At 59.4% G+C, this 57,671-nt stretch carries 46 protein-coding genes and 5 pseudogenes (1 of these 51 running past the window's edge); 23 read left to right on the forward strand and 28 right to left on the reverse strand.

All coding sequences use genetic code 11. From position 1 onward, the window contains the following. Nucleotides 1-72 precede the first annotated feature (72 nt). The 3 genes and pseudogenes from SJY33_RS14505 to SJY33_RS14515 form a co-directional block, all read right to left on the reverse strand. A pseudogene (locus SJY33_RS14505) lies at nucleotides 73-1,709 on the reverse strand (IS66 family transposase). A gap of 61 nt (nucleotides 1,710-1,770) precedes the next feature. Then, nucleotides 1,771-2,112, reverse strand: a complete 342-nt coding sequence (tnpB, locus tag SJY33_RS14510; protein ID WP_379923611.1) for an IS66 family insertion sequence element accessory protein TnpB — start codon at nucleotides 2,110-2,112, stop codon at nucleotides 1,771-1,773. After that, nucleotides 2,109-2,486 carry a transposase gene (locus SJY33_RS14515; RefSeq protein ID WP_379923612.1) on the reverse strand — a complete coding sequence of 126 codons (378 nt, stop codon included), beginning with the start codon at nucleotides 2,484-2,486 and terminating at the stop codon, nucleotides 2,109-2,111. Before SJY33_RS14515 ends, tnpB begins: the two co-directional genes overlap by 4 nt. A gap of 773 nt (nucleotides 2,487-3,259) precedes the next feature. Between SJY33_RS14515 and SJY33_RS14520 the strand changes: the two genes are divergently transcribed. Further along, nucleotides 3,260-4,732: a sensor histidine kinase gene (locus SJY33_RS14520; protein WP_379923613.1), complete on the forward strand. Its 1,473-nt coding sequence runs from the start codon at nucleotides 3,260-3,262 to the stop codon at nucleotides 4,730-4,732. A 114-nt stretch (nucleotides 4,733-4,846) separates the two neighbouring features. Here SJY33_RS14520 and SJY33_RS14525 read toward each other — a convergent pair whose 3' ends face one another. Beyond that, on the reverse strand, nucleotides 4,847-5,242 hold the full coding sequence (locus SJY33_RS14525; RefSeq protein WP_379923614.1) for a DUF421 domain-containing protein: 396 nt from the start codon (nucleotides 5,240-5,242) through the stop codon (nucleotides 4,847-4,849). A 320-nt stretch (nucleotides 5,243-5,562) separates the two neighbouring features. On the opposite strand from SJY33_RS14525, the gene SJY33_RS14530 reads away from it, so the two are divergent. After that, complete coding sequence (locus SJY33_RS14530; RefSeq protein ID WP_379923615.1) at nucleotides 5,563-6,153, forward strand: PRC-barrel domain-containing protein; 591 nt, start codon at nucleotides 5,563-5,565, stop codon at nucleotides 6,151-6,153. Nucleotides 6,154-6,160: 7 nt separating this feature from the next. Here the strand turns inward: SJY33_RS14530 and SJY33_RS14535 are convergent, their stop codons facing one another. Beyond that, the gene (locus SJY33_RS14535; RefSeq protein ID WP_379923616.1) at nucleotides 6,161-6,931 is read right to left on the reverse strand and encodes a sulfotransferase family protein; all 771 of its coding nucleotides are present in this window, start codon (nucleotides 6,929-6,931) and stop codon (nucleotides 6,161-6,163) included. Between the two features lie 153 nt (nucleotides 6,932-7,084). On the opposite strand from SJY33_RS14535, the gene SJY33_RS14540 reads away from it, so the two are divergent. Further along, the gene (locus SJY33_RS14540; RefSeq protein WP_379923617.1) at nucleotides 7,085-8,167 is read left to right on the forward strand and encodes a glycosyltransferase; all 1,083 of its coding nucleotides are present in this window, start codon (nucleotides 7,085-7,087) and stop codon (nucleotides 8,165-8,167) included. Here the strand turns inward: SJY33_RS14540 and SJY33_RS14545 are convergent. From SJY33_RS14545 to SJY33_RS14595, 11 genes and pseudogenes are all read right to left on the reverse strand, one after another. After that, on the reverse strand, nucleotides 8,149-9,051 hold the full coding sequence (locus SJY33_RS14545; protein ID WP_379923618.1) for a glycosyltransferase family 2 protein: 903 nt from the start codon (nucleotides 9,049-9,051) through the stop codon (nucleotides 8,149-8,151). The genes SJY33_RS14540 and SJY33_RS14545 overlap by 19 nt on opposite strands. After that, nucleotides 9,048-10,190 (reverse strand): hypothetical protein, encoded by a 1,143-nt coding sequence (locus SJY33_RS14550; RefSeq protein ID WP_379923619.1) that lies wholly within the window; start codon nucleotides 10,188-10,190, stop codon nucleotides 9,048-9,050. The genes SJY33_RS14545 and SJY33_RS14550 overlap by 4 nt, the downstream gene beginning before the upstream one ends. Next, nucleotides 10,187-12,295 carry an HAD-IIB family hydrolase gene (locus SJY33_RS14555; protein ID WP_379923620.1) on the reverse strand — a complete coding sequence of 703 codons (2,109 nt, stop codon included), beginning with the start codon at nucleotides 12,293-12,295 and terminating at the stop codon, nucleotides 10,187-10,189. Before SJY33_RS14555 ends, SJY33_RS14550 begins: the two co-directional genes overlap by 4 nt. A gap of 114 nt (nucleotides 12,296-12,409) precedes the next feature. After that, nucleotides 12,410-12,994, reverse strand: coding sequence for a DUF1989 domain-containing protein (locus tag SJY33_RS14560; protein ID WP_379923621.1), 585 nt, complete (start codon nucleotides 12,992-12,994; stop codon nucleotides 12,410-12,412). Further along, complete coding sequence (gene gntA / locus SJY33_RS14565; protein ID WP_379923622.1) at nucleotides 12,991-13,695, reverse strand: guanitoxin biosynthesis heme-dependent pre-guanitoxin N-hydroxylase GntA; 705 nt, start codon at nucleotides 13,693-13,695, stop codon at nucleotides 12,991-12,993. The genes SJY33_RS14560 and gntA overlap by 4 nt, the downstream gene beginning before the upstream one ends. 116 nt (nucleotides 13,696-13,811) lie before the next feature. After that, the gene (locus SJY33_RS14570; RefSeq protein ID WP_379923623.1) at nucleotides 13,812-14,249 is read right to left on the reverse strand and encodes a PA2169 family four-helix-bundle protein; all 438 of its coding nucleotides are present in this window, start codon (nucleotides 14,247-14,249) and stop codon (nucleotides 13,812-13,814) included. 126 nt (nucleotides 14,250-14,375) lie between these two features. Further along, on the reverse strand, nucleotides 14,376-15,074 hold the full coding sequence (locus SJY33_RS14575; RefSeq protein ID WP_379923624.1) for a hypothetical protein: 699 nt from the start codon (nucleotides 15,072-15,074) through the stop codon (nucleotides 14,376-14,378). Further along, on the reverse strand, nucleotides 15,049-15,393 hold the full coding sequence (locus SJY33_RS14580; protein WP_379923625.1) for a hypothetical protein: 345 nt from the start codon (nucleotides 15,391-15,393) through the stop codon (nucleotides 15,049-15,051). Before SJY33_RS14580 ends, SJY33_RS14575 begins: the two co-directional genes overlap by 26 nt. A 153-nt stretch (nucleotides 15,394-15,546) precedes the next feature. Next, nucleotides 15,547-16,002, reverse strand: a pseudogene (locus SJY33_RS14585) (FAD/NAD(P)-binding protein). Between the two features lie 14 nt (nucleotides 16,003-16,016). Continuing rightward, nucleotides 16,017-16,733, reverse strand: a pseudogene (locus tag SJY33_RS14590) (aminotransferase class III-fold pyridoxal phosphate-dependent enzyme); the annotation flags it as partial. Nucleotides 16,734-17,104: 371 nt separating this feature from the next. After that, entirely contained in the window at nucleotides 17,105-17,266 is a 162-nt protein-coding gene (locus SJY33_RS14595) for a hypothetical protein (protein WP_379923626.1), read from the reverse strand. A 300-nt stretch (nucleotides 17,267-17,566) separates the two neighbouring features. Here SJY33_RS14595 and SJY33_RS14600 point away from each other — a divergent pair, with 300 nt between their 5' ends. The 7 genes and pseudogenes from SJY33_RS14600 (at nucleotide 17,567) to SJY33_RS14630 (ending at nucleotide 23,504) form a co-directional block, all read left to right on the forward strand. Further along, entirely contained in the window at nucleotides 17,567-18,055 is a 489-nt protein-coding gene (locus SJY33_RS14600) for a hypothetical protein (RefSeq protein WP_379923627.1), read from the forward strand. A gap of 286 nt (nucleotides 18,056-18,341) precedes the next feature. Next, nucleotides 18,342-18,974, forward strand: a pseudogene (locus tag SJY33_RS14605) (tyrosine-type recombinase/integrase). Nucleotides 18,975-19,585: 611 nt separating this feature from the next. Beyond that, complete coding sequence (locus SJY33_RS14610; RefSeq protein WP_379923628.1) at nucleotides 19,586-20,026, forward strand: DUF421 domain-containing protein; 441 nt, start codon at nucleotides 19,586-19,588, stop codon at nucleotides 20,024-20,026. A gap of 125 nt (nucleotides 20,027-20,151) precedes the next feature. Further along, the gene (locus SJY33_RS14615; RefSeq protein ID WP_379923629.1) at nucleotides 20,152-21,123 is read left to right on the forward strand and encodes a hypothetical protein; all 972 of its coding nucleotides are present in this window, start codon (nucleotides 20,152-20,154) and stop codon (nucleotides 21,121-21,123) included. Further along, entirely contained in the window at nucleotides 21,120-22,205 is a 1,086-nt protein-coding gene (locus SJY33_RS14620) for an acyl-CoA dehydrogenase family protein (protein WP_379923630.1), read from the forward strand. The genes SJY33_RS14615 and SJY33_RS14620 overlap by 4 nt, the downstream gene beginning before the upstream one ends. Continuing rightward, nucleotides 22,202-22,933 (forward strand): PIG-L deacetylase family protein, encoded by a 732-nt coding sequence (locus SJY33_RS14625; RefSeq protein WP_379923631.1) that lies wholly within the window; start codon nucleotides 22,202-22,204, stop codon nucleotides 22,931-22,933. Before SJY33_RS14620 ends, SJY33_RS14625 begins: the two co-directional genes overlap by 4 nt. Continuing rightward, nucleotides 22,926-23,504 carry an SAM-dependent methyltransferase gene (locus SJY33_RS14630; protein ID WP_379923632.1) on the forward strand — a complete coding sequence of 193 codons (579 nt, stop codon included), beginning with the start codon at nucleotides 22,926-22,928 and terminating at the stop codon, nucleotides 23,502-23,504. The genes SJY33_RS14625 and SJY33_RS14630 overlap by 8 nt, the downstream gene beginning before the upstream one ends. Before the next feature lie 92 nt (nucleotides 23,505-23,596). Here SJY33_RS14630 and SJY33_RS14635 read toward each other — a convergent pair. Together SJY33_RS14635 and SJY33_RS14640 are read right to left on the reverse strand one after the other, a co-directional pair. Next, nucleotides 23,597-25,683, reverse strand: a pseudogene (locus SJY33_RS14635) (catalase). Nucleotides 25,684-25,760: 77 nt separating this feature from the next. Further along, complete coding sequence (locus tag SJY33_RS14640; protein WP_379923633.1) at nucleotides 25,761-26,267, reverse strand: ferritin-like domain-containing protein; 507 nt, start codon at nucleotides 26,265-26,267, stop codon at nucleotides 25,761-25,763. Between the two features lie 297 nt (nucleotides 26,268-26,564). On the opposite strand from SJY33_RS14640, the gene SJY33_RS14645 reads away from it, so the two are divergent. Beyond that, nucleotides 26,565-26,966 (forward strand): hypothetical protein, encoded by a 402-nt coding sequence (locus tag SJY33_RS14645; protein ID WP_379923634.1) that lies wholly within the window; start codon nucleotides 26,565-26,567, stop codon nucleotides 26,964-26,966. Between the two features lie 31 nt (nucleotides 26,967-26,997). Then, nucleotides 26,998-28,086 (forward strand): alpha/beta hydrolase family esterase, encoded by a 1,089-nt coding sequence (locus SJY33_RS14650; RefSeq protein WP_379923635.1) that lies wholly within the window; start codon nucleotides 26,998-27,000, stop codon nucleotides 28,084-28,086. A 411-nt stretch (nucleotides 28,087-28,497) separates the two neighbouring features. Here the strand turns inward: SJY33_RS14650 and SJY33_RS14655 are convergent, their stop codons facing one another. Together SJY33_RS14655 and SJY33_RS14660 are read right to left on the reverse strand one after the other, a co-directional pair. Further along, entirely contained in the window at nucleotides 28,498-29,223 is a 726-nt protein-coding gene (locus SJY33_RS14655) for a LytR/AlgR family response regulator transcription factor (protein WP_379923636.1), read from the reverse strand. Next, nucleotides 29,216-30,337: a sensor histidine kinase gene (locus SJY33_RS14660; RefSeq protein ID WP_379923637.1), complete on the reverse strand. Its 1,122-nt coding sequence runs from the start codon at nucleotides 30,335-30,337 to the stop codon at nucleotides 29,216-29,218. The genes SJY33_RS14655 and SJY33_RS14660 overlap by 8 nt, the downstream gene beginning before the upstream one ends. A gap of 73 nt (nucleotides 30,338-30,410) precedes the next feature. Here SJY33_RS14660 and SJY33_RS14665 point away from each other — a divergent pair, with 73 nt between their 5' ends. The 4 genes from SJY33_RS14665 to SJY33_RS14680 all read left to right on the forward strand — a co-directional run bounded on the left by SJY33_RS14665 (nucleotide 30,411) and on the right by SJY33_RS14680 (nucleotide 35,349). After that, complete coding sequence (locus tag SJY33_RS14665; RefSeq protein WP_379923638.1) at nucleotides 30,411-32,579, forward strand: prolyl oligopeptidase family serine peptidase; 2,169 nt, start codon at nucleotides 30,411-30,413, stop codon at nucleotides 32,577-32,579. A 236-nt stretch (nucleotides 32,580-32,815) separates the two neighbouring features. After that, a complete protein-coding gene (locus SJY33_RS14670) occupies nucleotides 32,816-33,460 on the forward strand; it encodes a hypothetical protein (RefSeq protein WP_379923639.1) in 645 nt (214 codons plus the stop codon). Nucleotides 33,461-34,025: 565 nt separating this feature from the next. After that, nucleotides 34,026-34,328 carry a zf-TFIIB domain-containing protein gene (locus SJY33_RS14675; RefSeq protein ID WP_379923640.1) on the forward strand — a complete coding sequence of 101 codons (303 nt, stop codon included), beginning with the start codon at nucleotides 34,026-34,028 and terminating at the stop codon, nucleotides 34,326-34,328. A 214-nt stretch (nucleotides 34,329-34,542) separates the two neighbouring features. Then, nucleotides 34,543-35,349 carry a TerC family protein gene (locus SJY33_RS14680; protein ID WP_379923641.1) on the forward strand — a complete coding sequence of 269 codons (807 nt, stop codon included), beginning with the start codon at nucleotides 34,543-34,545 and terminating at the stop codon, nucleotides 35,347-35,349. A 277-nt stretch (nucleotides 35,350-35,626) separates the two neighbouring features. Here SJY33_RS14680 and SJY33_RS14685 read toward each other — a convergent pair whose 3' ends face one another. Next, on the reverse strand, nucleotides 35,627-35,992 hold the full coding sequence (locus tag SJY33_RS14685) for an ArsR/SmtB family transcription factor (RefSeq protein WP_379923642.1): 366 nt from the start codon (nucleotides 35,990-35,992) through the stop codon (nucleotides 35,627-35,629). A gap of 42 nt (nucleotides 35,993-36,034) precedes the next feature. Next, nucleotides 36,035-37,051: a hypothetical protein gene (locus SJY33_RS14690; RefSeq protein ID WP_379923643.1), complete on the reverse strand. Its 1,017-nt coding sequence runs from the start codon at nucleotides 37,049-37,051 to the stop codon at nucleotides 36,035-36,037. A 269-nt stretch (nucleotides 37,052-37,320) separates the two neighbouring features. Here SJY33_RS14690 and SJY33_RS14695 point away from each other — a divergent pair, with 269 nt between their 5' ends. The 4 genes from SJY33_RS14695 (at nucleotide 37,321) to SJY33_RS14710 (ending at nucleotide 43,940) form a co-directional block, all read left to right on the forward strand. After that, complete coding sequence (locus SJY33_RS14695; RefSeq protein WP_379923644.1) at nucleotides 37,321-38,202, forward strand: LysR family transcriptional regulator; 882 nt, start codon at nucleotides 37,321-37,323, stop codon at nucleotides 38,200-38,202. A 112-nt stretch (nucleotides 38,203-38,314) separates the two neighbouring features. Continuing rightward, complete coding sequence (locus tag SJY33_RS14700) at nucleotides 38,315-39,880, forward strand: proton-conducting transporter membrane subunit (RefSeq protein WP_379923645.1); 1,566 nt, start codon at nucleotides 38,315-38,317, stop codon at nucleotides 39,878-39,880. Between the two features lie 42 nt (nucleotides 39,881-39,922). Further along, nucleotides 39,923-42,343 (forward strand): YbcC family protein, encoded by a 2,421-nt coding sequence (locus SJY33_RS14705; protein WP_379923646.1) that lies wholly within the window; start codon nucleotides 39,923-39,925, stop codon nucleotides 42,341-42,343. Between the two features lie 1,294 nt (nucleotides 42,344-43,637). After that, nucleotides 43,638-43,940, forward strand: a complete 303-nt coding sequence (locus SJY33_RS14710) for a hypothetical protein (protein ID WP_379923647.1) — start codon at nucleotides 43,638-43,640, stop codon at nucleotides 43,938-43,940. A gap of 200 nt (nucleotides 43,941-44,140) precedes the next feature. Here the strand turns inward: SJY33_RS14710 and SJY33_RS14715 are convergent, their stop codons facing one another. The 3 genes from SJY33_RS14715 to SJY33_RS14725 all read right to left on the reverse strand — a co-directional run bounded on the left by SJY33_RS14715 (nucleotide 44,141) and on the right by SJY33_RS14725 (nucleotide 48,315). Then, the gene (locus SJY33_RS14715) at nucleotides 44,141-45,040 is read right to left on the reverse strand and encodes a sterol desaturase family protein (protein WP_379923648.1); all 900 of its coding nucleotides are present in this window, start codon (nucleotides 45,038-45,040) and stop codon (nucleotides 44,141-44,143) included. Between the two features lie 288 nt (nucleotides 45,041-45,328). After that, nucleotides 45,329-46,810 (reverse strand): DNA photolyase, encoded by a 1,482-nt coding sequence (locus tag SJY33_RS14720; protein ID WP_379923649.1) that lies wholly within the window; start codon nucleotides 46,808-46,810, stop codon nucleotides 45,329-45,331. Continuing rightward, nucleotides 46,807-48,315 (reverse strand): deoxyribodipyrimidine photo-lyase/cryptochrome family protein, encoded by a 1,509-nt coding sequence (locus SJY33_RS14725; protein WP_379923651.1) that lies wholly within the window; start codon nucleotides 48,313-48,315, stop codon nucleotides 46,807-46,809. Before SJY33_RS14725 ends, SJY33_RS14720 begins: the two co-directional genes overlap by 4 nt. A 133-nt stretch (nucleotides 48,316-48,448) precedes the next feature. On the opposite strand from SJY33_RS14725, the gene SJY33_RS14730 reads away from it, so the two are divergent. Then, nucleotides 48,449-49,846: a Y-family DNA polymerase gene (locus tag SJY33_RS14730; RefSeq protein ID WP_379923652.1), complete on the forward strand. Its 1,398-nt coding sequence runs from the start codon at nucleotides 48,449-48,451 to the stop codon at nucleotides 49,844-49,846. Nucleotides 49,847-49,918: 72 nt separating this feature from the next. Here SJY33_RS14730 and SJY33_RS14735 read toward each other — a convergent pair whose 3' ends face one another. Then, entirely contained in the window at nucleotides 49,919-52,126 is a 2,208-nt protein-coding gene (locus SJY33_RS14735; RefSeq protein ID WP_379923653.1) for a catalase, read from the reverse strand. A 111-nt stretch (nucleotides 52,127-52,237) separates the two neighbouring features. Continuing rightward, entirely contained in the window at nucleotides 52,238-53,815 is a 1,578-nt protein-coding gene (locus tag SJY33_RS14740; RefSeq protein WP_379923655.1) for an FAD/NAD(P)-binding protein, read from the reverse strand. Between the two features lie 342 nt (nucleotides 53,816-54,157). Here SJY33_RS14740 and SJY33_RS14745 point away from each other — a divergent pair, with 342 nt between their 5' ends. Together SJY33_RS14745 and SJY33_RS14750 are read left to right on the forward strand one after the other, a co-directional pair. Continuing rightward, nucleotides 54,158-55,186, forward strand: a complete 1,029-nt coding sequence (locus SJY33_RS14745; RefSeq protein ID WP_379923756.1) for an IS110 family transposase — start codon at nucleotides 54,158-54,160, stop codon at nucleotides 55,184-55,186. Between the two features lie 406 nt (nucleotides 55,187-55,592). Beyond that, complete coding sequence (locus SJY33_RS14750; RefSeq protein ID WP_379923656.1) at nucleotides 55,593-56,177, forward strand: hypothetical protein; 585 nt, start codon at nucleotides 55,593-55,595, stop codon at nucleotides 56,175-56,177. 194 nt (nucleotides 56,178-56,371) lie between these two features. Here SJY33_RS14750 and SJY33_RS14755 read toward each other — a convergent pair whose 3' ends face one another. Then, nucleotides 56,372-57,671, reverse strand: the 3' portion of a protein-coding gene (locus SJY33_RS14755; protein ID WP_379923657.1) for an integrase. Its footprint extends 26 nt past the window's final position; 1,300 of the gene's 1,326 nt are visible here — the last part of the coding sequence; the start codon falls outside the window, past its right edge; it ends in the stop codon at nucleotides 56,372-56,374.

A 57,671-nucleotide genomic window follows, 5' to 3' on the forward strand; every position in this document is an offset into this window, starting at 1 on the left:
AAACCGTCTCCCGGAGAATCGTATCCATCCGGTGAAGGCCGCGGTGTGATTCTGGCCGACGCCTAGCCCGGTTTAGGCGGCGATTGCTTCGGATCGCCGTGCCCAGTTCCATGGCAGGAGCTCGTCGAGCCTGGTGGCCGGGTGATCGGCGATGCGGGTGAGGACATCGGCGAGCCAGGCTTGGGGATCGACGTCGTTGAGCTTGGCGGTCTGGATCAGCGTGTAGATGATAGCGGCGCGCTGCTCGCCGCGATCAGAGCCGCAGAACAGCCAAGCCTTGCGGCCGAGCGGGACGCAGCGCGCGCTCGGCGGCGTTGTTGGTGAGGCAGATGCGACCATCGTCGAGGAAGCGCGTGAACGCATCCCAGCGCTTGAGCATGTAGAGGCAGGCCTTGGTCAGATCATGGGCGCGCGACAGCTTGGCGACCTGCTCGGTGAGCCAGATGTGGAGCTCCGCCATGAGCGGCGCGCTGAGTTCCAGACGGGTGGTAAGCCGCTCAGCAGGGCTCTTGCCGTTGATGCCGCGTTCGATGTCGAACAGGGCATCGAGACGCTGCACGGCCTCGAGCGCAATCGGATAGATCATGCTGCTGCGCTGGCCGCGGCTCTTCTTGCGGGCTGAGCTTACGACATCGGCCAGCTCGAAGAACTTGCGCCGGGCATAGGCAAAGCAGCCAGCCTCGAGCACAGGTCCGGGGTCGCGGCCCTCGCGGTAGAGCTCATTGTAGCCGCCATAGGCATCGGCCTGCAGAATGCCGGACCATGCCGCGAGATGGGCCTACGGATGTTCGCCGCACCGGTTGCGCGAGTAATGGAACAAGGCTGCCGGCGGATCGGATCCCGAAAAGGGGCGATCATCGCGGACGTAGACCCATAATCGTGCTGTATCGGTCTTGCCCTTGGCCATGACCAGCACCGTCGTATCGTCGCCGTGGGTCCTGGCTGCGGCCAGAACGTGCGCCTCGATCAGCTTATAGAGCGGCATCAGCGCATGGGCAGCCGCGCCAACCTGATCGGCAAGGGTCGAGACGCTGAGCGGCACGCCCTCGCGGGCGAACCGCTCGGCTTTCCTGTTGAGCGGTTGGTGCTGTCCATACTTCTCGAACAGGAGCATGGCGAGGAAGCTAGGCCCGGCCCATCCGCGCGGGACCACATGGAACGGTGCAGGAGCCTGCGCGATCTTCTCGCAGTCCCGGCACGAGAACTTCTCCCGCACCGTCTGGACCACCTTCCACGAGCGTGGGATGACCTCGAGGGTCTCGGTGACGTCCTCGCCGAGCTTGGACAGCCGGTCACCGCCGCAGGCCGAGCAGGAACAGGGCGCGGGCACGACCACACGCTCACGGGGCAGGTGATCGGGGAACGGCTTCCTTGCCGGACGCTTGCGCTCGAAGGCGGTGACCGTGGTGGTTCTGGCTGCCGCTTCCTCGGCGATCAGGTCGTCTTCGGCGGCGTCGGCCTCGAGCTCTTCGAGCTGCAGCTCCATCTGATCGAGCAGGCGGCGGCTGCGCTCGGCGCTGGGGCCATACTGCTCGCGCTTCAGCTTGGCGATCTGCAGCTCGAGGTGGGCAATCACCGCTTCGATGGCGCTCTCGCGGGCATGAGCGTTGGCCAGCTTGGCCTGCTTCGTCAGCCTTCTGGAGCGCGGAAACCAGCAGCACCTTGAGCGCTTCGACGTCGTCCGGAAGGGGCGAGATGACGGTTCCCATGGACCAGAGTGAATCATCATCCACCCCCTGCTGCAAGGGCAAAATACCCGCCTTGCGCCGATTATCCGGCGCTCGCCGGCCGCCATGTATCCTGGGGGTTGCGCCAGTCGATCCCCTCCAGCAGGCAGGCCAGTTGCGAGGGGGTCAACGACACCGTTCCTTCCTTGGCCAAGGGCCATACGAACCGGCCCTTCTCGAGCCGCTTGGCGTAGAGCGACATGCCAATCCCGTCGTGCCAGATGATCTTGATCAGCGAGCCTGCGCGGTCGCGGAACACGAACAGATCCCCGCCATGAGGATTACGCTTGAGGCCTTGCTGGACCAGCAGCGCCAGGCCCTGCATACCCTTCCGCATATCCGTGTGGCCCAGCGCGATCCACACCCGCGCGCCGGGAGGGATCATCGCAAGCCCTTCAGCGCGGCAGCAACCAGAGCCGGTGATGCCGCCGCGAAAATGCTCAGTCGCTTGCCGCGCGGCAGGTCGACGATCATCGCCGGGTGCTCGGCAGCGCTGGCCGCCGTTGCGTCCTCGTCCAACACAGCTTCCGCAAACACCGGCACCGGAAGAGCCCCCGGCACCTCGGCTTCCTGCGCCGCGCCCCCCTCGAGCAGCTTGCGCCGCCACGTGTAGATCAGCGCCGACGAAATATCGTGCCGCCGGCACACCTCGGCAACGCAAGCGCCCGGCGCAAACGCCTCGGACAGGATCCGCAGCCATTCTTCCTCACTCCACCGTCGGCGCCGCTGCGGCCCTGAAAATACCGTCACCTGACCCATCGACCGCTCCAAAGCGCGCTCACAAGAGCACGCTAAAGAGCGCTCAATACCTTCCCAGACAAGGCGGCCCACGCCGGATGGATACGACTTTCCTAGGTCCTCAATGGTGCAAGTTTCCAGGGGTGTCCTCAGCTTTAGGTCGTTGTGCGCAATTTGCAGTATCGCGTTGAATTGTGATAGTAGCCGGCCTCAGCCAACTGAAAATTATGTCAGCGTGGGAAATTAGCTTCAAGTTATCAGCGCGATCGCGATACTCAATAAGCTGGTCGTAAACGATACATACGGCATATTGATTCAAGACCTGAACGGTCTAGTCCGGTTTAAACGATCGGACCAATTGCCTTACAGCAAAAATTCCATCGGATTACTCTCTACTTATCAAGCATACGATTTGATCGATTTGCAGAAACCAGGCAGCGTAGGGGGTATTATGAACTAGGTAGCGATTATAATCCGGCGCATCGTCAGCCCACCATGGAGGGCCACGCTCACCAAGAGCGATCTTAACGGATTGGACGTCGCTCCGAGCTGCTAGAAGAGCTACCCTGTCTTCGGCTCGCAATGCCACTTTCACAGAGCTGCGTGCTGTCATAAGTCGTTTGACCAGCTCCTTGCGAGTTTGGTCCGACAATTTCGGATCGGTGCAGCGCCACAATCGTTCGCGTACGACGAAATAGCGCCCATCCGGGGTCACGGGGTATTTCATAGCCATTTCAACACTCGTTAAGAACTATCGACTGGTAAAGCTCACTTTTGAGCTGTAACGCGGCGAGATGGGTGGTCAACGCGTTCGCGACATCATCGATGCAGGACGGCTGCTTTATGGGCCGAGTCCTTCGCCAATCCTGATCTATGCGCCTGATTTATCACTACTCTATGTCAATCCGGCTTACGAGGGCATGATTGGCCGCACTGCTGATGCGCTTGTTGGCCGGCATATGTTCGATGCCTTCCCGCCCGGGCCAGGTGGAGATGAGACGAATGCCGTTGAGATAATTGAAAACACCGTCAGGCAGTTACAGCAGTCCGACGATCCGATAATCATTCCTGAATTGCAGCACAATCTGCGTAATGATGCTGGCGAGTTCGAGGACCGGTTTTGGTCGTTGGTGCAGTGGGCGATCCGGCAAGATGGCAGATTGGCTGCTATCGTCCAGCGGTCGGAGGACATTACTGTACAGATCCGCCAGCGCCGTCTGATGGAAACCGTACGCCAATCGGCCGAGGCCGTCTCCGGTCTGTCATTCTTTTCCTACGATCCTAGCACTGACCGATTTATCCGCAGTGACGAGATCGATGCAATGTTCGGATACAAGCCGGATGAGGCAGGACCGTTTGCAGCGCCCTTCTTCGCCAGGATTGTGCCGGAAGATTTGCCGGCAGTGCATGAGGAGGTCGATCGCGCCTTTTCGGGCGGAGCAGGCACTAACGCCTCTTATGATTATCGGGTTGCGGTCCCCAACGATACGCGCTTGCGCTATATTCGGGTGCGCGCCGGAGTAGAACGTGATCCGAAGGACGGCGTCCTCAAGCTGTTTGGTGCGTTTGTCGATCTGACCGATCTTGAACAATCCCGCCAACAGCTGCGAGAATTATCTGAGCGCAATGCCGCGCTGGTGATGGAAGGCAATCATCGCATCAAAAACTCGCTTGCGATTGCCTCGGCAATGCTGTCCTATCCAATGCAGGCCAGTGACGACCCAATGGTCAAGCAAACTCTAGCGGCGGCCTCGACCCGTATCATGGCTATTGCTGACGTGCATGGCGAGCTGTTCGGCGACACAGGGGTCGAATGGGTTGATGCTGGTAGACTACTGGAACGTTTCGCCCGCAGCTTTGCGCGTACGGTGGATCATGAAGGCGCCACTTGCCGTATTGCAGTTACCACGCAACGCGTGATGGTGCCCTCGCGATATGCGGTAACCATGGCGCTGATGGTCAACGAACTGCTTACCAACGCAGTCAAGTACGGTCTGGTGGACTGCAGCGGTTGCGACGTCAAAGTCGATCTTTCTGCAACTATCGGCAAGGCGCATCTAGCGGTCGAAAACAAAGTGTCGGACAAGAGGTTCGCCCAAATCGTCTCTGAAGGTGTCGGCACTGAACTGGTCCAAGCCTTTGCTGCGCAGCTACGGGGTACTATCGAAACGCATGAAGAAGCTGCCAGGTTCTTGGTGACGTTTGAATTCCCACTTCCCGAAGAAGGCGAAACCACGCGTGAAGTCGATCCGCGCACCGCACTCTGATCATCATGGAAGAATTTGACTTTGCAAATATCGCCACCTTATGATCACTCTAAGTGAATTGAACCCTGACTGTGGTATTATTGAACTGAAGCCAGCCAACTTAATCATGTTACCCTAGCAAACGTTCGTCATCACTTCGTCGTCAGGACGTGATCCTCCATGCAAAACAGAAATATCTCCGGTCGTCTCTAGCACGACAGCGTGCACCTCCGATAGCCGCAGCGCATTCGCCTCGCGCAGCTTTGCGTAGACATCGCTCACATCGACACGCGTTTTTCGGAGTGCTTCTTCGATAAGTTTTCCGTCCTTCATCGGGAACACGGGTTCGTTCTGCAGGATGAGTTCGGCAATGTCCGACCGGCGGCGCGCTAATGCGGCTAGATATTGAAAAAGGAAGAGGGTGGTCATCCCGGTGATTGCTTGCGCAAAGCCTGTCCAATCAAGTGCTTGTGCGGCCCCGGCAAGAAGTGATCCCGCAGCAATCGTCCTCACAAAATCGAAAGCTGTCATTTTCGAGAAAGAACGCAGGCCCAGCAATCTAACTAGAGCGATAACCCATATCATACCGAGAATGCCCAGTACGATTCCTCTCGTCAGTAGGTCTGCAGTCGGATTTACGACAAACATTGATACCTCGAAATTTCGATTTTATTCTTTTGGGCTAAAGCCGTCTTGGTAGCCCGATTGGTCCGATTGACCGGACCATTCACCCTCCTCTCGCCGCTGAACAAGGTCGGAAAAGATAAAGAGGTCCATCGCTCCAAACAATTTTCAGCAACAGGGATCATTTGTGTGAGATCGTGCTTCTCCTAGCGACATGGAGGACTACGATGGACGAATACGTCGGGTGGTTTGCATCAGCAGCTACAATGCTGGCCGCCATGATGACCGCAGCTAACTTAGGGTCGCGGATCACCGGTTGGGGATTTGTCGTTTTTACGATTGGATCGATCGCCTGGTCGGCTGTAGGTTTTATCACCGGTCAGCCTAGTCTGATGATCACCAACGCGTTTCTCTTCGCAGTCAACCTGTTTGGCGTATGGCGCTGGCTTGGACGACAGGCCCGTTATGAAGACGGTAGCGCTAGGGCTAGCCTTAACTCACGTCGCAAATGGAACGTCTCCACGCTTTTTTCGGCGGGATCGTTTATCGGCATGAAAGTGCAAGACCAGTCGGGCGCCGCGATCGGCACGGTGGTCGATGTCATGGTGTCATGCAACGACAAGAGAATTGTCTATGCTGTGATTGCCGAAGGCGGGGTAGCGGGTGCAGGCGAGCGGTTGCGCGCCATTCAGCCCGAGCTGCTAGATATCAAGGAAGAAGATGTGGTATGCCAATTGCCCTTCGACGAATTTTGCGATCGCCCGGAGATCGACCCTGAAAATTGGCCAGACAATATCCCGAAAGCGAACGCAAAATGAACGGCCCTCACCTTTCAAGCGCGCGCCGAACTGCCTCCGTGACCGCCCGCAGGGGATGACGCACGATCGGGTCCCACGGTTCGACAGCGCCGCCCGGCGCGTAACCGAATTCGGGAAGCGAAGCAGGATTGGTGCTGCCAGCGGGGTAATCGGCATTTCCGTTACGCATCGGCTCGCAGCCCATGCCCGGCTCCAGCGCAAGAAACGCAGTAATAGCCTCCGCATATCGCTGAGGCGCTGCGACGAGGTCTTCGTATCTCAGGACAAATGCCGCATGCAGAAACCGCAGATCGTCAAGCAGCTGGCGATAAGCCATGATGCCATAGGTGGTCAGTTCGGTTTGTGACTTGTCCGACCACTTGGTGAGAGCTGCGGCCATGAATGATGGGTGGCGCAGGATCACAACGAATTGGCTGAGGGGAAACAGCCCTTGCAACAGCCGCATGCGGGCCAGATTGACCGGTGACTTTTCGATGCGCCATGCGCCGCCCGGGTCAAACCACGGGTGCAATTCCGCATCGTAGCGTTGCTTCGTGGCCCAGGTATTAAGAGGGTGCCTTTCGTCCATTCGCTGCGACGGATCGGTCGCGAAGACGCCGGGGATGCCGTCCTGTGCGGTGTGGGGGATGGCGCCCTGTAGATAGCAGCCCTCGTTCTCGGGAACGGGCGCGCCGCTGATGCCCGAAATTTCCGGATGCGACGCGATCATGCGGGCGAGCAGGCTCGTGCCCGTGCGGTGGAGACCGGTGACGAAAACATAGCGATGTTGCGGCACCATGGCGCTCTTGCCCTTTGACTGGTCGGCCCGGCATCGCCTTGGATGAAGCGCGGGCCTCGTGAAAAACGGGATGGCCTGGCAAAGCGTCATCCTGCGGAACAACGACCCCAATCAAAGCTTTTATAAAAGCGTTCCATCACGATTGGTCATCCCTTGAAAATCGCAGTTTTCGCTCACGTTCGGCACCCCATCAGCGAACCGTTCATGGGCGGCATGGAGGCGCAGTGCCGAATGCTGTGCGACGGCCTGCGCGCGAGCGGCCATGACGTGACCCTGTTTGCTGCAGGTGGATCCGACGATACGCAGCTCGTGCCGATCTGCCATGCGCCTTACGAAGACGTGCTTCCCTGGGCCACATGGCGCGGGACGGAGGAGCTCGCGCAATATCAGCGCGCTGCCTTCGAAGCGGGTTGGGAGATCGTCAGGGCGGGCGGTTTCGACCTGGTGCATAACAATTCGCTTTTCCCGGATCTGATTGACTGGGCAGCACGCGACCGGATCGCCTGCGTCACCTCTCATCACGTGCCCCCCTTCGAGGCTATCCGCACCGCGACCGAACGGCACATCGACAATCCGCGGATGAGGTTCACGCTTCCCTCCAATGCGCAGCACGCCAATTGGGCGGCGGGCCATCGTGACCGGCTGCACGTGGTGCACAACGGGATCAGCACGACAAGATGGACACCCGGCGCCCAGCGTGCCGGATATTTCGTGTGGTCCGGCCGGATCACGCCGAACAAGGGCACGCATCATGCGGTTCATGCAGCGCGCCTGGCCGGTGCATCGCTCCGGCTGTTCGGTCCGGTGGAGGACGCCGATTATTTTGCCACCACCATCGCGCCCTATCTCGGTGATGAGATCGCCTATCTGGGCCATCGTTCCGCCGTGGATCTGGCAAGCGAAGTCGGCTCGGCACTCGGCGTTCTGGTGACGCCGTTATGGGACGAGCCCTTCGGACTGGTCGCGGCAGAGGCTCTTGCCAGCGGCACGCCCGTCTGTGCGTTCGATAATGGCGCGCTCGCCGAGGTCGTGGGACGCTGCGGCTTTATCGTCCCCACGGGTGACACCGAGGCCCTGGCGCAGGCAATGGGCAACGTGTGGCGGATCAATCGCGACGATTGCCGCACACGTGCCGAGCAGATGTTCTCCGCCGCCGCAATGATCAAAGGCTACGAGCGGCTGTACCGCGAAGCGACCCTCGATGTCGCAGAGCCCCCTCAGGTCGTCAGCGCCTGAGCCTCCAACGCAGCCAGAACCAGCGCACTGCTTGCATAGGGCTGATCGGCCTGCTGCCGGGTGAGCGCGAATTCGCTCTCCCCCGGATCGCGCAGCTTGCGCCAGCCCTTTTCGGTACGCTCGACCAGTCCCATCAGCACGAAGGCGCGCAGCCAGTGCTGCATCGTCGGGTGCCCCCATTTCCGCGCGAAGGTCGCCGCGTTGGCCAGAATGCTGTTCAGATGATGCACCGGCGGCATGAAATGAGGATGATACTGGTGATAGGCCTTCGCACCCTTGACCCACGACAGCGGGACATGCTGCGACGAAAGCGTCCGCCCGAAATCGGTATCCTCGCCGCCATAGCCGTCGAACGCCTCGTCGAAACCGCCTGAAGCGCGGAAGAGATCCGCTGACATGGCGAAGTTCAGGGACCAGAAGCAGCGATAATCCTCGCAGGCGCGCAAGCCTCTCGCAGGAGGGCCCGGTCGCTCCGAATGGCGGACGGCTACGCTTTCGAACAGAGCGAAATCGACGCCGGCGTCAGTCGATCCTTTCGGCAGGTAACCAACCTCGCCCATGAACACTCCGCCGTGCGACCGCGATGCGGCAATGTAATCCGGAACACAGGCCGGGTGCGGGATGCAATCGACATCGAGAAAGATCAGCAGCTCACCCTTGGCCTCGCGCGCGGCGGTGTTGCGGGCTCGCGCCAGCGGAATGGCACCGCTGCCCAGAATCCGCTGGCGCACGGGAAAGGGCGCGCCGGGCAGATCATAGGCATTGTCCTGCATCACCGCGATCACGAGTTCGTCAGGCAGAACGTCCGACTGCGAGAGGCCCGTGACTAGATTGGCAAGGTGGGTGCTGCGCCCATGCGCGAGCGTGCAGATCGAGACGGTCATGCGACAGCTTTCATGTTCGGGGTCTGTGCGGCAGGAGTATCGGCCCAGAGTTCAGTGGCCAGCCTGTCGAGCCATGCTGCGGTATTTTGCGCCGCCGCAGGATCGATGAACTGCGCCTGCGAAGACAGATCGATGCCGTCCGCGATGGTCCAAAGCGCCTCCCAGGCCCCGCGGTGGGATGGCCAGTGCGGCGACATCGCGGCAAGGCTCGCCTTCTCGAGCGCCTGCGCCTTGCACAATTGTTCGTCGAAATACCGCCACTCGGGCACCACGATCCAGGGCTTGCGCGCGGCGAGGACGGTATGCACCGTCGTGTTGCCGCAGCTCGAAACGATCCGGTCCGCCGCTGCGATCCACTCGGCTGCATTGTTCACCCACCCCAGATGGGTGAGATTGCCCGGCGCTGTCTCGTGCCATTCGCTGGTGATCTTGCCCAGCGTGAACCAGCGCGAATGCGGATCCTGACGCGCGCCGAGGGTCAGGGGCGTGCTCGGAAGCCCCTCCCCGCCCCCGCCGCCGACGACACACACGATCCGGCCATCCAGCGGCAGTCCTAGCGCCCTTCGTGCGTCGTCACGGGATGGAAGCGCGGGTACATCGATGCCCAATCCCGGCGCGTAGTGCGTCTTCGCCTGCATCCACGCGGGCCGATCGTCCTGTTCGAGCAGGCGGGCATAGGGCGCGATGATCCCGACCGCGCTTTCATACGCGGCCATATGGCCGATATCGGTGCGCCGACCATGCTGCAGCACCGCAACGTGAGGCACAGAACACAGGCGCGCGAGCTGTCCGAGCTCGGCCGAGACATCGGTCACGAACAGGGCGGGATTGGCCGCGCTGAACCACCCGGTCAGCGTTGCCATCGCTTCCCGGATCGACGGCCAGCCCAGCGGCGCGCAATGCGTGATCGCGGGTTCTGGCAGGCTGCGCATATTGGGAGCTTCTGCGCCCGTCGGCTCGAACAGCGAGGGTATCTGCGTCAACCCGATCGCAGGATCGAGGTGGCGAAAGATATCGGGGCGCGCGGTGAAAATCTCGACCGGACGGCTTTGCACCAGCGCATTGAGCAAGGCTGTCGCCCGTTCTGCATGACCCCTGCCCTGATGGTGGACGAAATAGCCGATTGGCTGCGCGGTCATGCTGCGATCTCTTTCGGGCCAGCGTCGGATGAAGTCCATGCGGAGGCTGGCGCCACGGGGCCGCCCAAACGAAGCAAATAGGCCTCGGTGCCTTCTACCACGCCATGGGCATGAGCACGCTTCGCACAGTGCCCGCGGTGTTCCGAAGACCAATGCGCAAGCTCGCTGGAATGGTTGGCAACGATAACCGGATGTGCCGCTACGCGGAGCATGTCGATGTCATTGCCGCTGTCGCCCGCGGCAATGATCCGCGGGCGTGGAATACCAAGCCGGGATGCCACGTGCAGCACCGCCGCCCCCTTGCCCGCCTGAGACGGCAGGACATCGAGCAGGTGGCCGTGGCTGGCGATGACGCGAGCGCGATAGCCAGCAACATCGAGCGAGCGGCGCAGCATCTGTACGCTTGCCGGATCCTTGAAGAACCAGCTGCACTTGAACGCGTTCTGGTCATAGTGCGGCTGCAGTGAGAGCCCGGCGATCGGCGCTGCTGCACTGCGAATGACAGCGGGTCGCCATTCGTCGCTGACATCGCGCAGATAGGTCTCATCGCGAACCGGCACACCGGATGTGGGCCAGTAAATCCGCGTGCCCACATCGGTGATCCACACCGCAGGATCGGGCAGATCCCATTGCCGCATGATCCGGCGCGCTTCGACAAGAGAGCGCCCGGTCGCGATGACGAAGGTGATGTCAGGCCGCCGCTCAAGCATTGCCCGAAAGGACGCGACGCCATCAGCACAACCCGTCAAGGTGTTGTCGAGATCGCACGCCAGAAGATGACGCGGTGGTTCCGCACGGACGAGCGCCGGCGCGCGGGCGATGGCGGGCGCGGTAAGATGGCTTGCGATCTTCACGAACTGCGCGGCATAGGCGGCCCAGGTGTGGGACCGGGCATTTTTGGCACCATTAGCCGCACACCGATCCCAATAGGCATTGTCGGTCAGCAGATGCCGCACAGCGCCCGCTATTTCGCGGGGCGAGCGCGGATCGATGAGAACGCCATGCGCCAGTTCGGACACCGTATCGACTGTCCCGCCATTGCGGGTCGCCACTACCGGCACCCCATAGGACGCCGCCTCGACAATCGTCAGACCGTAGGGTTCGATAAGCGCCGGATTGACGAACGCTCCGCGACTGGCCGCTGCAAGCTGGTAGAGGCCGGCAATGTCCTCCTCATCATGACGTTTGGGATAGGCGATGCTGCCATAGAGGTCATGCCGGTCAATCCGTTCGAGCATCTCGCGAAACACGTCCCCATGTTCACCGTCACTCTCTTCCGATTGCCCGCGCTGGCCGGCGACAATCACCAGGTTGGCCATATTCCTCAGCTGCGCATCGCCTCCGAAGGCGTCGATCAGCGCGGCGAGATTTTTCTTCCAGACGGGCCGCGCGATGGCGAGGACAATGGGGCGGCCCGGCTCACGCAGGAACGGCGCGATCAGCGCCTCAGCCTTGGTCGTGTGGTCGCGCAGAAGCCTGTGCGTACCCGGGGTGATGCGGTGAATCTTGCCGATCTGGGCGCCCGGATACGCCACCAATTGACGCTCGCATTCGTCGCGGGACGAACCGATCACCGCCGCAGCATTCGCAATGGCCGCGGCTTCCTGATCGATCCGGCGACGCAAGGCATCGTCGATGCCGGTCATCGTTGCGGCTTTGTCCAGACCGAGCGAATGCGCGGTATACACGAATGGGATGCCCAAGACGCGGCGGATCTCATCGGCCACTTCGGCGGCGTCCGCAAAATGGGCATGGATGATGTCGGGAAGCGTGCAACGACCAGAAAGGTCCTTAATCAGCGCCTGCGTGAAGGCTGCCCTGTCCGTCTCAAGCGCTTCCTTCGCGAGATAGCGTGTGTCGCCGCTGTTGATCCGAGTAATCGAAAGTTTCGGCGCGATTTGCTCGCAAGGCTGAGAATGAATCGGACCCAATAGGGGGTCATCGAACAGCCGCGTGACGATCTCTGCACTGGCAACGTCACTTCGACGTGCCAATGCTGCCATCTCCCCAAGAACATAGGCAATATGACCGCCGGTATCTTGGGTTATGCCGTATTGCGGGCGCGCACAGATACATCCACCCAGAGCAATCGACAAAATCTTCATGGAAACCTCGCAGCTTCTATATTGTCCTTAATAGAAACGAAGAAAAATCTCCGCAAGCTATTGATGCGTTGAATAACCTTCGCCCAATCGGTAACCATAGAACTCAGATTTTGTTCATTCAGAATTTAGAAAATAATCGATTGGTTTGAAACTTCCCCCATTGGATGCATATGCGGAACAGGCCGTAAGCCCCACAATGAGATCCATGCAGGCGCGAAACCGGATCATGTCACCGGCGCGACTAATTGGCGGTTGCACGGAGATCGCCCCATCTTCTGATACGGTCACGTTCATAAAAATGTTAAAGGCGGTGGGTATCCGATCTGATGAAATCCCAAACGGCGCCAACGCCGATGCGAGATTTCCAAAACACCCTGAATGCACGGGTTTGTCGGGATAGAAGTGAATGAAGGTGTCGCGTGAACATGGCGTCAGAAGAAAGTCATGACGACCCACATCATCACGTTCGATCATCAACTTTTTGCGCGAACGGTTCGACCATAAGGTTGAACCTGTCGTCAACGCGATCGTTTCCTCGAAATCGAACGTACCACCGTTCGAAATCACTTCACCATGGTCCTCCAGAGCAAAAGCGACCATGTCGCTTACCTGCATGCCCTGGGGATCGACCACCGTGAACGTTTGGCCCGCTTTAATCTTCAAGGCTGCTCCGGCACGGGGAAGAATTCGGTTGGTCATGATGTACGGGGGTCCTGAAAGGGGCATCGCCAGTCGTCATTAACTGCCCGGCCGCTGTATTGGCGAGCCTCGCTGATTTCCCCATGCCGAGCGAGCATCGGGTTGATCGAACCATCGAGCTTCTCATCGCGCGAAAGAATTGCGATTCGCATTTTCTCGTAACGCTGCTCTTCGCGCAATTTGACGAATTGATCATGTAGATTGAACACCATAGTGGGGTAAGCCATTCGCCGGGCCGCCCGTGAAGCCTTAGGATGCATCCCGACAACAAAATACGCCTTCTCCCCAAAACTGAGCGAGAAATGGGGATCCGAGGGATCGCCGCTCACGTCCGGCTGATACCGTTGTCCAAGCCAGTGATCTTTGTCGGCAAGAGATTGGATGCGTTGCCACATCGCTTGCTCAAATCCCGCTTCATCCAGGTCACCCGGTTCGGAAAACACAATAGCAATGCTGCGCAAGCCTTCGTTGGCAACGGCGTATCTCTGGCTCCAGCCCAACAGCGCTTTGTGAATAGCCAGATCATCCCATGCACTGGTGAGCGACCACGCTGGGACTACTTCTAAATTTCCTGAGTTTAGAGCAGATTTAGCCCCAACGCATGGGAAAAGCTTATCGGCAATATGACTATACAAAGCCGATTTTAGAGCATTAGCGTCGTACTCTATTGGGGGCGAAACTGTCGCACCAAGTAAAGACATATACGCCTCTCAAAGGTTTGGAAGATGTAGCAATCTCAATTTGATATCCGATTGATAATCTCGACAGCGCGAATACAATTCGTTCAAAAACCCGCAAGCGCCGTGTCGAAGAGATATCAGTCGAACTGATCGGCGAGGCGATCCGTTAGACGCTCGCCTTCGCGGATTTCGCCGAGCGCGGTCTGCACGACGCTCCGGGTGGTGGGATCGAGATCGGCGCGCTTGAGCACTTCTTCGAACTTGTCGGCGAGGTAATCCTCGCCTTCCTCGGCGCGCTCCGCAGCGGCCTTGTCACCGCTTTCAAACAGGTTGGTGATGTCGAGCCACAAGCGATGCAGACCGCCGGTCGCCGTGCCCTTGGTCACAAGTTTGCCGCCAAGGCGGGTCAGTTCGGCATTGAGCGTATCGAGCGTGCCCTGACGCTTCACCGCCTGCTCGGACAGAATGCGCTTCAGTTCGGGCGATTTTGCGGTTTCGCTCGCCTTGCGATAGCCTTCGATGGAATCGTAGGTGGTATCGATCAGGGTTTCGAGCGCGGTGGTATCGGCGTTCATCAGGTAGCTCCTTCAGGATGAAAGGCCATCTCGGTTTCAGATGGCTTGCACGATCCAAAGAAGGATTAAGCGCCTAATGTTCCTTCGGCGCTGATTTTGTCGTGGCCGTAAGTAAGGCAGCGTGGGCTAAAACACCGGCAAAAGCCTCCGGCGCAGGCGCGATGGCTCATTGGTCGCCATTTGCGCCATTTTCGCCTCGATCTCCGCACCGGCCGTGATACCCTGCACGAAAGGCTGATCGTGCAGCAGATAGGGGATCGCCCCAAAAGCAATACGGCCGCGGGCCTCTGCCGGCAGGTTCAGACTGTAATCGTCGCACACCGATGGAATGGCCTCACCAGCGGCCAGCAACTGATCCCGCAACCGGGGAAAGGGCAGGTCTTTTGATTCGAGCGGCTTCTGGCCGCGAGCGTCGATGAAGATATCGAAGTGGTGGTCCGCGCCGCCGGAACTGATGGTCGTGCCATGATCGGTTATGTCCTTTTCGTAGTCGGAGCCAAGCTCCAGCAGTTCCAGAATGCCCGCCTTGTGAAATGCCAGCATCCGGCGGATCGATTGCGCGGGGATGGCAGCGTAATTGTCCATGAACACACGGCTCAGGCCGGAATCGAAACGGTCGCGATCGGCCTCGTTAAGGGCTGGGACGATGTCCTGAAAAACCTCGTGCATCCTCAGAATGGCATAGCGCCATGCGACGGTGATGCGGTTGCGCTTGTTATGCTCGGCTTCAGCAAGATTGTACTGCGCCCATCGGAACGGATCATGGGCGATGCGATCGGCGAAATAGGCATCGCCAAAATCATCGGCGCTGCGTTCCGCGAGCAATCATTGCCGCCCACCAGGAGTCGGCCAGGACAATCTCCTTGGCAAACAGATGGAAACACCGGTCGAGCAGCCCCGCGCTACCTTGCGCCATTTCAGCGGCCACAGCATGGGCCGTCGCGCAGACCAGTGGCTCATAGGGAATCGGACAGTAGAAATTGGCCTCAGGCAGAATGCCGGTGCGCGACATCAGTGTGATCCTGAGATCGGCGCTGCCCGGAAGCAATGCGAACGCAACCGTGTCATCCGCGTCCTCGACAAAGTCCCCATGTTGCGAGACCACGGCCATCGCCGCGTCGATCGCGCTGAGCGAGGTGCCCATGATCCCGACGCTGCATGGCGGGATGCGGGCATCGACCAGGCCCGACCATGGGCTGGGGAAATAGGCCCTCGTCGCCTCGTCCGCGTCCGGCCAGACATGCCCTGTCGCAATGGCGACCCGATCGAAACAGAGCGGGCCGGTATTGCCTTCTATCTACAAGGCCGCACCGTCAGCGCGCGCTTCGATGTCCGTGACCCGGCAATTTTCCCTGACCGTGATGACGATCCCGTGCTGGCGGCCCTGTTCGATCAGCCACAACAGCTGGTCGTGGAAATACTGGCCGAGCAGGATGCGCGGAAGGAACTGCCGGTCGTGCAGTGTTTCCTTGTCGACACCGTAGCGGCCGAGCTAGTCTGCCGATTGGGCGCGCAGCCAATCGAGATAGGTCGAGTTGATCGGAGGGATTTCGATGCTGGCGATATTGGCGAGCATCAGCCGCGTGTTCGCGTCATCATTGTAGGGAATCCCCACTCCAGCACGGTCACCTTGCTCGAACAGCGTAATCGCAATTGGAGCACCCTGCGCCACCAGCGCGGCAATCGTGTAGGTCCCTGGCGGCCCCGACCCCACAATATCAAACGTGACCATATCGATCCTCCTCAAAACCATCGGAAGTTGTAGATTTAGCCAGCAAACTTGCAAACTCCCTTCAGCTGCTGCAGCACGTCTCCGATAACACGGTAGACCCGGGCCAAATGTTCAGCGGTAATACAATAGGGAGGCATGACATAAACCGTGTTTCCCAGCGGCCGCAGCAGCACGCCCCGTTCGCGAAACATTGCCAGCATTGTCAGCGCGAGGTCGGAAAGGTATCGGCCGCCGTCCCCGACATCGAATACGGTGATCGTTCCCAGCTGGCGCAGGTTGCCTACGCCGGGAATGCCCGTCAGGTTGTCCAAATGTCCCGCCTGACACGTGGACAGTTCGGCGATCCGAGCGATGACCGGCTCCTCGCGCCGGATTGCCTGATTGGCTGCCGCCGCAGCGCAGGCCAGTGGATTGGCGGTGTAGCTCGACGAGTGAAAGAACATCGTTGACCGGTCGGGGCCGTAGTGCGCCTGATAAACAGGTTCGCTCGCCATGGTGACCGCCAGCGGGATTGACCCGCCTGTCAGACCTTTGGACAGGCACAGGATGTCGGGCGTGATGCCGGCCTGCTCACAGGCGAACAGCGTTCCAGTCCGCCCCCACCCCGTCATCACCTCGTCGGCGATGAAAAGAGTGCCATGGGCCGCGCAGATGCGATGCATCTCGGCAAGCGTTTCAGCGGTGTACATCAGCATCCTGCCAAGCCCCAGGACAAGCGGCTCGACGATGAAGGCTGCCGCACCCTGACGACAGTCTGACCCAGCCCGAACTCGCGCCTTGGCTGATAGATGGCATTGATTTTATTGCCAATCGTATCACCCAGGCCAATCAGGCAGAGATCGAAAAGGCTAAGCTGCTGTGGCGCGCACAAAGCACTGTCGTGACCAGCTGAACAGGCGCCTCAGCCCTGCGAGCGCCTGCAAGCCACAAGAGGCATAAGTCCTCCCGCGCCGTGCTGAGGATGACATCAAGGCCCCGCGCGCGTGGGTTCACGCGCCTCAGCAAGCCGTTCGGCGAAGTCTGCTTTGGCCGGTTCGGGGAAAATTCGAGCCGTTCGGGGAGCGACCCCAATCCAGTCGTTATGCGACATTCGCCGTTCCGGCGTAGAAGTGAATTATACCAGCTATGTTTCGTTTTTCAGTGCTCTCAAAACTTCCATGGCGGCGCAGATATGAATTCCTGCGAAGATGAAACCCTGCTCGTCGCAAATGTTGAGAGCCTGATCGACAAGTTCGATCAACTGCTCGAGGGATGCTTGCTCCTGCTCTGTGGCTCGATCATTCATGGTGAGGCTTCTGTCGAATAGAGGGAACGGCACTAGCTAATTGAGGCTAAATCTTGGTGGGCGCGCTTATGCAGTTAGCAGCCTTCTCCACAAGCCGGGCTTTGATGCCCGTCCCCGCCTGCTACACCTTTGCGCCAGACGGTGAAAGTTCGTTCCAGTCCAGAATGGTCGTCAGTAGGTCTTGATCAAACGCGGCGCGTTCTAGCGTAACTCTGCTCATCGCTCTGTCGTTCTCAACTTGGCCTCCAGTGCGGCGCGTGCAATACTGAAGGTCGGTTCAACCCAAACGGAGAATTGATCTTGCCGTATCACCATGCCGATCAGAAGAACCGAGTGGCGAAACATACAGTTTTCAAACAGGTGGCAGGCGATGCCATCGCTGATCGCATGGAGGCCCTGTCTCTCGAAGTCAGAGGCATGAGCGATCCACAATATGCGGGCCTTGCCAGCACGGAGACCCTCAACGCGGTGGCGGCTACCCTCAAGGCAACACGGCGCAAAATCGACCAAATCTTCGAGCATGAGGGATTTGCAACCAGCCCTGCCTGCGACATCGTGCTCGAGCTGTTCGAAGCGCGAAGCAGGAGCGCGCCCCTCTCGGTCCCGGCTCTGTGCGCTTCGATCAATTGCGCATCCTCCACACTCATACGCTGGACAAATGCCTTGGAGCTAATGCAACTGGTCAAAGTGTCGAGCGAGGGAAGCGATGGCAGTCCGGCAAACATTGCTTTGACGGAGAAAGGCTATCTCAAAACCGCGCAAGCCCTCCAGTTGCATCTTCATGAGTGAGGCGTCTCGATAAGCGATCGGGCGACGGAATTCTCCACTGGCACCTTGGAGGGATTGTTTAACGGCTGCTTGGAATGTGGACCGTATCCTAAAAGCGGACATTCGCTTTTCCACCCACTTGCAGTCATGAGAGGTGGCCCGGAGCGAGCCTAAAAGCCGCCCTTTTGCGTGACCTCGCCCGAGCCACCAAGGACGGCAATCAAGCCGCATCTAAAGTGTAAGGGCGATGTGGCCGGTTCGACACCCGTTCTTTCTCCTTGGCCAATCAAGGCCATGGAGAAAGATGATGACCTACTCACACCTCGACCCGGCCATGCAGAACCGGGTCTCGTGGAATGCTGGCAGAACCGTCGGTACCAAGCGGCCGCTCACCCAGAAGTAGATTTGGGCGATCCGGTTCTTCCTTGATCGCGAGGAGCGGCTCCGTGACCGCGCCCTGTTTGACCTGGCGATCGACAGCAAGCTGCGAGGCTGCGATTTGGTGAAGCTCAAAATCGGCGACCTCGTGGCCGGATCCGAAGTTCGTGACCGCGCATTGATCATTCAGCGGAAGACCGGGCGGCCCGTGCAATTCGAAGTTACCGCAGACGCCCGCACGAGCCTGGCAACATGGCTGCTGCGACGGGGCGGCAACATCGATGATTTCGTGTTCCCAAGCAGGATCCATTCCGGCCAACCGATGAGCACGCGGCAGTATGCTCGCCTCGTCGATGAATGGGTCACCGCGGTCGGGTTGCGGCGGGAAGACTACGGCACCCACTCCATGCGGCGCACCAAAGCTGCCATGATCTACCGAACAACCGGAAATCTGCGGGCGGTCTAAATTTTGCTTGGTCACTCCAAGATCGAGAACACAGTCCGATATCTCGGGGTCGACGTGGACGATGCCCTTGTCCTGGCGGAGCGCATCGATATCTGACAATATTTGCGGCCATCGGGCGAGCTCCGATGGCCGCTTTTGTCGAAGTCCGACGTTCACCGAACCGGCAACAAATGGGTGGGGAGCTGCCTGACCGCTTTCGGGTGACAGAACGCAATAGCTGCCGTTGGTCGCAGCCGAGCAATGCGTCGCCTCCCGACCTAAACCCTGTCGTTCCGATCAGCCGTCAAAAAGGTCCGCTCCTGACAGGAGCTGCCAATGGGACGCCCGAACCGGTTGGTCAGTAAAGCGCCCTAAATCCGGTCATTCGAATCGCTCATGCCGCGCCCCAAGACCTGCCGTCTGCGAAGAATCGAGTGGATGCCCGCTACAGGCCTCAATCCCACTCGCTAGTTCAATCGTCGGACAGTGCAATTCGTCTTGGTTGGAAAGCGACTTCGCTGACCCCATATAGTCATCTCGGGCGTTGATGGGTTGACTGTCGCGATAATTGGAAAGACACCGGCTCTTCCTCGAACGGCTGGAGCCGTACAATGTTCGGACTTACTGCTTTCCCTGACGCAGTCTTGCGAGGTGCAATCCTCGGGACGATCGCTCTCCTGTGGGTAATCCTCGTCGTTAGGCTGATTGGCTTGCGCACTTTTTCCAAAATGACGGCTTTCGATTTCGTGGTCACCCTGGCCACTGGTTCGTTGTTGGCGGCAGCGGCTACCGTGACCAGCTGGACTGCGCTGGTCCAAGCATTAAGTGCGATCGCTACCCTCCTCATTGCCCAAGTCTTGCTTGCTATATCCCGGCGGAAATCCCGGAGGTTCCAGCTGCTGATCGAGAACGACCCGATCATGCTGATGTTCGATGGCAAGATCCTCTTAGGTGCATTGGCCGAAACGCGCGTGTCGGAAAGCGACATTCTGAACAAGCTGCGCGGCGCAAACATCAAGGACCTGTCGCAGGTGCGATCCATGGTGCTCGAAAGCACCGGGGACATCTCGATCCTCTCAGGCGAGCACCGGCCATCGGACGACATCATGGAAGAAGTGGATTGCAGCCACGGCCCGCTCGAAAAGCATATCAGCCGAGAAGAACCGTGAACGAGTCTCATTTAGCCAAGCCGTTGCGGTCAGCAAACTTGCGCGATCCTAGGAGAGTCCCTGCTCGAAGACGCGTCGCAGCGGAGTGCCCGCCGTGGTTGGCGGCCTTGTTCGCGGGTGCGCCAATGAATGGTCAGGCTACGCTCCGCGAACTCAGTGTCAGAGCCGCGGGAGACTTCGCCTTCGCCGTCGCAATCCCGGCCCGTAACGAACGCGAAATCCTGCCGCGTATGCTGGCAGCGCTGCTTCTGGCTCTCAAGGGTGTGAGCGAGCGGGGTCTCGTGGTGTTCGCGGTTAACGATACGCATGACGGTTCGGCGCAACTAATCCGGGATTGGCTCCGTATCAACGGCCTACCGGGCGTGGTCGTCGAAGTCGGACTCATCCCAGCTATACGGAGCGCGCCATACACGCGGCGGCTTGCGCTGGACATCGCCAGTCACTTCGCACCGGCCGGTGCGCTACTGACAACCGATGCCGATAGCGAGGTGGGGCCGGGTTGGATCCGCCAGGGCTTGGATGGTCTCGCCGGCGGCTTCGATCTGATCTGTGAGGACGTTCGTCTGGACGATGCCGGACTCGCCGCTCTGCCGGACCAAGTGCGTCTCGCCGGTGACGCCGAGCGGGCCTATTACGCTGCCTGCGATCAGCTGTGGCAGAAATGGAGCGGCGAGGCAGGCGCCTTCGCGCATCGCGCTTCGGGAGCAAGCATGGCAATCCAATCCGCAACTTATCGTAAACTGGGCGGCCTGCCGGTTCCGTCCCACGGCGAGGATGCAGCGCTGTGCGCCATGGTTCTGGGCAGCGGCGGGCGGGTCGTTACCATCGCTGATGGCGGCACGCGGACCTCCGCCCGGCTCGATGGGCGAGCGGTGGGGGGATGCGGCGAGGCTTTGAGCAAACGGGCGAGCCAGGAAGACCCTGAATGCGACGATGCGCTGGTTCCGATCGTAGAATTGCGCCGCCTCGCCATTTATCGCCGTACATTCGGCGTCCGCGACTACACGGTCCGAATGCGCGCTCCGCTACACTATAGCGAACTTCTGCGCGAACTAAGCGAAGCGAACGCGCTGTTGTCCGAAGGGCCTCTCGCTTGAGCCTGTCGTCACGCGATAGCCTGGAAACCGCCATCGGGGCGCGTGCGGCCGGAGCCGACCATGCCCGGGGCGATCTCGCGGCAGATATTGACGACCTGCGCACGCAGGGTTGGCTCGCCGCTTGTCTTCCACGCGATGCCGGCGGGTCGGGCTGGGGCACCGATGCCGACGGCACGCAGAATGCCTTGGACGCGTTGCGCACGATCGGCCGCGCGAACCTGTCGGTCGCGCGGCTGTTCGAAGGACATATGAACGCGGCGAAACTCGTGACGCTCTATGCCGACGAGCAGCTGCGGCACGAAACCTTCTCGGCCGTCCGCGGCGGCGCACTTCTGGGCGTCTGGGGAGCGGACGATCCGAGCGAACCGCTGACACTCGACGCGGCGAGTAACCGCCTGCGCGGAGCGAAGCGTTTTACATCGGGGCTGGGCCTCGTGAACCACGCCATCGTATCGGTAGCGGGTGAGGACGGCCCGCAACTGCTGGTCGTCGCTACCGACGATGACCAGCGCTCTGACGCATCCGTCTGGCAGATGGGCGGAATGCGGGCCACGCGATCGGGCCGCTACGATTTCGACGGCTTCGTGGTCGAGCCGCATCAGAAGCTGGGGCGGCCGGGCGATTATCTGCGCGAACCTTTCTTCGAAGGCGGTATCTGGCGCTATTGTGCCGCGCATCTGGGTGCAGCCGAGGCGCTTTACCGGGCAATGCGCACCGAACTGGTCGCGCGCGGCCGCGCCGGCGATCCGCATCAGCAACGCAGGCTGGTGGATGCAGCCATCTCCACCGAAACCGCGCGTCTCTGGGTGACGCGCGCCGCCCGGGCGGTCGAGGCGGATCGGGCGCAGCCGGAGACCGCGGCGCTCTCCCTGCTTGCCCGAGACGTGACCGAACGAAGCTGCCGCATCGTGATGGAGAATGTCGAGCAGGCGCTCGGCATGGGCGCGCATATCGCCGGCTCTCCGGTCGAGCGAATCGGCCGCGATCTTTCGCTGTTCCTTTGCCAAGCCGCGCCTGATGCAAAGCGCGCCCGCGCCGCGCAGACCTTGATCACCATTGATTGTGAACTGGAATTTCTATGAGCCTGCCTACTTCCCCGAAAGGCGCGCTCCTTTCGGCGGCCGCCGATGCGCCGCCCATCGAGATCGACGAACTGTCGCCCCCAGGTGGATTGCTGATCATCGCGCCGCATCCCGACGACGAGACATTCGGCTGCGGCCAGGCTCTTGCCGCCGCTGCGCAAGCCGGACGAGAGATCGGCGTGCTGCTGCTCACCGATGGCGCGGGGTCGCATCCCGGCTCGGCAAGTTACGATCGCGAGCGGCTCGTCAAGCTGCGCAAGGACGAGCTGGATGCCGCGCTTGCCCTGCTGGCTCCGGGCAAGACGATCACCGTCATGCGCGCCGGACTTGAAGACGGCTGCAGCGATCTCGAGCAGCTTGGCCTCCATCGTTATCAGCGGATCGTCGCTTATGCACGGGCCCTTCGCGCGAAGTCGGTGTGGGCGACGTGGAACGGCGATCCGCATTGCGACCACACATCCGCAGCCACGCTAGGGCGCATGATCAGCGACGATATCGGCGTTGGATTCTGGCGCTACTCGATCTGGGGCCGCTTCGGCGAGCGGGACGTGCCGCATGACCTGCGGCTCTTCTCCGACGGGCGTTTCGAGCAGCGAAAGCGCGACGCCATAGCGGCCTACCGTTCGCAGACGACGAGACTGATCGACGACGACCCGGACGGCTTCGTCTTCCCGCAGGAAATCCTCGAGCACTTCGCGCAGAGCCCCGAGATATTCATCGGTGGCTGACGCGCGTTCGCATCGCCGGAAAACCTTCGACGCCTTGTTTTCCCGCGATCGCGATCCGTGGGATTTCGAGACGAGCGATTACGAACGCGAGAAGCGTGCCGCCACCATCGCGGCGTTAAAGGGAGCCCGGTTCGATCACTCTCTGGAAGTCGGCTGCGCGACCGGCGTTCTCACCCGCGAACTAGCGCCACATTGTGCGCAGCTGCTTGCGCTCGACGTGTCGGACGAGGCTCTGGATCTGGCGCGAAAGCGGTCTACGGAGCAGGCCTCGGGCCGCTATCGCCGTGCCGAAGTCCCGCAGGACTGGCCCGACGGATCGTTCGACCTGATCGTTTTTTCCGAAATCCTGTATTTCCTGTCGGCGCACGAAGTCGCCGCCGTTTCGCGGCAGGCCTGCGCTGCGCTGGCGCCGGGTGGTCTGTGCCTGCTGGTCAACTGGACTGGGCCAAACGACTTGCCGTTGAGCGGCGATGCCGCCGTGCATCTGTTCGTCGAAGCGGCGAGCTGGCGAAGCGACGAGCCGCGCCTGGCACCGTCCTACCGGATCGACCGATTGCAACGCTCCACGTAAAGCGACGACCGGGGGCCTGATGTGCAAACGACCGGACCGCAGTGCTGCGATCCGGGCGTTGGGTCAGGCAGGATACGGATTGGGGCTTACGCCTACTTCACCGATGTGCGGTCCCAGAAGCGCAGCTTGCCGCACGCCTCGATGAAATCCTTGGCAGACGAACCCTTGCTGACATTGACGAAACCGTCGTCCATCTTGTCTGCAATCCCGACCGCCTCAAACAGCGGCTTTACCGCCGGCACGAACGCGATGAACTTCGCATGGGCGAAGGCATCGGACACGAAGTCCTGGCTCGGCTTGTCGTCGGCGAGCTTCTTGGCCGCCGCTTCGCCCATCACGATCGCGACCGCATCGAACACGACCGAACGGCCGCCGTCGATCTTCTCGTTCGCTTCGAGCATCTTGCCGTCGGACATCTTCGCGCCGCCGATATGCGGTGCGACGATACCGACCATCGCGCCAGCCTTCTCCGCCGCGTTCTGGAGATTCTTGACCACATCGGCATCCCCGCCCTCGGCGATGAAAATGCCCAGCTTGCGACCCTTGAAGCTGTCAGGCCCGTTCTTGAGGATCGAGAGCGCGGGACTCTCGGGAAGATCGGTGATCGGCTCGCGCGCCAGCGGCACTTTGTCAGGCAGTTCGGGCAGGCCCAACCCGTCGCTTACCGTCTTCGCCAGATCGGCATCGATATGGCGCAGATGCCCGACCATGCGCTTGCGGATCGACAGCCGGCCGACCTTGCTCAGCTCGAACACCAGCGCATCGCCCAGGTGGGTCTGTTCGACCTCGGTCTGGCTGATGTAGAACTGGCGTGCCTGGCTGTAGTGATCGGCGAAGGTTTCAGACCGCACCCGCACCTTCGGGCTTTCGACAGGAGCTTCGTAGCTAGTGAAGCCGCGCATCGGGCAGCCGCGCGGACCGCGATCTTCCTCGTCCCCGTCGCCATCGCCCCAGCTGTTGGGTTCGTAATTCACGCGGCCCTTGGGATTGGTCATCGCCATATGGCCGTCCTGCTGGAAATGCCGACCGGCACCTTCGGCGCATTGATGGGGATGTGGGTAAAGTTGGGGCCGCCAAGACGCTTGAGCTGTGTATCGAGGTAGCTGAAATTGCGACCCTGCAGCAGCGGATCGTCGGAGAAATCGATCCCCGGCACGATGTTCTGCGTGCAGAATGCCACCTGCTCGGTTTCCGCGAAGAAATTGTCGACATTATTGTTCAGCGTCATCGTGCCGATGATGCGGACCGGAACTTGTTCTTCGGGGATCAGCTTGGTCGAATTGAGCACGTCGAATTCGAACCTCTCGGCGAACTTATCGTCGAATACCTGCACACCCAGATCCCATTGCGGGAAGTCTCCGGCATCAATGGCGTCCCACATGTCGCGGCGATGGAAGTCGGGATCGGCACCGTTGATCTTCAACGCCTCGTTCCAGACCACCGACTGCAGGCCCTGCTTGGGCTTCCAGTGGAACTTGACGAACTTGCTGTCGCCCTTTTCGTTGATGAAACGGAAGGTGTGGATGCCGAAGCCTTCCATGAAGCGAAGGCTGCGCGGGATTGTCCGGTCCGACATCTGCCACATCACCATATGCATCGCCTCGGACGACAGCGAGATGAAGTCCCAGAAATTGTCGTGCGCGCTCTGCGCCTGGGGAAATCCCCGGTCAGGAGCGGGCTTCACCGCGTGGATCAGGTCAGGAAACTTGATCGCATCCTGGATGAAGAACACGGGAATGTTGTTGCCGACGATGTCCCAGTTGCCTTCCTCGGTATAGAGTTTGACCGCGAAGCCGCGCACATCGCGCGCCAGATCGGGCGAACCCTTGTTTCCGGCGACGGTCGAGAACCGCACGAAGCAGGGCGTCTTCTTGCCCTTCTCGCCCGCCAGGACCTTGGCGCGGGTCAGTTCGGGGATCGGATCGGTCAGCTCGAATTCGCCATGCACGCCGTAGCCGCGCGCGTGGACAACGCGTTCGGGAATCCGCTCGTGATCGAAGTGGAAAATCTTTCCGCGCGCGATGTGATCTTCGAGCAGCTGCGGGCCGCGCGGACCGGCAGTCAGCCAGTTCTGATCATTGGCGATCGGCGCGCCCTGCGCCGTGGTCATCACGTCGTCGTCGCCAGCGGGCCTTTGATGGTTCGCGCCACCGTCAGATAATTCGAATTGCTTGGTCATCCGGCGCATCCTTGCGGGTAAGGGGTCAGAAAGAAGCGCAAGGCGGCAACGTCCCGCCTTGCGCCGCTGGATGCCGGTCAGTCGCCCTGCTTGGCGGCCAGGTTCACCGAACGTTCGGCCAGCTCGCTTGCAAAATCGTCGGCACCGTAGATGTCGTCGACGATCTCATCGAGCTTGGCAATGTGGTCATCGCGGCCCAGCGCTTCGGCGAAAGCCTTTGCGGTCCCGAAGCCGGCGATGCCGTAGTGGCTCATGCGCTGATATTGCGCGATTGCGGCGACCGCGCGAACTTCGTCGCTGATGTCCTCGTCGATCACGTGGGCCTTGGCCTCCTTGACGAGGCCTTCCATGCCCTTGCAATGCTCCTTGGATTTGTCCGCCTCCTCCATGCCGGACAGCATATCGCGCAGGGTTTTGCTGTGTTCTTCAATGCCTGCGACCGCGTCGTCGAGCATTTCGGACAGATCCTTGTCGTCGATCTTGCTCGCCATCTGCTTGACCATCTTGTTCATCTGGTCGTTGGCCGACACAAGATCCTTGAGCTCTTCGACATAGAGATCTGTGAGATTTTGGGGAGCGCTCATAAATGTTCCTTTATATCCACGATGCCGCGCGCCAATCCGGCAGCGCAGGTCGACTAAAAGGCGAAAACGAAGGAATTGACGCTTACTGATCGAGCGTCCGAAACCATCGAAAGCGACTGGTAGTTACTTATCCGAATGTCTGGAGGTCACGCTCGTTCCCGGTGCGAACACCTTTAATGGACGAAACATTTTGTACGGCATTGTCCTCGGTTTCGAAAATATATTGTCTGACTGCTCTTGTCCGTCATAATTCAATCGCCATCTCTGCATCATCCCCATGGATGGTTAAAGGCGGCCATGACGTCCCGACAAAACACAACGGCAGAAAAGATCACGATCAATCTCGGCTTCGTCGATCTGGGAATGATCGACTTGCTGGTGCGCGAAAGCGTGTTTGCCAACCGCACAGATTTCATCAGGACCGCCATCCGTAACGAGCTTGCTCGTCACGAAGACATCGCCAGCCAGGTCAAGCAGCGCGAGGCCCCGGTGCTCGGCATGCGTCATCTGACTCGGACCGAACTTGAGCAGGCGCGAGACCAGGGGGAGATACTCGATCTCGTCGTGCTCGGCCTGCTCAGCGTGGACTCTGCAGTCGATGCTGAACTGGCCCGTTCCACTATCGGTTCGGTGTCCGTCCTCGGCGCATTTCATGCATCGCCCGACGTGAAGTCGGCGCTTTCGGATCGTTTTGCGTGATCACCACGCCACAACCAAAGGACATCGTTTTATGACCTATCCCCTATCGGCGCAGATGTCGGAAATTATGGTGCTCACCAAGGCGGGGCGGCTGGCGCAAGCGACCGACCTTATCCAGCGTGGGCTTCGCGGTTCAAACCCTGCGCCAACTGCGCGTCCCACCACCTGCGATCCGGCGCATTTGACGATCGCATTGCCCGCGCCGCGCGTGGCGAAGCAGGCGGGGAAAAAGGCACCGCCCGAAACGCGCGCGCGGTCAGGCGGCAGTTTCGACCGGCGCACATTCGCCGGTGCGTCGGGCACGCTCGATTATTTCGTCTACCGACCCGACGGCTTGACCGGCTCGGTCCCGCTCGTCGTGATGCTGCATGGGTGTACGCAGACGGCAGAAGATTTCGCGCGCGGCACGAAGATGAACGCGCTGGCGGACGAGATCGGCTTCATCGTCGCCTACCCGGAGCAGCCGAGGTCGGCGAACATGCAGAAATGCTGGAACTGGTTCCGACCGGGCGATCAGGGGAAGGCTTCCGGCGAACCCGCACTGATCGCCGGTATCACGCGTGAGATCATTACGAGCGAGCCGATCGATCCGCCGCGCGTCTATGTCGCCGGCCTCTCTGCGGGTGGCGCAGCAGCCGCGATCATGGCCGGGGCATTTCCGGAGTTGTATGCGGCGGCGGGTATCCACTCGGGCCTCGCGTGCGGATCGGCGCGTGATATGGCGAGCGCATTCGTGGCGATGCAGGGCAGGGGTAAGGCCCAGCGGCCTTCTACCACGCAGACCTATGTCCCCGTGATCACGTTCCACGGCGATCGCGACGCGACCGTACATCCGGTCAACAGCCAACAGATCCACGCGGCGTGGGAAAGCTCGCCGACCTTGTCGGGCCTGAGGCGGAATACGACCGAAGGCGTGTCGCAAAGCGGACAGGCCTACACCAAGACCGAGCTCCTCGACTCGGGAGGCCGCAGCGTGTCGGAAAGCTGGCTGTTGAAAGGAGCGGGCCACGCCTGGGCAGGCGGATCGCCCACCGGGTCCTTCACAGATCAGACAGGGCCTGACGCCTCGCGCGAAATGATGCGATTCTTTCTCCAACATCGGATGGCCCGAGTGGGTTAGCCGCAACAAGATCGTTTGCCGCTGGTCCGCTCTGCTCACCTGTTCTCACAAAACCCGACAGTCCGTTCTCGGCCCACTTTTTGCCTCTCTCCAATGCCGGCAAGGCAACCGCTGAATGTCGGCTTCTGACAAGAGCTGCCGTTCGGCACGACGTTTGGGAACGGCAGCAATGTCCCAATTTCAGCTGTACCGAGCCCAATGAACATATGGCCGCTTTCAGGAAGTCGCAGGTCGAAACCGAACGTCTGACATGGGGTCGCAAGCCGTACGGCAATTTTTGTCAAAACAGCCCAGATAGTTGCCTGTCTGGTTTAAGGTGCGCGCCGCGCTGCTGAAACTGGGTGGTAAGCGTCACGGCAGCTTTCGAGAAAGGAACGGTAGAAAGCGACCGCGTGCCGAATGTTATGACCTCTACTTCGTAATACCCAAGTGCGCGCGCAGCCGTGACAAGAAGGAACGACCTACGGCGAGACGTTCGCCAGCAGAAAGTCGCACCGACCAGCTTCCTGCGTCCAGCTCAAGCGCTGCAATGTGTTGGATATTTATAAGCGTGGATCGATGGATCCGGATGAAGCTCTCCTCGCCGAGGCGCTGTTCGATCGCATAGAGACGTTCGGCGACAAGATAGCTTGTATTGCCGCAGTGCAGCCGGGCGTAATCGTCTTCACCTGTGATGCGATCAATATCGTTGCTCTCCAGTCTCACCAATGCGCCGCGATAAGGTGCCCAGAAAACGACAGGATCCGGCACCTTGGCAATCGGTTTCTTGTGCTGGCTCATGACGCGCTCGACCGTCGCGCTCAGGAGGGTTGGGTCAATCGGTTTAAGCAGGTAGCCGACCGCATTGACCGAGAAAGCCTGGATCGCAAACTGTTCGTATGCCGTGACGAACACGATCGCAGGCGCGGCCTCATAGCCGACCAATTGTTCGCTGAACGCCATCCCTGACATGCTGGGCATTTCGATATCGAGCAAAATGAGATCTACTGATGTGCGGTGAAGAAGGTCGAGGGCCGTCGTACCGTCGCTGGCAGTCGCAATTACCTCAACCACGGGCAGCGCCGCACAAAGCCGAACGAGCCGGCGAATGGCGGCAGGTTCGTCATCGACGATGACAGTTCGGAGCCGATCAGCCACGAGGGATCCCTATGGACGCACGATAGCCGCCGCCTTTACATCGCCCGGCGGTCAGATTAGCGCCGGTGCCATAAATGGTGGCCAAGCGGTCCCGAACGTTGCTGAGGCCAATGCCGAAACCTTGCCTTACATCATCCCTTTCACGACCGTCGTCATCTACCGATAGTCGCAGCATCTGCGCCTCGCTTGCAGCGGTGATCCGGATCGTGACAACCGCGCGGGAAGCGCCGAGCGAATACTTTACCGCATTCTCAACGAGTGGCTGAAGGATCAGCCGCGGTACCTGAAAGTCAGCATGTTCCTCGGGAATATCGATTTCCACATGTAGACGATCCTCAAACCTGCGTGCCTCCAAAGCAAGGTACAGGCGTTGTAATTCGACTTCTTCGGCTAACGACACGCTTGAAGGCAGGTCAGCATCGTTCAACATTCTTCGAAGCAGCCCCGAAAGATCAAGGATCATTCTATCCGCGTCATTGGTACGACCACTTTGTACCAAATCGGCAAGCGCGTTGAGCGCGTTGAACAGGAAATGCGGGTTGATCTGGTATCGAAGTGCTCGCAGCTGCGCCTGCGTGCTGGCGGCCTCTGCCGCTGTTAATCGAGCGGCGGCGCTCAGGAACAGATACAGAATTGCCCAACCCGCAAAGAAGAAGAACCAAGACACAGACGTGTCGGCAACAGCGTAACGAAATACGGGCCAATACCCCCATCGTTCAACATCCGCTGCGAATGTGCCTGGTGGATGCCAACCGTAGAAAACGAACCAGTTTGCGCAGGCGAAAACGGCCGTCGCAGGGATCGCTCCCGTTAGTGCAATTACGACCATTCGAACTGGAGCGTCGCTCTTCACGAGGCGCAGCCCTCGCCAGAAGAGGATTGTCAGTATTGCGCCCGCCGAAGCCGCGACCAGGCGTCGCAACAAAAGATCTTCTGGCTCGGAAAACCCGATCACAGCAGCGCGCGCGCTCATCAGCACAATCCACCCGGCCCAGAACAGGGCGATAGACATGAGCACTGCTCGGCTGGGCAGATCACTTGCGTGGCGGTTACGTAAAGGCATCGGCATGTTGTAGCGCTGACGCTTGATTCCACCAGTGTCGTTGACCGACACCCGTCGTCGTCCACCGATTAGAGATCGCGGTAAGCCAACTGATGATCCACGCCATTGTGCAAGGAGATTTTGCATGTTTGCGAACGCAAGAATTCAGCTTTCACGTCGCCGCTTTCTTGCTGGGTCAGCGATCCTTGGTGGAGCCGTGCTAACCCCACGGTTTGTGTTGGTAGCCGAGACGCCGCGCCTGCCAATCGCGCGGATCGAACCTGTGACGGAAACGCTATGGGGCGAGCGGATCATTGATAACTATCGCTGGCTGGAGAACCAGTCCGATCCCGATTGGTTTCCGTTCATGCGGGGACAGGACGCTCATGCGCGCAGCGTCCTCGACGCCTATCCCAATCAACGTAGTCTTCTGAAGCGGATCGGGGAACTTTCCGGCGACGTGACGCAGGTCATCTATCCCAAGCCGGCCGGCACTGTTCAATTCATCCAGAAACGCGAAGCCGGTGCGGCGAATTACCGCATCGTGGCACATTATCCCGATGGTCACGAACGCGTATTGGCCGATCCGACAAGGTTCGCGGAGGATGGCGGTGCCGCGTCGATTTCCTGGTGGGTGCCTTCGCCAAGCGGACGGTATGTGGTTTTTGGGGTCTCGCTGGCGGGAACCGAGAATGCAATCGGCCATATTGTCGAAGTTGCAACAGGCCGGCTTCTGGCTGACCGGCTGACCGATGTGCAATATGCCAACCCGTCATGGCTGCCTGACGAGGAGGGCTTTTTCTACAACCGCTTTGCAGGGCGACCTATAGGCAGCCCGGATTTTTACAACGATCGAAGCCTTTGGCTCCACCGTGTCGATACTGCTCAAAGTGCAGATAGCAAGATCATGGCTGCCGGCATGGACGCTGGCGTACCGATGTCCGCGATCTCCTCTCCCGAGATGCAAGTCGGCATTGGATCAGATCACGTCGTTTTGTTGATGCGTGACGGCTACGTTCGGGCCTTTGCCATTTATCTGGCGCGCCGTGACGAGGTGCTGGCAGGTAAGGCCAAATGGCGACGGATTTGCAGAGCCGACGAGGGTGTCGCCGATTTCGCCCTAAGCGGAGACACGCTTTACGTCATTTCGACCAGTCCGGCCGCCAACGGTGCTTTGCTGGCGATTGATGCGGTTGCGGGAACGCTGGCCAATGCCCGTACGCTCGTCCCGGCAAGTAATGTTGTGTACGATGAACTCAACGCCGGGCGGGACGGCACATTCGTGACAATCAACGATGGCGGTGAGCAAAGCCTCTCGTTCCAACCGGCAGACGGTGTGCTGAAACCGGTGGCGCTTCCCTACTCTGGCTGGGTGCAAAGTGTCGCGGTCAACCAACAAGACGGGGGCGCGCTGATCCGAATTACTAGCTGGCTTCAGCCGGGCACTATTTTTGCGATCGATGGCCAGACCAGCGTGGCAACGCGAACCATGCTGCAGCAGCGCCCGGCAATTGACCTTTCGCGATATGAATATCGCCGGATTTTCGCGACCGCGCGCGACGGCGCCCGCGTGCCAATTTCGATCATCTGTCGCAAGGGACCGATCGTCACAGCGCCTTGCCTCGTCCATGCATACGGCGCCTATCAATGGCCCTCGCAACCCGTCTTCGACGCTCGCAGTATCGCGTTCCTTGAATCAGGCGGGACCATGGTCACCGCTCACGTGCGGGGCGGCGGCGAATATGGGCGCGCTTGGCATGAGGCCGGCAAGAAAGCGACCAAGCCAAATACCTGGCGGGATCTAATTGATTGCTGCGAGACGCTGATTGCTGAAGGCTACACATCTAAGCGCAAACTTGCGATCTTCGGCGGATCTGCGGGAGGCATAACGGTCGGCCGGGCCATGACCGAACGCCCAGACCTGTTCGCGGCGGTCATCTCGAAGGTCGGAATGTCTAATCCCCTGCGCGCCGAGTTCGAACCGAATGGCCAACCGAACGTGCCTGAGTTCGGCTCGATCAAGGATGAGGCCGGGTTCCGGGGCCTGAAAGCCATGGATAGCTATCATGCCGTACAGGATGGAACACGCTACCCTCCTATTCTATTGACGACGAGCATCAATGACGCCCGCACTGCCCCGCATAATGCCGCAAAGATGGTGGCTCGGCTCCAGGCCGCCGACCCCCGCGGCGTCGCGTTGCTCCGGGTGGATTTTGATGGCGGTCACGACATGAATGACCTGTCAAAAGCCAAGTCTGATGCCGAATATGCGGATGATTTTGCCTTTGTGCTGACCATGACAAAGACGAGCTAGGATCGTGCGGAGAATGCTTTGCTCGGCTAAATAAATTGAAAATGGCTTTTCGCAGGGCGGCACAGCGCTTGGCGAGATGTCGCGAGTGTGCCTGTGAATTTGTATGCTCGGCGGTCGCAGAAACGAAATGCAAAATAGCAAGCTTCTCACGTTGGGAATGGCAATCAGACTTGGCGGGCTCGTCAGGTGATGGATATGCACCAATTAATCTGAACTACAATTCTAAGGCTTCAAGCATGTCAGACGAACCACCTGAAGAACGGCAGCCCTCAGTTCATTTCGTCGAGACTCCGGCGTTCAGACGTCTCGCACGATGGCTACCTTTCGCGATGGTGGGACATTTCACCATTGGTGTTCCGGCGCTGCTGATTTCGCTTGTGGTTGCTTATGGGACCTATGTCCAGGCTGGCGCTACACAACGTATGCAGCAGGCAGCGGCTTGGCCGATCGTAGCTTATCGCACTGGGAACTATACCGCTGATGGTCAGCGTCTCATCAATCTGTCCTTCACCAATAACGGTTTGGGCCCGGCGCTCATCGGCCCGGTGGAAGTCAGATTCCGTGGGCGCGCAATGCGATCACCCGTCGACCTACTCTCGGCTTGTTGTGACTACCAAGAAAACAGGGCGATGCAGCTTCGTACATCACCCATCGTCAACGTCGCGCTACGTCCCGGCGAAGAGGTGCTGTTCATGAGTTTCCCGGCCGTGCCTGTCAATGGCGAAATGGTTGATCTTCTCGACGCTGCCCGAGAGGAGATAGCGGTGCGCGCCTGCTATTGCTCAATATTTGACGACTGCTGGACTATCGATGGGCCGCAATCTCAGCCGCAATCCGTTAAGGCCTGCCCAACGAATTGGACGGTTTGGCAAGAACGTTGAGGTCCAACTCACTCCAGTTGGCTCGAACGTCAAGCGGCTCAGCAACGGCACTGGTCTGCATTCGCAATCGTGCGGCGTCTTATGTCTGATTTGGGTCGCTTTTAGAATTTCGGCTTTCGGCGAGAAACCCGCTGAAGCTGCCCGGTAGGTATCGGGATCGCGAACAGGCGCGGCTCATGACCGATTGTGGGTGGAGAGCTGCCTGACCGCTTTCGGGGTGACAGAACGCCATAGCTGCCGTTGATCGCAGCCGGGTAATGCGTCGCCTATCGACCTAAAGCCGGTCGTTCACATGCACCAAGTTGAACGTCTGGTTCCGCTCGAAGCCGCCATCCCGCATTCGGGATCACGCATCGGCCGCGCTTATGACCGCAACTGAGTAGAATCTTGACCGTTTGCTTTTCGTAAGAAGACCTTAAGTCGAAGCATCGGCCGACATCACTTGTTTAAGTCGCCTGTCCATTGCATGCTAAGGCGAAGCTATCCAGCGAGCGTTAGTCGCGAATTTCCGTTGAAAGCACGATCGCCGAGCGCCTTAAGCGCGTTGCTTTAGAAGGACACTCTCATGCCCCTGCTATTGTGCCCGAACGACAACAGCCCGATGCAGACTGTTGACCGTGACGGTGTGCAATTCGATATGTGCCCGACTTGCCGCCGCGTTTGGCTCGATAGGGGGGAGCTAGAAAAGCTTATGGCCGGAGCGCAGGACAACGCATCGCCCCCACCCAGCAAAAACCGCGCACCTCCGCCACAGCAACCCTATTATGGAGACCAAGGCGAGCGCGGGGAACGGGGCGAGCGTGGAGAATATGGCGATCGCACCGGTTACCGAAAGAAGCGCAGTTCGATCTTCGACATTTTTGACTGATTGTCGGAAGGTTGCCGTCTTGGATGAGAAACTTCAGCCTAAACACGAGATCGACCCTAGCGATGATCGCTGTCGCGATTACTGGCCGCGGGCGTTAACTGGCAGGCCACGCGACCCCGGCAAATTCGGTTGGACGCGTAGGTCAGCGACATTCATTCAGCCCACCATGTAAGGCCTGCTTGCTCCTTGGCCCATGTTTCGCCAAGCCGCGTCGATGGACATTCTCGCCCTTCTCACCGATCCAACCGCGTGGCTTGCGCTGCTTACCCTTATCGCACTTGAAGTGGTGTTGGGGGTGGACAACCTCATCTTCATCGCAATCCTCTCCAACAAGCTGCCTTTACACCAGCAGGAACGTGCTCGCCGTATTGGCCTCATGTTGGCACTGGTAATGCGGATCGGGTTGTTAATGCTCATCGGCTGGATCGTCACCTTGCAGCAGCCACTTTTCGATCTCGGCCTTGTGGGGCCCCCGGTGGAAGGGACAGACAAGGCGTCTTTTGAGACCGCCTTTTCTGGTCGCGACCTGATCCTGCTCGCGGGTGGGCTTTTCCTGCTGTGGAAGGCCACCAAGGAGATCCACCATTCAATGGAACCTGAGGACGCATCAGGCGACATACTCGACAAAACGCCGGGCATCGCCAAGGCAGCGACAGCGACCTTCGGCGCAGTCATTGTGCACATTATCGCTATCGACTTGGTCTTCTCAGTGGATTCGATCCTTACCGCAGTGGGAATGACTGACGATATTCCGATCATGGTCGCCGCGGTGGTCATCACAGTCGGGATCATGCTGGTCGCCGCCACCCCTCTCGCGCGCTTCATCGAGCATAACCCGACGCTGGTGATGCTGGCGCTCGCTTTTCTCGTAATGATCGGGCTGGTGCTGATCGCCGATGGTTTCGGCTTCCACGTGCCCAAAGGCTACATCTATGCAGCGATGGGTTTTTCGCTCGGGGTCGAAATGCTCAACATCGTCCATAGAAACCGGCGTAGGAAACTCGCAGCGCCGGAAGCATGAAGAGCAGGCTTAGGATTTGAAAGGTAGTAGGCATCATGCTTAAATTCAGCCCTTGTTCTGTAGGCGCCGTAGTTGCCAAGCGTGCCTTTCTGGGAAGGAGCAATTGCCGTTCATCGATGTATCCTCAAAATGGCGGAGCGATGAGCCTTTGACTGACATGGGGTCGGCTGCTGAATGGCGGTCCCCACGCGCCGAGTGTCTGTAATCGGCCGTTTCGTCTGCTACTGAGCCGGACTGGTTTGAACAGCAGAATGGTCTGTGGGACAATAGCGAGTGTTCAGTTGGTCAAGACGGCGCTCTGGACACGCCACAGCATCTTGGCTTTTTCAATCTCTGCGTGGTCGGCGTGCGTGATGCGATTGGCAATGAATTCAATGCCATCTATCAGCCACGGCGCTAGCTCGGGCTGGGCAAGACGATATAGGCGCGACTGACCGCTGCTCTCCACCTCTACCAATCCTTGCGACCTAAGCACCGCGAGATGTTGCGAAAGTCTGGTTGCGGTAATGTCGAGATTGGCTGCCATTTCGCTGACCGTATGGCCTCCCACCTGCAACTCCTGGATCAGTCGGATGCGATCGGGATGCGAAATCTGGCGAAGCAAATTGGCAAGTTCAGTGGCTACAATTGTTCGGCTCGGCATTTTGCGCGATCCTTTTTTGCTGAAGTTTAAATAGCTGTCCGCTTACTCTGGCACGACAAGCCGCAGATCGCTCTTAAGGCGGGCACTTTCCTGCGGTCCTAGGCCAGTCAGCAAACCCCAACGCTGGATTGGTCGATGGTTTTTCGCTGGCGCCGCCTTGATGACCTGGAGAAGGAATTCCTCATCACTGAGGTGATGGGCATAAGGCGCAACCGATGGACGGCCCGGCGTCGCAATGCCTCGGTCCCACAACTGGGCGGCTCCCTCGTAGAGCTGCTGGGCGGCTTGCGGCTGGCCCTGCTGCCGCATCGCTGCAATCAATCCCAGCACCAGCAACGGCGCATCAAGCGCCTGCTTGCCCACCCGTGGGCCGATCGCTTCGCTGGTAACAAGCTGCAAGCCGCGCCGATACCAGAGAAGCGGCCAGGGCTGCTTGATCCTGCTGAGTTCAGCCAGCAGCGCGAAGATGATACTGCGCCATTGCGGCATTACGATCAGCGCGTCCCAACAATCCAGCTGGCGCACCAGCACACCTAGGGCGTCCTCGACTGAGAGGATTTCAATTTCGATGCCATCCCGCGTCAGGGAGCGGTCGGCTAGCAGCAATTGGCTGATCATGGCGTTGCGCGAGCCTGCATCCACGATGATGGCAAGCTTGCGGCGACCTTCTGCTTTGGCCGCAGCAATCATCGTTCGCATCAATCGCGCGCGTGGGAGCGGCGAATATCCGGCCTGTGCCTGATCGCAAGCCGAGGGATGCGGCGACATCAGAACGAGATCGAGCGGGCCACCGCGGGGCAGTTTGCCAGCACCGTAATCGAACAGGTAGCTGGCCAGCCAGGTCACCTGCAGCGCTGAACCACCGTCTGCGTTTTGCAGCATCGCCGGCGATGTAACCCGCCACGGTGCAAATACCGCGGCACATTCGGCACCGAGCCCGGGTGCAGCCCACTCGGCGAGCTGACCAAGCCGGGTGGAAGCCGACTTGACGGCAATGGGCAGGTCAAGATCAAGCCATTCAAGGATCTGATCAAGGCCTTGTTGCCACGCTTCCGGCACCGGACCTTGCGGAAGAGTGAGCCTGATTACTGGTGTCGCGACAAGGCGAAGGTGAGAGCGGGACCGCTGGTGCGAGCGTTCCGCTGGGCGACCTTGCCTGGCCTGTCCTTCGGTTTGACGGACTTGGTCTGTAGGGGTTTCCATGTGCGAATACCTGCAAAGATACGAGATCTGCTGGTCGTCTAGCGCGCTTGTTACGATCATATAAATTCAATATACGATCGATATCGTTCTAAAAATCTCAACAAAGCAAGCAAGCGAGCCCGCCTATGCGCCTCAATTTCAAGCATCTGCGCTATTTCCATGCCGTCGCGCATGACGGGAATCTCACCAACGCGTCGCGGCGTCTCAATGTGTCGCAATCGGCGCTTTCGACCCAGATCCGACTGTTAGAGGAAGAGATGGGCCATGCGCTGTTCGAACGGCGCGGCAGGCGGCTTGAACTGACCGAATCCGGTCGGGTTGCACTCAATTATGCAGATAGCATCTTTGAGACTGCTAACGAGATGATGGTGACCTTTTCGGGCGGTCAGGCGCAAGCGCAACAGCATTTGAGGGTCGGTGCGGTGTCCACGCTGTCGCGCAATTTTCAGATTCGGTTTCTTGCCCCGGTGTTGGCGCGCGAGGATGTCCACCTGGTAGTCCACACCGGTTCCCTGACGTCTCTGGTAAAGGCGCTGGAGGCACATGAGATTGATATTCTTCTGACAAATCGCCTGCCCTTCCGCGACAGCACCACCAATTGGGCGGCCCATCTGGTTGATGAGACGCCAGTCAGTTTGATCGGGACAGATCCCGTGGACCCGGCCAAAGTGTCTTTGCGTGATCTGCTCACCACCGCACGGCTCGTGCTGCCAGCCAAGGACAGCGGTGTGCGCGCCGATTTCGATCTGCTGATCGAACGGCTCGGCATTCTTCCTAATGTTGTTGCCGAAGCTGACGATATGGCGATGCTCCGCTTGCTGCTGCGCGCCGGAACCGGCGTCGGACTGGCGCCGCCCATCGTTGTGCGCGATGAGCTGGAGATCGGAATGCTGCACGATCTGATGACAATCCCGGGCCTGACCGAAAGCTTTTACGCGATGAGCCAATCGCGGCGCTTTCCCAACCCTCTGGTCTCCCAATTGCTTGACATCGCAAAAATCACGTAGTTCTGGTAATATGAATGAATAAATAGGATCATTGAACTTATCGGAACTGCGTTGAAGTCCTATTCCGGCACCACGATTTGCCCGTATCGGGCTTTGTGGAGACCGAAAGTCAATGGAGATCGCGTTTCTGCTTGCGCTGGGGATCGGCGCTGTCCTTGTCCTTGGGGGAGCCGCTTTGGTGGCCCGTGACGGGCATGCGCGCGTGATCAGTCTGGCGCTCGAAACCGTGCTGCTTGGCTGTCTCGTTGCAGTGGCAGCGGGATTTGTCCAGCTTATCAACCAATCCGCCTACACCGCCAACCTGCTGGCATGGCACGGCGCGGGATTGACCCTGCGGATCGACGTGATCAGCCTTGCGATGTTGGCATTGGTTGCCTTTATCGGCTGGGTCGTGCTGCGCTATGCGCGCACCTACATGGCCGAAGAACAGGGGCGCGCGCGCTTCACCGGTTGGCTGGCAATTACGCTTACCAGCGTCCTATTGTTTGTCGGCGCGGGCAACCTTGTTCAGCTGGTGGCGGCATTGATCGCGACAAGCCTGTGCGTGAACCGGCTTTTGCTGTTCTATCCCCGCCGCGCCGCAGCACAGCGCGCGGCGCGCAAGCAGTTCATCACCGCAAGGCTGGCTGATCTTGCGCTGATCATCGCGGCAGCGCTGCTGACTTACGCCTATCGCACGCCTGATATCGCGACGATCCTTGATGCGGCGCGTAGCGGGGTAGCGGGGCCAGCGGTCTCGTTGGCAGTCTTGTGCCTTGCGCTTGCCGCAATCATCACCTCGGCGCAGTTTCCGTTGCACGGCTGGCTTAGCGAAGTGATGGAAGCGCCCACCCCGGTGTCCGCCTTGCTGCACGCCGGTGTCATCAATGCTGGCGGGTTCCTGCTGATCCGGTTTGCCGATGTGCTGCTGTTGTCGCCTGCGGTGCTGGCCGGTCTGGTGATGATCGGCGGCTTTACCGCTCTGTTCGGCGGGTTAGTGATGTTGACCCAGCCTGCGGTCAAGACATCGCTGGCATGGTCGACGGTGGCGCAGATGGGCTTCATGATCATGCAATGCGGGTTGGCGCTATTCCCGCTGGCGCTGCTGCACATTCTTGCCCATTCGCTGTACAAGGCACACAGCTTTCTTGCCTCGGGCGGCGCGGTTGAGCGGATCGCGGCGACCCGTCGCCCTGGCCCGGTGGCCATTCCCGATGCCAAGGCCGTGGCCGCCGCATTCCTTGCAGCGCTGGCGATCTATGCCGCGATGAGCGTCGGTTTCGGTTTCCAGAGCAAGTCACCGCAAGCCAACGCGCTCGGGGCGATCCTGATCTTCGGGGTGGCCTATCTGCTGGCGCAGGGCCTTGCCGGTTCGGCGCCGGGCGCGCTGATGCGGCGGATGGCGGCCTATTCGCTGGCGGCTTCGCTGGGCTATTTCGCACTGCACGCAATCGCCAATACGCTGACCTTGGGCACGCTGCCCGCCGCGCCGCAGCCCGGCCCGCTTGAATGGGTGCTGATCGTGCTTGCGGTCGCCAGCTTTGGTTTGGTGGCCATTGCCCAGTCGATGTTTCCGCTGTGGGCCTATCATCCGGCTGCTGCCGGGCTGCGGGTCCACCTGTCCAGCGGCCTGTATGCCAATGCACTGCTTGATCGGCTGCTTGGCGGCTGGACACAGCCGCGTACCGACCAAGCGTAACAGCCAAGCCTAACACGCCACGCGCAACAAAAGGGTATCACCATGCCATCGATCAATTCGGCCGAGCAACTGTCTGGTCTGAGCCTGCACGACGTTGCAGATGCAGCCGCAAGAGCGATCGCGCCGCTATGGCCGCTTGCCTCAAGCGTCGCCGTCAACCCCTTTCTCGGGCAGGCAGGGCTTGATCTGGCTGGCACCGCCGCGCTGCTGTCGCGGGTCAGTTCGGCGGCCACGATCATGCCGCGCGCCTGGTTTGCCGCCCGGCTTGAAAGCGGGATGATAAGCGATGATGATCTTGCCGCGGCGCTGGACAATTGCGGCTCGGCCTTGCGTCCCGGCTCGGTTGCCGCGCTGAAGCTGTCGCTGCAAATTGCCGCGCCCGCGCGTGCGCCGCTGCCAACGATTGCTGATCTGGCGGCTGAGGTTTCGGGGATCGACTGGCCGGCCATCATCGATGAACGGTTCGGCCATTGGGCAGCAAGCTGGTGGGACGAGGGCCAAGCGTTATGGGCTGCGCCCAAGCGCCATAGCGCCTTTCGTGCATGGCAAGCAGTTGCAACGCATGACCTAACCCCCGAAATAGCAGGGCTGCATGGCTTTGCCGCTTTCGTCGCCGATGCCCCTGATAGCGCGAACGAGGCGATAGCGCGCAGTGTGGCGCTGCTTGATCTTCCGGCCGAGGCGTGGCCGACCTATTTTCACGCCCTGCTGATTACGCTGGGCGGGTGGGCGCAATATGCCCGTTATCAGCAATGGCAGGCAGAACTCGGCGGCGGCAAAAACAGCGCGCCGACCGAACTTTTGTGCATCCGGCTGATTTGGGAAGCGGCGCTGTTTGCGCAATATGAGCCTGCGATCAGCGCCAAGTGGCGCGGCGTGATGGCGGCCCATGCCGTGCCGAGCGAACCTGATGCGGATCATATCATCGACGCGATCCTTCAGGACGCAGCCGAGCGATCGGCGCAGCGGGCACTGGGCCAGGACCTGAAGGCCGGTGCTGCGGCCTGCACGCCGGCGGCACCTGTGCTGCAGGCGGCTTTCTGTATTGATGTGCGCTCTGAAACCTTCCGGCGAGCGCTGGAATCGCTCGATCCGGGGATCTGCACGCTGGGCTTTGCCGGGTTCTTCGGCATTGGCGCATCTCATCGCAGATTTGCGTCGGATGTGCCCGAACATCGTTTGCCGGTGCTGCTCAATGCCAGCGTGACGAGTCGTTCCGGCACCGCGCAAGATGAGGCCAAGGACCGCTCCGACCGATATCTGGCCCGCGCGCGGCGCGCATGGGGGCGGTTCAAGCTGGCGGCGGTCTCGTCCTTTGCCTTTGTCGAGGCGACCGGGCCACTCTATTTCGGCAAGCTGGTGCGCGATAGTCTGGCTCTCAAGACGACGTCCTTGCCGCGTGATCCGCTGCCCGTGCTGGACCCGCCGCTCGCACTAGATCAACGGATTGCAGCGGCGTGCGCCGTGCTACGCGCGATGTCGCTGACGAGCGAGTTTGCGCCGCTGGTGCTGCTGGTGGGTCACGGGGCCAATGTGGTCAACAATCCCCACGCGAGCGGCCTGCATTGCGGGGCGTGCGGCGGCTATTCGGGCGAGGTCAATGCCCGGCTGCTTGCGAGCCTGCTGAATGACCCAGAAGTGCGCGCTGGGCTGGCCGCAGCCGGAATCAGCGTTCCGGCTGAAACGCTGTTCCTTGGCGCGCTGCATGATACCACCGCGGATGAAGTGCTGATCTACGGTGAGGATCATCCCTCACCCGCCCACGCCGATGGAATCGCGCAGGCGCGTGAGTGGCTGGCAAGCGCCGGGTTGATCGCCCGCAGTGAACGGGCCTTGCGCCTTCCGCGGGCAGGGAAAGGCAAGGACATTTCTCGGCGCACCCGCGATTGGGCAGAGATCCGCCCCGAATGGGCGCTTGCCGGGTGCAAGGCCTTTATCGCAGCGCCGCGCGTGCGCACCGGCGGCACCAGTCTGAATGGGCGCGCCTTCCTGCATGACTATGTCTGGCAGCAGGACGAAGGCTTTGGCGTGCTCGAACTGATCATGACCGCACCGGTGGTGGTCGCCAGCTGGATTTCGCTGCAATATTACGGCTCCAGCGTCGATCCCGAGGTATGGGGCGGCGGCAACAAGTTGATCCACAATGTAATCGGCGGGATCGGCGTGGTCGAAGGCAATGGCGGCACCTTGCGTGGGGGCCTGCCGTGGCAATCGGTCCATGATGGCGAAAAGCTGGTGCACGAGCCCTTGCGGCTGACCGTTTGCATCGAGGCGCCGGTGAAGGCGATGACCGAAATTCTGGCCCGACATGACAAAGTGCGTGCGCTGTTCGATAATCGCTGGCTGCACCTGATCGCACTTGACGATGAAGGGCAAATGGCGTGGCGCTATACTGGCGACCTCGATTGGGAAAAGGTCGATCCCGAGGGCCGCGCTGCGCCGCCTGAAATGATCGCGGCCTGACAATCAAGTAGTGCTCAAACTTGCCCGGCGATACCGCGTCCGGATTTAGCGTGCGTCTGATATCGTGCTTCGATGGGCCCCGTAATTCATAGCAAACTGCTCAGCTGTGATCTGATCAAGATCAAGACCTACAACATTCTTTCTGGGGTCGCTTGCAGTCATCCCCGTTATCGCCGAAATGCGTCCGCTTACGACAGGCTGTCCGCCAGAAGCCGATATTCCCCACACGGCTCACAAGCCGATTGCATCGGATACAGATTGAGTGACAGGAAACCACTTAAGTTGTGACAATCGGCTCTGCATGGCAGTTGGTTCAAAGCGGACATAACCTAGCACTCAACCAACGAGAAGCTGACTGCCAGGCCCACGCCTATCGCTGGGCCTAGCCGTTTGAGCCGATTGACAAGCGGTTTCGTGATAGCCGGTTTCTTTCTGGCCAACCTATCGATCGCTGCCTGTTCATGAGCGAGGAGGCGAAGATAGTCTTGGGTTTGACGTGCTTCCATCTCATCGACCAGGCTACTCACTTCGCTCGCCAGCATATGCGCGCTGTCGATCAGTGCTTCTGCCCTTTCGCAACCCCCTTGCTTCAAGGCTGCGTGTGCCTCGCGCTGCAATGACCGCGCGTGGTCTTCCAAATGGCGAAGATGTTGCCCTGCGAAGGGCTGAGTCCCAGATCCCATGAATGAAACATTATCTCAATCTCTGATTGTAGTCTCCCTGATTAATTTGCGCATCAGGCCTCCATGAGTTTCCGCTTGAACTCGACGGGGCCTCAATCGCTGAAAGAGCTTTTGGCGGACAATATCTGGGATATTGCGACAGTCACTCCCTAGTGAAGTAGCACCCTCTCAAATTGCGGATGTCGGGTTTCCAACCACAATCCGGCACGAGGAGCCCCGTGGCGTTCTCCTGAAAGCTGACTGTCGGCTTCTGGCAAAACCAGTCATTCGACATGTTGCTTAGAAGCGACCGCTTTGTCCCACTTTCAGCTGTTCCGCACCCCATGAACACGTGGCTGCTTTTAGGAATTCGCAGGTCGCCACCGAACGTCTGAGTTGGGGTCAATTCCTGAACGGCAGGAATTTTTCGCGAGCGGGGCAAAGCCGCCATGCGGCTTTCGGGATCGCGGATCCGCCCTGCTCATGGCCGCTTGTGGGTGGATAGGCGAATGGCGGGTTTCAGGTTGCGGTGTTGATTACGTCATTGTATTTGGTTGGGTGATGTGCCCGCCAAGGCGCGTCGCCGCAATTCTAGGCTTTCAAATCCGGTCGGCTACGACGAAAGCTGAAACATGATCGATGAAATAATTCAAAACGTTTGTCTTGTCCTCGGGGTGATTATCGTTTTTGCTGTTCGCCAGCGGGTGCGAGCTTTTCTACCAAAGCGAAGGTTTGTCGTTGGCCTTGCTGGCATAATTTTTGCAATTATTGCCGCAGTTGTGATGATCAAGTTCTTACCCTTGTCGCAATCTGGTAGTATTTCACTCTTTATTTACGGCTTAAATTATGTTGCCCTCGGGATGATTGGAGGAATGCTGGCCTTCTCTCTTGCTGAAATTGCTGGAGGGTCCATCCGACTGCTGAAACGTCGGTAGCCTAACCGCCAGAATGGGAACTAAACGCCCCACGTGAGCCGGACCATCTTCGAACTCTCTTTGCTTGCCTCGATTTGGGTTAAAACGTCCAAAGTGGGGTCGTTTCCCGAATGGCGGCTGCTGGCGAAAAACCGGTTGAAGCTGCCGGGCAGATTTCGGGATCGCGCATCGATTGTGCTCATGACCAATCATGGGTGGTTTTATGCCAATTCCGCAGCGGCGTATTTGGGGCAATCGCTGCGGCACACGCCGTCATGCGACCATTCGGGCGGACGCCAGAGATAGCCGAGCTTGTCCTGCCACATCTCGGCCGCGTCCATCCGGGCCTTGAGTTGCTTCAGCCCCACGAATTGCGCGGTCAGCGGATTGTAGTCGTAGGTTGGCTTGACGAGGCCCGGATTGGGCTCCTCTCCCACTTCCGCATAAGTGCCGAACAGGCGGTCCCACACGATCAGCACCTGGCCATAGTTGCGGTCGATGTATTGCGGCTGATTGGCGTGATGGACCATGTGGATCATCGGGGTTGCCAGCCAGCGGTCGAGCCAACCCAGCCGCCCGACCCAGCTGGCGTGGTTCCAGATGCCGAAGGCGTTCTTGACCACGCTGACCGCGATGAAGACGACCGGCGGGACACCGAGCAGCGCCGCCACGCTGTCGAAGACCGGGCGCGGCAGGCCGTCGAGAAAGAACCCGCGCGCGGCGGTTGAATGGTTGAACTCGTTCGAGGAGTGGTGGATCGCGTGAAATGCCCACAGCAGCCCTACCCGGTGGCCGAGGCGGTGTTCCCAGTAATAGCTGAGGTCATGCACGATAAAGGCGATGGGGATCGCTGCCAGCAGCGGCAATTCATCCACCAGCCTCAGATTGTCGTAGACCAGCACGTAGATCGCGATCGGAACGACGATACCCACCAGCAGCTTGAGCACGCTTGAGAGCAGGTTCAGCCCGATCGAGCACAGCGCGTCCTTGTTTTTGTATTCGGGATTGCCGCGGATTGCCCATACCCGCTCGAGCATGACGCTCCCGAAATAGACCCCGGCCAAGACCCAGATGGCCGCAGGGCCGCCGAGAAAGTCGATTGCGGACGAAAGGTCTTCCATGGGCTGTCAAGCTATCACCGGCGTGGACTTGGTCAATGACTTGAATGGGGTCGTTTTACGACAGGCTGCTTTTGGCGATAATGACTACAAAACAGACGACCATTGCTTCGTGAACCTGACGTGACCCTTAAGCGGATAGCTGAGCAGCTTGAGAACGCCTACGACGATTGACAGTAATTAACCCGAGAGGCTGCTGATCCGGCGTTCCTGTTGTGAGCGAATTTCTACTACGGCCATCTTCTCTCCGTGAGCGAAGATGGCCGATTTGTTTCCGCCGCATATAGATTGCTAGCTTGTGCCATCTGTGTACATACGGGCCCAGTCTTCCGATTGCGGCACCTTAATTTGCGGCACTTCAGCGCTCGCCATCGCAGAGAGCCATTGCGGCACGCCCGCCCGTTTTCGCAGCGCGCTATCGCCTTTCGGGCTGATCCATCCAAAGATGGGAAGCTCGCTGTAGCCGGGCCGTGCTTCGCCAAAGGCCCAGCGCATCATCACATAAGTCGCCGGATCGCGGCCATCGATCGACAGCCGGTCATTGAGGTAGCAGCCAGTCGCCCAAGCAAGCCCAGGTGTCCTGGTCCATTTAATAATCTGCTTCGCCCAATACATTCGCAAATTATTGTGCATCCACCCCGTGGCCAGCCATTGACGCTGCGCTGCGTTCCAGGTCTCATCCGGCGTATTGCCGTGGATTAGCGCCTCCAGCGGCAGCACTTCGCGTGGGTCACCGGCATGGGCTTCCATTGTTTTGCGCGCAGCTGAAGGAAGCGAGCTGTACTGCGTCATTCCCGGCTTCTCAGTCATGCGCCAATGGCACCATTCGCGCCACGTAAGCAGCTCATCGAGGAACTTCCAGCGTAATGCCGCAGGCACCTCGGCCTGATTCAGTGCCCGCAGGACTGCAAACGGGCTTGTCATGCCAAAATGCAGATACGCCGAAAGCTGGCTTCCTGCCCCGGCATCGGCGGGATTGTTTCGAGTCCATTTGTAGCGCATGATGATGGAGCTTGTCAGTAGTTCGACCCGCTTGGCGACGGAGGCTTTGTTGGCTGGATACTCGTCGCTGATAGGCAGTGTGTGGTCGATCCGGCAATCTGCAATCAGCGATTTTACACCTGCATCACTAAGGTTTGCCAAGTGATCGGGCTTAAATGGCAGCTCCCCTTTATACGGCTTGATTTCCGGTTCAATTTGCTGGCGGTCTGCCAGGCACTGTTCTCGCAAGGGCTTATGCGCGGCGCGAAATACTTTCGTGGCACCTAGCCCCGATGGGAGCAAGGCATGCGGAACGAGCCGCGTGGCATCGACCGCAATGACGGCCCGATCTAATTTGTCTGCAAAGCGGGTCGCCTGAAAATTCGCCACAAATGTCGCATGTGCGTCGGTTACTACGCAAGCGGCTCGGTCTGCCAATCTATATACCAGCCCTTTGGTTTCATGCCCGGGCCGCACCACGTGTTGAACACAGGCAATCCCGCGTCGCTCAAGCGTGCGTGCCATTTCTCTGCTCGCGCCGATTATAAAGCCATGCAGCCGGTCTGACGCATGAGGATAATCTTCGCGCAGGCCGTGATAGACGAGCGCTGGAAGCCCCAAGGCATTAGCAATCTGCACACCGGCGTCGATCGCCGGATGGTCATCGCCGCGAAAGGTTTGTTGCAGCCACACTAGAATGTAATCGGCCTCTTGCCGCACTGAATGCTTGTTGAGGGGGGTAGCGCGCGCGGACAGCTCGGCGTTTAAAAAATCCGTCGGCATCTGGTTCATGCTTTCACCTTCCTGGGCGCGGATTTGCGGCGCGCCATTGGCCGGCGCCGCGAACCATGCCGCAAAAGGACATCTGTCGCCTCGACTTTGGCTTCAGGCGTGCGCCGGATTGTCCAAATTGCGTCCCTCGCAGCTTTGGCTGCGACAGCATGGTCGACGAGCGGCTCGGGGTATCCCCTCACGCCGCCATGCTTCCAAGGTTCGTGTATCGCACCGCCATCGAGGCCCGCCAGTTCCGGAACCCAGCGCCTGATAAAACGGCCATCCGCATCGTGGTCACGACCTTGTTTGACCGGTGAATAAATACGCAGAGTATTGATACCCGTCTCGCCGCTTTGCATTTGCGACTGGGTCCAGTGAATTCCTGGCTCATAGTCGGTGAACAGCCGCGCAAGTATCGTCCCGGCTTCCTGCCACGGCATAAACAGATCGTAACACGCAAAACTCATCAGCATTGCCCGCATCCGAAAATTAATCCATCCGGTTGCGATCAGGGAGCGCATACAGGCATCGACAAAAGGAAAGCCGGTTCGGCCCGTGGCAAACGCCGCATGCCACTCTGCCGAAACATCCGGCCGCATGCCTTCATAAGCGCGCGCTACCGGGCGAAATTCCATTTCCGGTTCAGCTTCAAGCTTCTGCATGAAATGGCAATGCCAGTGCAACCGGCCGATGAATGAGGAGAGCGACGCCCGCCAGGCCTTGGCATGGGGGCTCGCATCATCCTTCAGCTCATCCTTACGTTTGACGGTCGCCTGATAGCATTCCCGCATCGAGATTGACCCGGCTACCAAATGAACTGACAGGCGCGAACAGCCCTTCGCACCGAGCTGAGGGGATGACATATCGGTGCGATAGTCGCGGCCCCGGTGATATAAAAAACTGTGTAAGGTAGCAGTCGCTGCCGCCCGACCTCCAGGCTGAATGCCCGCTATACCGTCATGGGTGAGCCCGACAGTTTCGGCACCCGGGATGTCAGCGGCAAAGCCCTTCGGGTTCGCGGAATGCCATTCAATTTCGGTAGGAACGGGATAGATAGACCGCGCCATGAGCGCGTCCCAATCCTTTGCCCAGCGATCCCGGTCTAGAAGCGAACCGCGCCAGACGCCGTATTGCACTGGTTCCCTGAAGGTTAGGTTGTGTTTGGCGCACCATTCGTGAACTGCCCGATCGCGGCGGTATGTCCAGTCATTACCAGTTTCCTGATGGGCCCAAAGATCGAAAGCGCCGATCTCGTCATCCAGCGCTGCCAGACACGAAAGTGCATCACCCTCCCATACCCGCAAGGCACCCCCAATGTCTGCGATTTGTTCTTTAAGGGAAACTGAGGCTTGCCGAAGCAGTTCGAACTGTCTCCACGAACTATCCGGCAATGCCCAATAAGCGGGTTCGACCATCAGTATCGGAATGACCGGGCCTTTTGTGGCAGCTTGCGCAAGGCAGGCGTGGTCAAATACGCGAAGATCGCGCTTGAACCACACGACCTGCGGCAGCGCATCAGTCAAAGCGGTGAGCCGAATTGTAAAGAGATTTCGATCCCTGTTGGCATGATGATTTCAATGGATCGGACACCCGATAGTTCCACGCTGGGGACAGATAAGCACCCCTCTTTTTCGCCGAAGGCGATCCGGGAAGCGCTTGTCTGAGTTCTTGCTATGTTCTAATATCGTTCCCATGCTTTCGAATCGTAATCTTGGTCAATCTGACTGTGATGCAGAGCGACTGTATCTGGATTTTGATTCCTTTTTTGCTTCAGCAGAACAGCATTTTAATCCGGACCTTCGCGGCAAGCCGGTTGGGGTGGTTCCGCTCGATTCGCCGCACACGGGGTGTATTGCGATCAGCCGTGAAGCCAAAGCCTTGGGCGTGCCCTCAGGAGCGTCGATAAAAGACGCAAGGCAAATCGCCCCGCAGATGATTTTCGTGGTCGCGAGGCCTGATGCATATGTTCGGCTCCACACCCGTATTCTGGTCGCCATCGAAACGTGTCTGCCTGTGGCCAAAGTCCGATCCATCGATGAAGTGGTCTGCCACTTGCTGCCGTCTGAAGCCCAAGACGCCGCTAGCTTGGCGCAGCGAATTAAGCGTGTGCTGGCCGAACGATTCAGTAGCGGATTAACCTGCTCGATCGGGATCGCGAAGACCGAACTGTTGGCGAAAATCAGTGCCGAAATGAGCAAGCCAGACGGGTTTATGCTTTTGCGGACCGTCGAACTTCCTGAGCGGATCGAGAGTTTGGCGCTCAATAATCTGCCTGGCATTTCCAAAGGTATCGAAGCGCGGCTTAATGCAGCAGGAATTCGCGATATCCAGGCGCTCTGGTCAGTGGAACGAAAGCATGCGCGAGCGTTATGGGGCAGCGTCGAAGGGGAGCGGTTCTGGAGCGAGTTGCATGGCCACCATGTCGAGCGCCCGCCGACCACGAAAGGCATGTTTGGGCATAGCAGAAACCTGCCACCGGACTGGCGCAGCTCTGACAAGGTGCGAATTTGTGCACGGCAATTGGCGCTGGGTGCTGCCCGTCGTCTACGCCGTACGGACAATAAGGCGTCGAAGCTCACAGTCAGTTTGCGCGGTGATCGATATCGGCGTTCAGCAAACCCGAATGACTGCAAACTTCGCTGGAGTTGCGAAGTGCCATTTTCACCGGCGCATGACGATCAGACGATATTGCTTGCGCTCACGGCTGCCCTGTCATGCTCCTCGCGCGAAGTATCGTTCACACCGCGGTCTGTCAGCGTGACGCTGCATGGTTTGGCGGTTGACACTGACGTGCAACAGGATTTGTTTGCCGCCGCGAGCGATCTCGAGCCAGGCCAGCCAGTGGCGGCGGAGACGCAACGGCGAGAACGATTGAGCAAGGCGATGGATCAGATGCGAGCGTCCCATGGCCCAAAGGCCGCTTCGTTTGGCCCGCCTGAAGAACTACCCGGCGGATATTTGGGCGCAAAAATCGCGTTCGGGCGGATCCCAGACGAGCAAGACTTTAGCGAAGCACCGACCAAGGATGAAGCGACGCACTTCTGTTCGTTTTAGCGGACAAAGAGCGGTGTTTATTGCACACCGCGCCGTTCACACACTTTCTCTGCTCCTGCTAAAATTGGCTCTTTATGCCAAATCCCTGACGTCTGGTTCCCGAGCGAAGAAGCGCTTGGCAGCGTGGCCAACGAACGATTTATCCGCCTTTGTAATGCCCTCAGCATGCAGCGGAACGTGGCAATGTTCTAACAACACCGCAGCGCCGTCATCATGACCGATTGCCTTCAGATGTGCCCAGGCATCACACTCAAAACCTACTGCGGCGCTGTCTTTGGTGAGTTTGGTGGCGGCCTCCTTGGTAAGGACCAAGGCGGCTGCGTCGAGTAATACCGATGGTGTGCCTGCCAATTGGCCGTCAGCTTCTAGAGTTCCGCCATCGACTGGGATGCCACCGATCTTAGGGGCGAGCAACATGGCCACCCCGCCCTCATCTTCGACAGCCTTTTTGAGCAGGTCGATAGTCTTCTTATCCGATCCCTCAGCAAACAGAATCCCAACGGTGCGGCCCTTGAGCGTTACGTTGATATTCTTCTGGATTGATAAGGCATCCGATATCGCCATATCAACGGGTTGGCGCGCGGGCTTCGCGGCCTTGGGCAGATCGATCGCCAGACCCTTGGCAATCCGTTTCGCCAGATCAGTGTCGATATTGCGCAGCTGCGCCACGACGCGAGACCGGACATGCGCGAGCGTCACTTTCGACAATTCGAACACGATTGCAGAAGCGATATGCGCCTGCTCGTTTTCGGTTTGCGAGAGATAGAACATACGCGCCTGACTGAAGTGATCGGCAAACAGTTCGCCGCGGGCGCGAACCTTTTCGGTCGGATCATTACGTTCAGCGTTTTCGCGGAAGGAACTGAAGCCAGTTTCCGGACATTCACGCGGGCCGCCGTCTTCGCCCGCTTCAGCAAGGCTGTTGGGCTCGTAATTAGCTCGGCCAGTGGGAACCATCGTTTGCATCAAACCATCGCGCTGAAAATTATGCATCGGGCATTTTGGCGCATTGATCGGTATCTGGTGGAAGTTGGTGGTTCCAAGGCGCGACTTTTGCGTGTCGAGATAGCTGAACAGGCGGCCCTGAAGCAGCGGATCATTTGAGAAATCGATACCGGGAATGACATTGGTCGGCAGGAAAGCTGCCTGCTCAGTCTCTGCAAAGAAATTGTCGGGATTGCGGTTGAGCGTCATCTTGCCGATGATGCGCACCGGGATGTCTTCCTCTGGAATCAGCTCGGTCGCATCAAGCACATCATAGGGCTGCTTTGCCGCCCATTTTTCGTCAAAGGTCTGAATACCGAGTTCCCATTCAGGGAAGTCGCCCTTGTCGATCGCTTCGTGCAGATCGCGCCGGTGATAATCCGGGTCCGCACCGGAAATCTTGACCGCTTCATCCCAAGTTGTGGACTGCACCCCAAGCACCGGCTTCCAGTGAAACTTAACGAATGTGCCCTTTCCATCAGCGTTGACGAAGCGGAAGGTATGGACCCCGAACCCCTCCATCATCCGCAGGCTGCGCGGCAGGCCGCGGCCGGACATCGCCCACATCACCATATGCATGCTTTCAGGCATCAGGCTGATGAAATCCCAGAAGGTGTCATGCGCTGATGCCCCCTGCGGATAACCGCGATCGGCTTCGGGCTTTACCGAGTGGATCAGATCAGGAAACTTGATCGCATCCTGAATGAAGAAGGGCGCCATATTGTTGCCGACAAGGTCCCAATTACCGGCATCGGTATAGAACTTGACCGCGAACCCGCGTACGTCGCGCGGTGTGTCCTTCGATCCCTTCGAACCAGCCACCGTAGAGAAGCGTGTGAAAAGCGGGCAGCTGTTACCCTTTTCCTGAAACAGCGATGCCTTGGTCAACTCCGGGATCGCTTTGGTAACTTCGAAGATACCATGGGCGCCGGACCCGCGGGCATGGACGATCCGTTCGGGAATACGCTCATGATCGAAATGGAAGATCTTTTCGCGCAGTACGAAATCTTCCAGCAATGCCGGCCCACGCGCACCCGCCTTCAAACTGTTCTGATTGTCCGAAATACGGTGTCCATGATTGTCGGTAAGATGGGCAGGCCCATCCGCGTGGTTGCCATTATGCGCAATCTGCTGATGAGTTTCGCCGCCCTGCTTGCGCTGGCTTTGTTCGAAGTCGGCGGAACCGCTGCCGGGCTGAATATCGTTCAAAGTGTTGTCGAGCGCTGAGCTCGTTTTGCTCTTGGCAGGATTTGCCTTCGCAGAACTCGTCTTTAAACTGGTTTTCTTCTTGGTCATGCGATGCGTCCTTCCACATGTTCAGCGCCGATGCGCGAGCGTGGTAGGTCAGCGCACGGACTGGCCAATTAGGTCTGCCAACTTCCTGAAATCTTTCGCTTCGCAGCCTATTTATTTGTTCGCGTGCCGGGCGATCTGTCTGACCGCAATGCCGGCCAGCTCATGACATTCGACCAGGCCTTGAGCAAATGGATGCCGCTCAAGAAGCTGCGGGAGCGCAAGACAGAACACTCTGCCAGCATTCAATCCGTTCACGTTCAGCTCGAATGGCCTTAACAAGGCCGCATCACCGTCATCCACACTTGCTACGAGAGACGGAAACGGCAGATCCGCCACTTTCGAAGGAGATTGCCCCCGCGCATCAATCATCGTGTCGAATGTGATCGGCCCATCCTCGGTCTCGACCTCGATCGAGCCGTCGCTTCGTTTCGCGAATGACGAGTCCTCACCTGTTGCCAGCAATTCCAGCACACCTGCGTCATACAGGGCGATCACACGGGCGAGCGACAGATGCGGCACGGCGGCATAACAATCGCCAAACACCGGCATCAAGTGCTCGAGGAATCGGGAGTAATCACTCTCGGAAAGTTCGCGTAGCGCAAGATCGAAAACGGCATGTCCGCGCAACAGGGCATAGCGATGAGCGATCGTATGCTTTTGCTCGAGAGACTCTCTCACCTGAGCCAAGTCCCTCTTTACAGCGCGGAGCCCGCCGAGCTCACGCCGTCTTTCGAAATAGGCTGGCGCAAATCCTTCGACGGTCTTGGCCGAAGGCGCGAAACTGGCCAGATATTCTGGGTCGCAGGCGTCAAGTTCCGCACATAGTAGCGCAAACACCCGGTCGAGCAGTCCGTCCGGTCCCTTGCCGACTTCCTTACCAACTGCCTCGTCAGTTAGATGCTGCAGCGGTTCATAGGGAAACGGATAATAAAAATCGCCTTCCGGCATTATGCCAAGATGTGACACCATGGTGACTCGCAAAGCCTCGCTGCCGTCCGCGGGCAGCCAGGTTACTTGATCTCCGGTCTCGTCGAAGGTGCCATGCGCGTGACCTAGAGCTACGACGATGTCTATCGCTGACAGCGATGACCCCAAGATGCCGATGTCACCGGCTTTTAAGCTAGTGATGTTTGTGTAGGGCCAAGGTGAAACAAGATCGACATCGTCGATGGCGGGGCTGGTTGGCCAGGAGTGCCCGGAAGCGATAATAACGTCGTCGAATATCCAGTTTGCTCCGCGTTGTTGGCCGCCCACGTACAAGGCTGGCTTGCCGTCCTGCACCTCGATATTTGTGACCTTGCAATCGGTGTGCACAGTTACCGTATGACCTTTGGCGGCGGCCTTCTCACACAGTGCCTCAAACTCGGCCTGCAGATACTCGCCTATCAGCACACGCGGATAAAAAGCGCGGGCTGCCAGATCATGCCGGGAGAGTTCCCATTCACTTAGCTCGCGTTTGGGCCGGTCCTTCAACCAGCTTAGCAGCGGTCTCGTGACTGAGGGTATTTCCCGGCTGAACGCATTGCACAACATATAATCCGCGTTCATGGCTGGCTGGTATGGCATGCCGACACCGGCAACAGATGACGCCTCGAAAATGGCAATCTCGACAGGCGATTCAGTGTTGAAAAGATGCTTGAGCGCATAGAGCGCCATTGGGCCGCTTCCGATGATGGCGATCTTCTGCATCTTAGTCAAACCTTCTGTTTGTCCTGCCCGCGTTTTGCCTATTCACCATGATTTACACAATGAAGTTCAGAGGATTGCGCGGATTAACGCTGACAGAATGGCCGCCGCTGTCGGTGCCATCTTCCTGATGGCATCGGCACGCCCGGTCTCGTTCTTATCGTGATTGCGTGCCGGTAGAAGTCGCTGTTCCGCTGCTAGCCCAATTGCGGCCAACAGCACACGACAATTTAAGGAAGCTGCCAGATGACCAATTCTCGGTTGGCGACTTCCGCTTTTGATGTCGTGGACGGCTCTCCACCCCATGGGGTAATTTCTGCGGATGAGTCGGAGAAGAGAGTGACGATGGAGCAAGTATCGGTTGTTGGGCTGGATCTGGCCAAGTCTGTTTTCCAGGTTCACGGTGTCAACGCGCAGGGCGAGGCTGTGCTGCGGCGTAAGCTTTCGCGGGGCCAGTTGCTGAAGCTGTTTGAGAAGCTGCCGCCGTGCCTTGTCGGCATGGAAGCTTGTGCCTCGGCCCACCACTGGGCGCGCGAGCTGGCGGCGCTAGGCCACGAGGTGAAGCTGATGCCGCCGCAATACGTGAAGCCCTATGTGAAGCGCGGTAAGAACGATGCGGCCGATGCCGAGGCGATCTGTGAAGCGGTGACCCGTCCGACGATGCGGTTCGTTGGCGCGAAGTCACCAGACCAGCAGGCGACCATGATGCTGCACCGGGTGCGCAAGATCCTGACACGGCAGCGCACGCAGATCAGCAATGCCCTGCGCGCGCACATGGCCGAGTTCGGCATCGTCGCAGCAATCGGGCGCGGAGGACTGGACCGGCTGATCGCGGTCATCGCCGATCAGGAGGATGCGCGCTTGCCTAAAGAGGCACGAGCCTGCCTCTCCGTGCTGTGCGCGCAGCTCGATATGGTCAAGGAGCAGATCCTCGACAACGACCGGCGCATCCTGGCCGATGCTCGCAGGACCGAAGCAGGCCGCAGGCTGATGAAGATACCTGGCATCGGCCCACTGCTGGCCAGTGCGATCGTGGCCTGTGTTCCTGACCCTGCTATCTTTGATGGCGGGCGCAGTCTGTCGGCATGGATCGGACTGACCCCTCGCCAGAACTCGAGCGGCGGGAAGGAGTGGCTCGGCAGCATCACCAAGGCCGGCAACACCTACCTGCGCGAGTTGCTCGTGGTCGGTGCCATGGCAGTGGTGCGGCAAGCGAAGTTGGGCAGCCCGAAGTGGCCCTGGATGACGCAGCTGCTCGAGCGCAAGAAGCCCAAGGTTGCCGCTGTCGCGCTGGCGAACAAGAACGCCCGGATCATCTGGGCAATGATGGCAACCGGCGAGGCTTACCGCGAAGCGGAGTTGGCTGCAGCCTGAGAGATCGCGCCCCAGGGCGCTACACCAGTTGGAGAGGGCAGACTGAACTGACGCAACAAGCCGGTTGAAACCGCCGGAGCAGGAAAACCCGTCCGACCCCAGCACCTCGAGTGCGTGCTTTTGGGAGGGACCTGACCCGCGCGAATGGCATCAGGGCCAGCGGCCACAGAAAGCCGCGCATACAGGCCGGACACATGGGCGCCACGACCAGCCAGCGCAGTGCAGAAATACCCTTGCCAACGGAGAGCCGTCCACACAGGGGTCGTTTCGAGAAATTCCGCTTTCGGCCAGATTGACGCCATGGCTGCCAGTCCGGTTTAAGGGTTCAGCCTGACCGCGACCAATGACCGCAAATGGGTGGTTTTCTGCCGTTGACCCTTTCGATCCAAGCGGGAAGAATGTGCCGATGCTCGAAGCTAATCCGAAGGCCCGTGCCGACCTGAAGCAGGGCACCCTTTATGCCCTCCTCGGTGAACAGGAGTGGGTCTACTACGGCCAAGTCACAACGGACAAATCCCTAGGATTCTTCCGGCGCAGGGATCGTGAAGTCGCTGCCATTGAAGCGATTGTCACCTCACCGATTATGTCGGTGGTGGCAGTAGTATATCCATCGATCACCCGAGCACTCCGCTCCGGTCAGTGGCAGAAGCTTGGACGTTGTGAGCTTGTGCCCGATCTCCACAGAGGTCGGCGTATGGTGCAATGGCCTGTAGGAACTATCACGGTTACGGTCTGGGATGAGGGCGGCGTGGGCACTGAAACCCGCGTAGATGATCCTGCGATACAAGACTTGGAAGTCATTGCTGGTTGGGACGCCGAACAACACATCCCTTCCCGACTAACTGCTGACTTCGGGCAAGAGACGGCGGAATGGCACATAGGCGGGCCCGTCTGGAGAGAGCGAAAGGTTAAAGAGGAACTGGCGAGGCGGCATCCGGAAGCGCCTTGGCATCAGCTACCAACGGATTGGGTGCCGACTGGAGCCCACTAACGGTTTGTCCTATGTCCGTTCTGGGGTCGTTTGCAGAATGGCAACTTTCAGCGAGAATCCCGTTGAAGCTGCCTGTCCGGTAACGGAGGGTGCACAATCAACGGGATCGGCTGCCAGATTAGCGCAAAAGGTAGAAATCGCGCGGCCCCAGCCAGCGGCCTCAATCTTCGATCTTCTGGGCAGCAGCGCTCCTGCTACCGGCGAACGTCGCGCAGCATCTGCGCTGTAGCATTGCTTGCAGGGGCAAGCGCGCGCCCGTAACGCAGGGCGGTTGATGTCGAGGTCCACCGCAAGGCCTGCGCTACGGGCCCGGCATCGGCGCCGTTGGCAAACAGATCCTGTGTGAGGCCCACGCGCAGGCTGTGGGTGCTGAGCTGCGCGATCGCAGCATCAAGCGCTTGGCCATAAAGTTCCACCAACCCCAGATCGGCCGAGCGCAACGCAGTACGCTTGAGGATCAGCCGCACCGCTGCAGGGGTGATCGCGCCCTCACCGATGGCGTAGGTAATCTTTCCGGGCAACGCCTTGCGGCCGTAGAGCCGCTCCTCGGTCAGTTGCGCATTGGGGCTGAGTGTTCCGATCGCGACAGGCTTTACAGCCGCTTGCGCCTTGATGCGCCGAACCGCCACTCGCCGGAACACTGCCCCTGATTGAAAGCCGGCAGCTTTGAGCCAGGCGCCGATGCGCCGCATGCTTTCTGACGAGATCCAGGCATAAGCCCCCTCCCCCATCTGGTCAGTCTTCGAGGTCGGAATAAACAAGGTACCGGCACCGCTGCTATCATCGCTCGCAGCTATGTGCTCGCAGGCGACCCGCACCAGCTCGGCAACCCGCAGGCCAGTATCATAGCCGAGCGAGAGCAAGGCCGCATCGCGCAGGCCCGGTGGGTCGGTGTCGCAAGCGGCGAGCAACGCGGTAAGCGTGAACGCGGCGCGGGTCGCCCTTCTTCCCTCATCAGCCGGGCCCTCCTCGCCGTGCAAGGCAAGCGCTGCCTCGATCCCTGCGCCAAAACGCAGCGCACCTGCCTGCCGCTGCCGCGTGCCCTGGCGGCGGCGATAGCCCGCCATGGTGTCGCGCACCACCGCCTCACGGGTTGGCGAGGTCACCCCCAACAGACCATGGATCACAGCGAGACTGGAGAGCCGCCGCGCGGCGGTCGCAGGCTTGAGCCCAAGCGTTTCGACATGATCGCAATAGGCAACCACCCGCGCTGCTGAGGCGGGCAAGGCGGGACCTCCCCTGACCGTGCAGAACGCCGCGTAGCAGGCCAGATCATTGGCCAGCGCCTTGACCGTGTTTTGGCTGCGCGCCTCGAGCGCCTTGCGATAGCCAAGCGCGTCGATGGCATGGGCCGGGTCGACCAGCGCTTCAAGCAGGCTGGTGAGCTGCGCGACGCGGTCGATAGCACGCCCCTCGCTGCGCTGCGGCAAGGGTGTCTCGCCGGGCGCAAGGACAATGATGACGCTGGGTGCGGCGATCGCGGATCGCGCTGGC

Source organism: Erythrobacter sp. R86502 (genome assembly GCF_042466465.1).
Lineage (GTDB): Bacteria > Pseudomonadota > Alphaproteobacteria > Sphingomonadales > Sphingomonadaceae > Erythrobacter.

Excerpts from the sequence above, each read along its gene's own strand:
- SJY33_RS14675 (WP_379923640.1), top strand. The coding sequence starts at position 34,026 with ATGCCCCTGCTATTGTGCCCGAACGACAACAGCCCGATGCAGACTGTT.
- SJY33_RS14610 (WP_379923628.1), top strand. The coding sequence starts at position 19,586 with ATGACGGCTTTCGATTTCGTGGTCACCCTGGCCACTGGTTCGTTGTTG.
- SJY33_RS14685 (WP_379923642.1), bottom strand. The coding sequence starts at position 35,992 with ATGCCGAGCCGAACAATTGTAGCCACTGAACTTGCCAATTTGCTTCGC.
- SJY33_RS14645 (WP_379923634.1), top strand. The coding sequence starts at position 26,565 with ATGACGTCCCGACAAAACACAACGGCAGAAAAGATCACGATCAATCTC.
- SJY33_RS14735 (WP_379923653.1), bottom strand. The coding sequence starts at position 52,126 with ATGACCAAGAAGAAAACCAGTTTAAAGACGAGTTCTGCGAAGGCAAAT.
- tnpB (WP_379923611.1), bottom strand. The coding sequence starts at position 2,112 with ATGATCCCTCCCGGCGCGCGGGTGTGGATCGCGCTGGGCCACACGGAT.
- SJY33_RS14640 (WP_379923633.1), bottom strand. The coding sequence starts at position 26,267 with ATGAGCGCTCCCCAAAATCTCACAGATCTCTATGTCGAAGAGCTCAAG.
- SJY33_RS14595 (WP_379923626.1), bottom strand. The coding sequence starts at position 17,266 with ATGAATGATCGAGCCACAGAGCAGGAGCAAGCATCCCTCGAGCAGTTG.
- SJY33_RS14650 (WP_379923635.1), top strand. The coding sequence starts at position 26,998 with ATGACCTATCCCCTATCGGCGCAGATGTCGGAAATTATGGTGCTCACC.
- SJY33_RS14550 (WP_379923619.1), bottom strand. The coding sequence starts at position 10,190 with ATGACCGCGCAGCCAATCGGCTATTTCGTCCACCATCAGGGCAGGGGT.
- SJY33_RS14580 (WP_379923625.1), bottom strand. The coding sequence starts at position 15,393 with ATGGGCACCTCGCTCAGCGCGATCGACGCGGCGATGGCCGTGGTCTCG.
- SJY33_RS14750 (WP_379923656.1), top strand. The coding sequence starts at position 55,593 with ATGCTCGAAGCTAATCCGAAGGCCCGTGCCGACCTGAAGCAGGGCACC.
- SJY33_RS14530 (WP_379923615.1), top strand. The coding sequence starts at position 5,563 with ATGGACGAATACGTCGGGTGGTTTGCATCAGCAGCTACAATGCTGGCC.
- SJY33_RS14670 (WP_379923639.1), top strand. The coding sequence starts at position 32,816 with ATGTCAGACGAACCACCTGAAGAACGGCAGCCCTCAGTTCATTTCGTC.
- SJY33_RS14740 (WP_379923655.1), bottom strand. The coding sequence starts at position 53,815 with ATGCAGAAGATCGCCATCATCGGAAGCGGCCCAATGGCGCTCTATGCG.
- SJY33_RS14515 (WP_379923612.1), bottom strand. The coding sequence starts at position 2,486 with ATGGGTCAGGTGACGGTATTTTCAGGGCCGCAGCGGCGCCGACGGTGG.
- SJY33_RS14700 (WP_379923645.1), top strand. The coding sequence starts at position 38,315 with ATGGAGATCGCGTTTCTGCTTGCGCTGGGGATCGGCGCTGTCCTTGTC.
- SJY33_RS14625 (WP_379923631.1), top strand. The coding sequence starts at position 22,202 with ATGAGCCTGCCTACTTCCCCGAAAGGCGCGCTCCTTTCGGCGGCCGCC.
- SJY33_RS14695 (WP_379923644.1), top strand. The coding sequence starts at position 37,321 with ATGCGCCTCAATTTCAAGCATCTGCGCTATTTCCATGCCGTCGCGCAT.
- SJY33_RS14745 (WP_379923756.1), top strand. The coding sequence starts at position 54,158 with ATGGAGCAAGTATCGGTTGTTGGGCTGGATCTGGCCAAGTCTGTTTTC.
- SJY33_RS14560 (WP_379923621.1), bottom strand. The coding sequence starts at position 12,994 with ATGACCAACCGAATTCTTCCCCGTGCCGGAGCAGCCTTGAAGATTAAA.
- SJY33_RS14615 (WP_379923629.1), top strand. The coding sequence starts at position 20,152 with ATGAATGGTCAGGCTACGCTCCGCGAACTCAGTGTCAGAGCCGCGGGA.
- gntA (WP_379923622.1), bottom strand. The coding sequence starts at position 13,695 with ATGTCTTTACTTGGTGCGACAGTTTCGCCCCCAATAGAGTACGACGCT.
- SJY33_RS14535 (WP_379923616.1), bottom strand. The coding sequence starts at position 6,931 with ATGGTGCCGCAACATCGCTATGTTTTCGTCACCGGTCTCCACCGCACG.
- SJY33_RS14520 (WP_379923613.1), top strand. The coding sequence starts at position 3,260 with ATGGGTGGTCAACGCGTTCGCGACATCATCGATGCAGGACGGCTGCTT.
- SJY33_RS14570 (WP_379923623.1), bottom strand. The coding sequence starts at position 14,249 with ATGAACGCCGATACCACCGCGCTCGAAACCCTGATCGATACCACCTAC.
- SJY33_RS14545 (WP_379923618.1), bottom strand. The coding sequence starts at position 9,051 with ATGACCGTCTCGATCTGCACGCTCGCGCATGGGCGCAGCACCCACCTT.
- SJY33_RS14525 (WP_379923614.1), bottom strand. The coding sequence starts at position 5,242 with ATGACAGCTTTCGATTTTGTGAGGACGATTGCTGCGGGATCACTTCTT.
- SJY33_RS14680 (WP_379923641.1), top strand. The coding sequence starts at position 34,543 with ATGGACATTCTCGCCCTTCTCACCGATCCAACCGCGTGGCTTGCGCTG.
- SJY33_RS14555 (WP_379923620.1), bottom strand. The coding sequence starts at position 12,295 with ATGAAGATTTTGTCGATTGCTCTGGGTGGATGTATCTGTGCGCGCCCG.
- SJY33_RS14705 (WP_379923646.1), top strand. The coding sequence starts at position 39,923 with ATGCCATCGATCAATTCGGCCGAGCAACTGTCTGGTCTGAGCCTGCAC.
- SJY33_RS14720 (WP_379923649.1), bottom strand. The coding sequence starts at position 46,810 with ATGAACCAGATGCCGACGGATTTTTTAAACGCCGAGCTGTCCGCGCGC.
- SJY33_RS14710 (WP_379923647.1), top strand. The coding sequence starts at position 43,638 with ATGATCGATGAAATAATTCAAAACGTTTGTCTTGTCCTCGGGGTGATT.
- SJY33_RS14715 (WP_379923648.1), bottom strand. The coding sequence starts at position 45,040 with ATGGAAGACCTTTCGTCCGCAATCGACTTTCTCGGCGGCCCTGCGGCC.
- SJY33_RS14665 (WP_379923638.1), top strand. The coding sequence starts at position 30,411 with ATGTTTGCGAACGCAAGAATTCAGCTTTCACGTCGCCGCTTTCTTGCT.